Genomic DNA, 57,671 nt, shown 5'->3' on the forward strand with positions numbered 1-57,671 from the left:
ACAAGATCAACAAGCTGCGCAAACTGCTCGAAGCGCTCGACGACGATTACGATCGGATCTACATCGACACGCCACCTGCGCTGAATTTCTATGCGGTTTCTGCGCTGATTGCCGCTGATCGCGTGCTAATTCCCTTCGATTGCGACAGTTTTTCCCGTCAGGCACTGTATGGCCTGCTGGCTGAGATCGACGAGCTCAAGGAAGATCACAACGACGAGTTGGTCGTCGAAGGCATCGTGGTCAACCAGTTCCAGTCGCGGGCTAGCCTGCCGCAACAAATGCTCGACGAACTGCTGGCCGAAGGCTTGCCGGTACTGCCGGTGTACCTGGGGAGTTCGGTGAAGATGCGCGAATCCCACCATGCCAGCCTGCCGCTGATCCACCTGGAACCCCGGCACAAGCTGACGCAGCAGTTCGTTGAACTGCACGATCTGCTCGAACGTAGCGCCTAGACTCCCTGCCCGCGCAGCCACTCCAGCAATGACGGGAGTGGCAACGCGCCGGCCTGGCGGCTCACTTCGCGGCCATTTTTAAACAGGATCAGACTGGGGATCGAGCGGATGCCCAGTTCTCCTGCCAGGTTGCGGTTGGCTTCGCTGTCGAGCTTGGCCAGGCGGCAGCGGCCGGTGAGTTGGCGGGCGGCTTGCTCGAACACCGGCGCGAAGCTCTTGCATGGGCCGCACCAGTCGGCCCAGACATCCAGCAGCAGTGGCAGGTCGCCCTTGATCTGGGCGCTGTAGTTGCCTTGGCTAAGGTCGAACGGGCGGGTTAGCAGCATGTCTTGCTTGCAGCGACCGCACTTTGGGCTGTCACCCAGGCGGTCGGCGGGCAGTCGGCTCAGGCCGTTGCAGTGGGGGCAGGGGATTACCAGGGGGTTGGACATTTTATCTCCTTGATAATGTTGGGGCTGTTGCGCAGCCCCAGGATTCAGGATGAACAGCTGATCTCCAGGTGCTTGCCCCACTCAGGCGGCCGCTCGGCATACGCCTGCATGCCGTCCTGTTCTTCGAACGGCTTGCTCAACACCTGATGCAGTCGCCGTACCTCGCTGTAGTCACCACCTTCTGCGGCCTCGATGGCTTTTTGGGCCAGGTAGTTGCGCAGGATGTACAGCGGGTTGACCGCATGCATGCGCGCGCGCCGGCCTTCGGCGTTACCCGGCTCGCGCTGGCAACGGGCCAGGTATTCGGCGCCCCAGGCATCGAAGCCGGCCAAGTCGATAAAGTCATTGCGCACCTGCTGCAACGCCTCCGCCACCGGCTGATCGCCCAGACGACGGAAGAACAGGGTGTAGTCCACGCCGCCACTTTGCATGCGCTGCAACAGGCGCTCGACCAGCGCCATGTCGTCGTCCTCGGCGCAGGTCAAACCCAGGCGACGGCGCATCAGGTCAAGGTAGTGGGCCTGGTACAGCGGCAGGAACAGCTCCAGCGTGCGCTTGAGTGGCTCCACCTCGATCACTGTGGTCAGCGCCTGGGCCAGGGCGCTGAGGTTCCAGTGGGCAATCGGCACCTGGTTGGCGTAGCTGTAGCGGCCACGGTCGTCGGAGTGGTTGCAGATGAAGTTAGCGTCGAAGTCGTCGAGGAAGGCGTAGGGACCGAAGTCGAAGGTGATGCCAAGGATCGACATGTTGTCGGTATTCATCACCCCATGGCAGAAACCATAGGCCTGCCAACGCGCGACCAACTCGGCGTTGCGCTCGACGATGGTGCGGAACATGGCCAGGAACGGCTGCTCGGCATCCAGGCATTCGGGGTAATGCTGTTGCAGCACATGCTCGAGCAGCACGCGCTGCTGCTCGGGCTGCTTGGTGTAGTAGAAGTATTCGAAGTGGCCGAAGCGCACGTGGCTCTGGGCCAGGCGCAGCAGCATGGCGGCGCTTTCACGGGTTTCGCGCCACACCGGGGTGCTTGAGCCGATCACGCACAGGGCGCGGCTGCTGGGGATGCCCAGGGCGTGCAGCGCCTCGCTGGCGAGAAATTCGCGGATTGAGGAGCGCAGCACCGCACGGCCGTCACCCATACGCGAGTAAGGCGTCTGGCCTGCGCCCTTGAGGTGCAGGTCCCAGTGCTCGCCCAGGTCATTGACCACCTCGCCCAGCAACAGGCCGCGGCCATCGCCCAGGCGTGGGTTGTACGCGCCGAACTGATGGCCGGAATAGACCATTGCCCGAGGCTCGGCCTCGGCCCACAGCTTGTGGCCGCTGAACAGCTCGGCGAAGACCGGTAGTTCGGCTTCGGCTGGGTCGAGGTCGAGCAGCCGCATGGCGGCCTCGCTGGCGACCACCAGGCGCGGTTCGGCGATGGGGTCGGGCAGAACCTCGGTGGAGAACGTATCGCCCAGGCGGGCGAAGCGGTTGTCGAAGGTCAGGTGGTCGAGGGTCGTCACGGGCTGCTCCTGGAAATCGATGCCAAGGGCTGGCGGTAAGGCCCCTCGCGCGGAATGACCACAGAATAAAGTATTCGAGGCGTTTCAGGCCCCAGGTGTGCTATCAGGCTTGCCGTCCATGGGGATCAACTGCTGCTTGCCGTTCTTGGTATCCATCAGGAATACCTCCACCTGGCGCACTGAGATCTTGATGTCGTGGGCCTTGAACTCGCGATTGATGTAGCGGTTCAGCTCATCCAGGGTCGGGTTGCGGTCGCCCAGGTCGCGCACATGCATGCGCAGCTCATGGTCCAGTGAGCTTTCGCCGAAGTTCAGGAAGTACACGATCGGCTCCGGGTCCTTGAGTACCCGTGGATTTTCGTGGGCGCCCTTGAGCAGCAGGTCGCGGACCAGGTCCAGGTCCGAGCCGTAGTCGATGCCCAGCTTCAGCGTGACCCGGGTGACTGTGTCGGTCAGCGACCAGTTGATCAATTGGCCGGTGATGAAGGTCTTGTTGGGGACGATGATGTCCTTGCGGTCGAAGTCGGTAATGGTGGTGGCGCGGATGCGGATACGGCTCACCGTGCCGGACAAATTGCCGATAGTGATGGTGTCGCCGATGCGTACCGGGCGCTCGAACAGGATCATGATGCCGGAAATGAAGTTGGCGAAGATCTCCTGCATGCCGAAGCCCAGGCCCAGTGACAATGCCGCCACCAGCCATTGCAGCTTGTCCCAGCTGACGCCGAGGGTGGCCAGGGTGCTGACGATGCCCACCCCGGCTATCACATAGGACAACAACGTGGTGATCGCGTAGGCGCTGCCCTGGGCCAGGTTCAGGCGCGACAGCACCAGCACCTCGAGCAGGCCCGGCAGGTTGCTGGCCAAGGCCATGGTGATGCCGGCGATCACCAGTGCGCCGAGCAGGTCGCCCAGGCTGATCGGCACCATGCTGGCCGCCGCGCCTGTACCGCTGGTGTATTCGTAGAGGGTGATGTTGTTCAGGTAGGCGAACACCGTGATCAGGTCTGCCCACACCCAGTACAGCCCGCCGATGAAGCCACCCAGCAAGGCCAGGCGGATCAGTCGTAGCGACTGCTGGTTGACTTGTTCGATGTCCAGCGTCGGCTCTTCGACCACCACTTCGCCATCTAGCCCTTCCTTGGCCGCCTGACGCTTGCTCAGGGCGCGTTGGTAGGCCAGGCGCCGCGCTGCGACCGACAGGCCGCGCACGAAGGCCGCCTCGATCACCAGCCAGAACAGCAGCAGGTACAGGGTGTAGATGAGCCGGTCGGTGAGCTTGAGCGCGGTGTAGTAGTAGCCGAAGCACACCGCCACGAACAGCGCGATGGGCAATGCGGTAAAGGCCACCCCGACCGCCTTGCGGAACAGCGAGGTATTGCGGTGCGCCGGGCTGCTCAGCAGCAGGCGGCTCAGCAACCAGGCCATCAGGGCGTAGCAAGCGAGTACCACGCCGATGCCCAGCACGTCGTCGGCCAGCGCCGAAGGCTGATGTTCGGCCACGGCCACCACGCCCACCAGGGCCATGACCACGGTCCCCAACCGGCGCACCCAGGCACGTAGGAATTCGACCTGCGGCTTGTGCCAGCGGAAGTGGATCTCGGCGACCCCGCCGGGGGCGAGGATGCGGTAGGCGGTGTAGAACACCAGCCAGGCTTGGGCCAGTTGCCACAGCGCCGCACCGAGGTTGGCGTTTTGTCCGCGGGCGTCGATTTGTAGGGCGTAGCTGCCCAGGGCCAGGGCCAGGGCCAGCGGCATGGCCAGCAGGATGTTGATGAGAATCGCCTGGGGCGTGTGCCACTGGCTGTCGCGCTTGAAGTGGCCGATGTCCTGGTGGACCTTGCCCAGGCGCCGGTACAGCGCCTTGCGCCGCCAAAGCAGTGCGCCGATCACTAGCAGCAGTGGCAGGAACAGCAGCGGCCGCTGAATCAGTCCATCGGCTACTTCACTGACTCCCGAGCCCCACGGCAGACTGGCGACCTGGTCAGCCAGGCGTTGCGGCACGTAGCTGAGCCATTCCCAGTCCAGTGGCTTGTTGCTGGGAATCCAGAACATCTGCTCTTCAAGCGTGGTGCGCAGGTTCTGCGCTGTGCCGAGCAGTTGTTTCTGGTTCAGTTGCAGGGTGATCGACTCGTTGAGCAGGGCCGACAGCTCGCGGTTCAGCCGTTCGAGCAGGTCGCTGCGGGTGATCGCCACTTCCAGCAGGGCTTTGCGCAACGCTGGCGTGGCATCTTCCTGGGGCTGGGCGGCCAGCAGCTTGTCGACATAGCTGGACGGGCTGCTCATTTGTTCGCGCTGTTGGTTGATCTCGAACTGGTACAGGCGGATGTCGGCGATCTGGTCGGCCAGGTCACGGTCCAGTTTCAGGTGCGGAAGGGCCTGTTTCTGCTTGTAGAGGATCTTGGATAGCAGCAGGCTGCCCTTGAGCACGTTGATCTGCTCATCCAGCGCCTGGTCGGCCTGGCTCAGGCTGTCGAGTTGCTGCTTGGCCTTGAGGTTCTGTTGGGTCAGTTCGTTGAGGCGGTCGGTGCTTTTGAGCAAGTAGTCGGAGAGCTTGAGGTTGGCCGCGCTTTCATTGGCCAGCAGGGTGCTGCCGCCAGCCTTTTGCGCTTCCAGCGATTGCTGTGTGACGGTCTGTTGCGACTGGGCCAGGCGCTTGTCGTTGATCAGCGTCTGCAAGTCCTGGATTTCTTGTTCCAGACGCGCGGCACGCTCAATCAGCAGGTCGTGCTGGGCGTTGCCTAGGTCTTGCAGCAGGCTGTTGCCGGCCAACTCCTGGCGGCGCAGCAGGGTCAGGGCGTTGAGCGAGGCTTGCTCGGCGTTGAGCTGGTTGCGCAGGTCGCTGGTCAGCGGCTTGCCATTGTCCTTGCCGGACTTGAGGCTGTTGTTGATTTGCTGGATGCGCGTCTGGTTAGCGCTGATCTCGGCCTGGGCGCGCTCTGGGCGGGTCTGGGCGTTGATGATCAGGCTGTTGGCCTCGGTCAGGGCTTTTTGCAGCTCGCCTTGCTGGGTGCTGCGCTCGCTGAGCATCTGCTCCAGTTGCGGCACGTTGAGGCTGGCGTAGCGCTGGGTCACCGGTACGCTGACCGCGCCCTTGAGCTTGATCAGCTCGCGCTGGCTTTCGCGGATCTGTTGTGGCGCACCGGCCAACTGCTGCTTGAGGTCGGCGAGCTTCTGCTCGCTGTCTTCCTTGCTCGACAGCAGTGCCAGGGTCTGTTCCAGCACCTGCTGCACGGCTTTCTGTTCGGCTTCAGGGAGTTTGCGCTCGGCGATCTTGTCGAGGCTGTTCTGGATGCCAGGGGTAGTCGGGACCTGCGCCGCGGTGGCGGCGAACGACAGGGTCAGGCACAGCCCAAGCAGGGCTGCGTGGCAATAAACGCGCAGGGACATAGGCAGCATTCTTGTACGACAAGGCCAATCGGAGTTTAGAGGAACAACCCAGGGCTTGGCCGGGTTCCTTCGGGGAATCTGACGCCGACTTTCTGGATCTTGTTCCCGTCCATGACCGCGACCGTCCAGATCGTGCCGTGCCATTCGATCTGATCGCCTACCACTGGAGCGCCTCCGACCTTTTGTCGGATGAACTGCGCAAGCGGCATTTTCGCGTCCAGGCCATCGAGTTTCAGGCCATACAGGGTGGCCACCGCACCCAACTCGGCATCGCCTTCGAGCACGAAGTCGCCGAAGAAGCGCAGGTCCAGGCCGCGCTGTGGCGCCTGGCTGAACAGCTTGCCCAGTGCCGGCAGGTTGTGTTCGTGGCCGATCACGCAGAGCATGTCGCCGACCTCCAGCACCGTGCTGCCCGAAGGGTGCAACAGCTGCTCACCGCGAAACAGCGCGGCAATCCGCGTGCCTTCGGGCATTTTCAGCTCGCGCAGGGCGGCGCCGATGCACCACTTTTCGGCCCCCAGGCGATAGACGAACAGCTCCCACTCGCTGGTGATGTGCACCTCCAGTGCGGAGCGCGAGATCGGCGCCGGGTCCGGCGGTACGGTGACCTTCAGCAGCTTGGCCATCCACGGCAGGCTGGTGCCTTGCACCAGCAGCGAGATCAGCACGATGAAGAACGCCAGGTTGAAGAACAGCTGCGCGTCCGGTAGGCCGGCCATCAACGGGAACACTGCGAGAATGATCGGCACCGCGCCGCGCAGGCCTACCCAACTGATGAAGGCTTTCTCGCGGCCATGGAACGCTTTGAACGGCAACAGCGCCGCGACCACCGAAAGTGGGCGCGCCACCAGAATCATCCACAGGGCCAGGCACAGCGCGGGGACAGCGATGGGCAGCAGGTCATGGGGCGTGACCAGCAGGCCCAGCACCAGGAACATGCCGATCTGCGCCAGCCAGGCCATGCCATCGAGCATATGCAGGATGCCGTGACGGCTGCGGATCGGCTTGTTGCCCAGCACCAGGCCGCATAGGTACACGGCCAGGAAGCCGCTGCCGTGCAGGGCGTTGGTCAGCGAAAACACCACCAGCCCGCCCGCCACGACCAGGATCGGGTACAGCCCGCCCGCCAGGTTGATACGGTTGACCAGTTGCAGCATCAGCCAGCCGCCGCCCAGGCCCAGCAGGCTGCCGATGCCGAACTCGCGAACCAGGTGGGTGAGCAAACTCCAGTGCAGGCCGGTCTGGCCGCTGGCGATCATGTCGATCAGGGTGACGGTGAGAAATACCGCCATTGGGTCGTTGCTGCCCGATTCGATCTCAAGCGTCGCGGTGACCCGCTCGTTCAGGCCCTTGCCGCCGAGCAGCGAGAACACTGCCGCCGCGTCGGTGGAACCGACGATGGCGCCGATCAGCAGGCCTTGGATCAGGCTCAGGTTGAACAGCCAGGCGGCGATCATGCCCGTCAGCCCGGTGGTGATCAGCACGCCAACCGTGGCCAGCGACAGGGCTGGCCACAGGGCGACGCGAAAGCTCGCTACCCGGGTGCGCAGGCCGCCGTCCAGCAGGATTACGGCCAAGGCCAAGTTACCCACCAAGTAGGCGGTCGGGTAGTTGTTGAAGATGATGCCGCCACCGTCCACCCCGGCGACCATGCCGACGGCGAGGATGATGACGAGAATGGGGATGCCCAGGCGCGATGACAGCGAGCTGACCAGAATACTTGCTCCGACCAGCAGTGCGCCGATCAGGAACAGGCTGTTGATGGTGCTCGCATCCAAGGGCAATTACTCCGATACATCGCGGGGGGTGACGACCTGCAAAGATGAACTAGCAGGTCGCGTGCCAATCGATTCTAACCTGATGAATTGGCAGGCTGTAAAGCGTTTCTGCATATGAAAAAAGGCACCCCGAAGGGTGCCTTTTCTTGTGTTGCCGGAGTGGGCCCTTTCGCGGGCAAGCCCGCTCCCACCGGAATACCACTGGCCTCAAGGGCAGTGCAGTCCCTGTGGGAGCGGGCTTGCCCGCGAAGAGGCCAGTACAGGCTTACGCCTGCTTCACCTCACGCATCGGCTTGCCCTTCACCGGTGCATCACCTGCCACGTAGTACTTGGCCGTGCTGCGTGGCAGCGGCTTGCGGCCACGAATCTTGTCCGAAATCTTCTCGGCGATCATGATCGTGGTGGCGTTGAGGTTACCGGTGATGATCAGCGGCATGATCGAGGCATCGACGACACGCAGACCCTGCATGCCATGCACGCGACCTTCACCATCGACCACGGCCATGTCGTCGGTGCCCATCTTGCACGAGCAGGATGGGTGGAAGGCGGTTTCGGCATGCTCGCGGATGAACTTGTCCAGTTCTTCGTCCGTTTGCACGTGCTCGCCTGGGCTGATCTCGCGGCCACGGTACGGATCCAGCGCCGGCTGGGCCATGATCTCGCGGGTCAGGCGGATGCCGTCACGGAATTCCTGCCAGTCCTGTTCGGTGGACATGTAGTTGAACAGGATGCTTGGGTGCTGGCGCGGATCCTTCGACTTGGCCTGGATACGCCCACGGGCAGGCGAGCGCATCGAACCCATGTGCGCCTGGAAGCCGTGCTCCTTCACGCCGTTGGAGCCGTTGTAGTTAATCGCGACCGGCAGGAAGTGGTACTGGATGTTCGGCCACTTGAACTCGGGGCGAGTACGGATGAAGCCGCCTGCCTCGAACTGGTTGCTGGCGCCGATACCGGTGCCGTTGAACAGCCACTCGGCGCCGATGGCCGGCTGGTTCCACCACAGCAGCGAAGGATACAGCGACACCGGCTGGGTGCAGGCGTACTGCAGGTACAGCTCCAGATGGTCCTGCAGGTTCTCGCCAACACCGGGCAGGTCGTGGACCACCGGGATGTCGAGGCTTTCGAGCAGGGCGCGCGGACCAACGCCGGAGCGTTGCAGCAACTGCGGCGACGCGATGGCCCCGGAACTGACGATGACTTCCTTGCGCGCGCGGGCTTCGATGCGCTCCTCGCTGTCACCGACCAGATAGGTCACGCCAACGGCGCGTTTGCCGTCGAACAGGATACGGTCGGTCAGGGCGTGGGTGACGATGGTCAGGTTCGGGCGCTTCTTGGCCTGATCCAGGTAGCCTCGGGCGGTGCTGGAGCGGCGGCCGTTCTTGGTCACCGAACGGTCCATCGGGCCGAAACCTTCCTGCTGGTAGCCGTTGAGGTCTTCGGTGCGCGGGTAGCCGGCCTGTACACCAGCTTCGACCATGGCGTGGAACAGCGGGTTGTTGCCGGCTTTCGGCGTGGCCACGCTGACTGGGCCGTCGCCGCCGTGATAGTCGTTCGGGCCGATGTCTCGGGTTTCCGCTTTGCGGAAGTACGGCAGGCAGTCCAGGTAGGTCCAGTCTTCCAGGCCTGGCAGCTCTGCCCAGCCGTCGAAGTCCATGGCGTTGCCGCGGATGTAGCACATGCCGTTGATCAGCGAGGAGCCGCCCAGGCCCTTGCCACGGCCACATTCCATGCGGCGGCCGTCCATGAACGGCTCAGGGTCAGTCTCGTAGGCCCAGTTGTAGCGCCGGCCTTGCAGCGGGAAGGCCAGCGCGGCTGGCATCTGGGTGCGGAAGTCGAAGCGGTAGTCGGGGCCACCGGCTTCCAGCAGCAGAACCTTGACGCCTGCGTCTTCGGTCAGGCGGGTGGCCAGGGTGTTACCGGCGGAACCGGCACCGACGATGATGTAATCGTATTCCATGAGGCTTCCTCCGGAAGCAGCGGCGAGTTTCGGGCGACAAGCTGCAAGAAAAAGCAGCCAGGTGAAGCTCGCGATGGATTGGAGCTGCAAGGGCCGGTGGCCTGACGCCGACCGGCTCTTTCTTGCAGCTTGAAGCTAGCGGCTTGCAGCGGTCTGTCAGAAGACCGACGAGTAGCCGCCCAGTTCGACCTGGACCGATTTGATGCGCGTGTACTGAGCCAGCGAGCTGATGCCGTTCTCGCGACCGACGCCGGACTGCTTGTAGCCACCGACCGGCATTTCTGCCGGCGATTCACCCCAGGCGTTGATCCAGCAGATGCCGGCTTCGAGCTTGTGGATGATGCGGTGGGCGCGGGTGATGTCGTTGGTGCACACACCCGCGGCCAGGCCGTATTCGGTGTCATTGGCACGGCGGATGACTTCTTCCTCGGTCTCGTAGCTGAGGATGCTCATCACCGGCCCGAAAATCTCTTCCTTGACGATGGTCATGTCGTCGGTGCAGTCGGTGAACACGGTCGGGGCGACGAAGGCGCCCTTGGCGAAGTCACCTTCGCTCAGGCGCTCGCCGCCGCACAGCACGCGGGCACCTTCTGCCTTGCCCTTGGCGATGTAGCCCAGCACGTTTTCCATGTGGGCGAAGCTGACCAGCGGGCCGAAGTTGGTGTTCTCGTCTTCCGGGTTGCCCGCGCGGATACGCGCTACACGCTCGGCGATCTTGGCTTCGAATGCCGCTTTCATGGCCGCCGGTACGAACACGCGGGTGCCGTTGGTGCAGACCTGGCCGGAGCTGTAGAAGTTGGCCATCATGGCGATGTCGGCGGCCTTGTCCAGGTCGGCGTCGTCGCAGATGATCAGCGGCGACTTGCCGCCCAGTTCCATGGTGACTTCCTTGAGCGACGAGCTCGAGGCGCTGGCCATGACTTTCTTGCCGGTGGTGGTGCCGCCGGTGAAGGAAACCTTCTCGATGCGTGGGTGCTCGGTCAGCCAGGTGCCGACTTCACGGCCGCTGCCGGTCAGGACGTTGAATACGCCGTTCGGCAGGCCAGCTTCGGTGTAGATCTCGGCCAGTTTCAGGGTGGTCAGCGAGGTGACTTCCGACGGCTTGAAGATCATCGCGTTGCCGGCAGCAAGCGCCGGGGCGGACTTCCACAGGGCGATCTGGATCGGGTAGTTCCAGGCGCCGATACCCACGGTCACGCCCAGCGGCTCGCGGCGGGTGTAGACGAAGGAGGATTCGCGCAGCGGGATCTGCTCGCCTTCGATGGCCGGCACCAGGCCTGCGTAGTACTCAAGCACATCGGCGCCGGTGACGATGTCGACATAACGGGTTTCGGAGTACGCCTTGCCGGTGTCCAGGGTTTCCAGCATGGCCAGCTCGTCGTTGCGCTCACGCAGGATGTCGACGGCGCGGCGCAGAATGCGCGAACGCTGCATGGCAGTCATCGCTGCCCAGACTTTTTGGCCGCGCTCGGCGCTTTCGACGGCCTTCTCGACGTCGGCTTGGGTCGCACGCTGCACATGGGCGAGGACTTCGCCGGTGGCCGGGTTGATGGCTTCGAAGGTGGCGTCGCTGCCAGCGTCGACGTAAGCACCATCAATGTAGAGTTTTTGCGTTCCGAAACGGGCCATAGTGTCCTCGCAAGTGCAGTGAGTGGTTGGCTGGCGCGTCAGGCTCCTGCCGGGTTGGCGTTCGCCGTGCGCGTTGGATCAGCGGCCTGGCCATGAGTGCCCAGGGTGTGCTGTTTAGCCAGTTGTAGATCCATGTATTCGTAAGCGATGCGTATCGCCTGATCGGTGTCGAACTCATCACCCGACAAGGCGCCACGCAACCAGAGTCCGTCGATCAAGGCTGCCAGGCCGCGGGCGGCCTTGCGCGCATGGTAGAGCGGCAAGGCGCGGCGGAACTGGCAGCACAGGTTGGAGTACAAGCGGTGATCGTTGATCCGCTGCAACCTGTGCAAAGCCGGCTGGTGCATGCTGGAGGCCCAGAAGGCCAGCCAGGTTTTCATCGCCGGGCCATTCACCTGGCTGGCATCGAAGTTGCCCTCGATGATCACTTTCAGGTGGGCGCGCGGGCTGTCGTCCGTCAGGGCCTGGCGGCGTGCGGCCACGCCCTCGTTGAGCATGCTCATGATGTAGCCCATCGTCGCTGCGATCAGGCCGTTCTTGTCCTGAAAGTAGTGACTGATGATGCCGTTCGACACACCGGCCAAACGGGCAATCAGCGCAATGCTGGCATCTCCCAGTCCGACCTGATCGACCGCCTGCAGGGTGGCTTCGATCAACTGCTGGCGGCGGATGGGTTGCATACCGACCTTGGGCATCTTGCTTTCTCCTCAGGCCTGCGAGCAGACGACCAGCGGCTGACTCGGCGAAGACCAGTCTATTTTGTTTTGATTGAACGTTCAATCAATAAAGAATAAGCTCTGCGACAATTTGTGCCATTGACAGTTTTTCAGGCGGTCAAAGGGACACGGATTGGCACCCCGGAAAATCGCGTAACCCCCGGAATACAAGGCGTTGACGGGCACGGGCGCTGCGAATGACAGATTCTGCCGAGCGGTCATCGACTGCGCGGTCGGCCCTTGGAGCGGGCCAGGTGGCTGTGGCGAATGCGCGCACTGTTGATGCAGGGTGCGGCATCGCGGCAGTCCTCCGGTCTGGTTTTTTTGCAGCGTTCTATTCGGGATCACGGTTTTCAGGGTGCTTTTATAACACCTGTAGCAGTGGGGCTATGGCACCAATTGCTCGGGAAAAGACTGATTAGCCTCCACTGCCGCACTCCCCGGAGCATTCGTGCAATGAGTTCTGCCTCCCTGACTAAGCCCCCCGCCGAGCGGGTACGGGTCAATCGCGTGGTGTTCTTCACCTCGGCGATGATGATCCTTGTTCTGACTGCCTTGCTGATCGCTGTACCCGAAACCGCAGGCCAAGTGCTTGGCGTTGCCCAGAAGTGGCTGACGCGCACGTTCGGCTGGTACTACATGCTGGTGATCTGCGGTTACCTGCTGTTCGTCATCTACTTGGCCTTCTCCGATTTCGGCAAGCTCAAGCTTGGCGGCAAGGACGACACCCCCGATTTCAGCTACGGCGCCTGGGCCGGCATGCTGTTCTCTTCCGGTATTGGTATCTCGCTGCTGTACTTCGGTGCATCCGAACCGCTGGATCACTACTTCAATCCGCCCGAGGGCACGCCCGCCAGCCTCGAAGCTGCGCGTCAGGGCCTGCAACTGACCTTCCTGCACTGGGGGCTGCACGGCTGGGCGATCTACGCCCTGGTAGGCCTGGCCGTGGGCTACTTCGCTTATCGCCATAACCAGCCGCTGGCATTGCGTTCGGCGCTGTATCCGCTGGTCGGTGAGCGTTGGGTCAAAGGCGGTGCCGGGCATGCCGTGGACATCTTCGGCATGTTCGTGACCCTGCTGGGCCTGGTGACCAACCTGGGTATTGGTTCGATGCAGGTGGCCTCAGGCCTGGAATACCTGTTCGGCATGGACCACAGCAAGACCAACCTGCTGGTGGTGATCCTGGTGATGGCCGGTGTTGCCACCGTGGCGGCGGTGTCGGGTGTGGAGAACGGCATTCGTCGCCTGTCCAACCTGAATATCCTACTCTTCAGCGGTCTGCTGATCTTCGTCCTGCTAGCCGGCAACACCCTGCACCTGTTCAATGGTTTCGTGCAGAACATCGGCGATTACCTCAACGGCCTGGTGCTCAAGACCTTCGACCTCTACGTATACGAAGGCTCGGGCGACAAGTCCGAGCGCTGGCTGGGTCTGTGGACCGTGTTCTACTGGGCCTGGTGGATTTCCTGGGGCCCGTTCGTGGGCATGTTCATCGCGCGTATCTCCAAGGGTCGTACCGTGCGCCAGCTGGTTAGCGGCGTGCTGTTGATCCCGCTGGGCTTCACCCTGGCGTGGCTGTCGATCTTCGGCAACACCGCGCTGGACCTGGTGATCAACCAAGGGGCGGTGGAGTTGGGCAAGACCGCGCTCGAACAGCCGTCGATGTCGATCTACCAATTGCTGGAGTACTTCCCAGCCGCCAAGATCGTGATTGGTGTGGCGGTATTCGTGGGCTTCGTGCTGTTCCTCACCCCAGCCGATTCCGGCGCTGTGATGATGGCCAACTTGTCGTGCAAAGGCGGCCAGGTGGACGAAGACGCCCCGCACTGGATGGTGGTGTTCTGGTCGGTGGTGATCACTTTGGTGACCATTGGCCTGCTGTTCGCCGGCAACTTCGAGGCCATGCAGACCATGGTGGTGCTGGCCGGCTTGCCGTTCTCGGTGGTGCTGGTGCTGTTCATGTTCGGCCTGATGAAGGCCATGAAGCAGGACGTCGCCGTCGAAAGCGAGCGCGCCGAGTTGGCCGCGCGTGGCCGGCGCGGTTTCAGCGAGCGCCTGAGCCAGCTCGACTTGCAGCCGACCCAGGCAGTGGTACAGCGCTTCATGGACAAGCAGGTCAGCCCTGCGCTCAAGGAGGCGGCGGAACAGTTGCGCACCCTGGGCTTCGAAGTGGAAACCCGGGTTGGTCAGGCGCGCAGCATGATGGGCCTGCGGGTGCTGATGGAGGAGGGCAACCCGTTCGTCTATGAAGCCAGCCTAGACGGTTACCTGGCTGCGCCGAGCGAGGCGCCGGTCGAAGGCGAGCCTGAAGTGCGCCAGCGCTTCTACCGCGCCGAGGTGTACCTGCACGATGGCAGTCAGGAGTACGACCTGATGGGCTTTACCCGCGAGCAGATCGTGCGCGATGTGTTGGATCAGTTCGAAAGCCACCGCCAGTTGCTGGGGCGCGTGTACAGCTGAGGATGCACCTTTCACCTGCCAGGTAGCGTGCCTGGCAGGTGAAGACTTATGTAGCACCTGTTCGGTGGCAGGGTTGCACAAGGTACTGGCTTCTTTATCTGGCTGGAGCCAAGCGCATGACCCTTCCCACCGAAAACCCTGCCACCCTCACGCTCAGAGACGCTATCGCCCTGCAGTTCGCAACTCGCCCGACGTTGCGCCAGGTGCTCGATGCCAAACTATTCCAGGCGCTCGTCGAGCGCTATCCGCAGTTACCCACGTATTTTCCCGAGATCGACTCAGTCGCAGGCTTCAGCGTGGCCTTCATCCGTGATGACAAGATCGAGCTCCAGGGCTTGGGCTCTGTGCTACTCGACGGGCTGGCGCAAGGCCGGGCTACGGCATTCACTGAGTCGCAATACCTGAGTACCGGGGCACCCGCCAAGGGCCTCGACGAAGTGGTCGAGCACAGTGGCTTGCAGGCCTTGAACGTGCGCTTGTCTGAAATGAATGCGGTTTTCGATGACATCCTGGCGTCGCTGATCGAGGCTTTTCAGCGAGCGCAACTCGACTATTGGAACGCCGAGGCCCGCCCGAACCCCGATGAGCATGGCGTTGGCCGGCACCGCTGGATGCAGCAGGCGCTGCGCATGACCTTGGCCGATAGCGTCAAGCGGGCCAGGCTGGAGGATGACGAGCGCTCTTACTTGAACGAGGTGCTGCTCGGCAGGACCGGGATTGAAGTCAGTGCGCTGACGTTTTCCTGGGACGCTGACGACAGCGAGCAGGTGTTCATGCCGGGGGACTTGCTGATCGAGGCCGAGCGCGACGAACGCAAGCTGATCCTGTGGTGTACGCCTGCTGGCGCGATCAGCGTCTTCGGCGATCTGGCTGCGTTGAGCGCGGCCCTGCATGAGTCTCTTGCACGGGGTTGCCGGTTCGACAAGCTCACGTGGCGCCGTTGTGCCTTGGACGGTGATGTCTTCATGCAGCAATCAGGCATGTTGCTGAACCTGCTACTTGAAGATATCGAGGGTGTTCAGTTGTCGGCATTGGCCGACGGTGCCGAGCTGGAAGCGGTGATGGGGATGTTGAGTGACCCCTCGCGACTGTTCCTCAACGAGGACCGCTCTGCCCCCATCGGCGCAGCCGCAGCCTTGCCCGAGTGGCTGCTCACCGCCAGCAGTCGTGACCGCTTCGAGTATCAGCAGGCTTTACTGGATGCGTCGATCGAGCAGGCGCTGAGCAAGGGGCAGAGCTCCCTGGGTGATCTGGAAGATCTGCATGCCTATGCGGCGCGTCGGCTGCGTGAACAGCTGCTTGCCGACTACCCGGTCGAAGCCAACTACTTCCCGGACGACCTGATTCTCTCGGTGTCCATCCCTGATCCCTCTGTGGACCCAGAATTGCCTGTCACGCTCAAGGATGCGGGCAGCATGACCCTTACCGAGCTTGCCATCGGCCATCTGGACGCCCTCTCTGGCGGTGTCGTCAGTGGCATCAGGCACCGGCAGGAACAGGAAATCATGGACTGGATGAACCCGGTCTACATCACGCGGCTGATCGAACAGGTGGATATTGGCGGTACCTATCCGCAACACGCTGCCGAAGTGCTCAATGAGCCCAGCACACTCCTCTTGCGCGCTCAGCTGTTTGGTCGCGAATAGCGCTCGGGCTTGTTGTTCGATGCCCTGAAGGCGAAGGTCGAGGGCCAATTGAGCGAAAGTGCCTGGTCTGCGCTGGCGGAGTTTTGCCGCAGCGCAAGGGACTTGAAGGAGAATGTGGATATCGCCCCACTGGCCTTTCAGGCGCAGTCAGACCGCCCGCAACTGGACACGGTGGCCTGCATGTACGCAATCGTGCTGAAACAACCGTCGGTGGTGTTGCTGTATCGGCCGCTGTATGCGCAACGCACACTGTTGCAGTTCAACGATCAAGCGGGACTGATGGCTGCCGTAAGCCAGCCTGGAGAGTTGCAGGACAGCGTGCTGGCCTGGTTACCTGAAGACGCGCGCGCCATCTATGCCAATGGCGGTTTTCTCGAACCACACTTGCATCGACCGATTTTCGACACGTCGATCCTGCCTGGGCGCGTTGAGCCACCAAGGTTGAGGCTCAACCCTTATTTGGCCGATATCGACGTGCGCATGTTCGCCAGCAAGCGGGCTGCGGTGGTCGAACTGGCGGATCGGCAGTCGGTGTCCAACGCAGAGCATCGCTGGGCAGTGCTGAAGCAGTTCGGCTGGCTGTGCTTCGACTTGGCCGCACCCGTGTTGCCGGGGCTGTTAGGGCGCGTGGCCGCTTTGGTGGGCTTGCTCTCGCCATTTCTCGAAAGAACCTCCGATGCCGAGCGTGGTGTTTCCGATACGCTGCTGGGCGCGAACGTCGCCGTGGCCGTGGCAATGGCGTTGTTGCACGAACGCCAGCCTGAGGTTGCCGCCCCCAGTCGGGTATTGCATGGCGAGTCGGTCTACAGGGCCATCCCGCGTCGTGACCTGGCCACTCTACCCTTGACCCAGGCTGAATTCGCTTTGAGTCAGACCATTGGCTCGCTCTACGAGCAGGTAGGTCCTGTTTCGCAAGGCCATGGCTGGGGGCAGGGGCCTGCCGCACAAAGCAAGACTCTGGAGCCCTACGTGGCGAACGTCGATTTGACGAATGCTATTCGGGCCAACGGTCTTGCGCGTGTGGGCGATCGGTTTTATGTCGTGATCGGCGGTAAGTCCTACCAGGTGTTGCATGACGATCATGGGCGACGCATCGTTGGTCCGCACGGAGAACCAGGCCCGCTGCTGGTGGATGATGGCGTTTGGCGTGTCAGGGCCGATGGCTTCCTGTTTGGTGGTTCTGGGCGGCGCGTACGGGGTGCGCCGCAAGGGCAATTTGACCGCGTGCTGAGTGATTGCTATGCGCAGATCAAGGATTTGCAGGCGCGCCATCCGGTAACCCAGGGGCTGCAACTCAAGATCCAGCAGTTGGCAACTGAGCTCGATAGGCTCGCCGCCCTGCTGGACAGGTTCAGTCAGTTGCCGGATGAGAAAGCCGAGCAACGTGCTCAGTTGGTAGCAGATGTCCAGGGACGTATCGCCGGCAAGCAGGCTGAATACCGAGAGGCAACACTGAATTACGTGAAAGCGCTAAGGGAGTTGATCGACCAGAACAAGCAATTGATCACGCGGCTTGATAGCGCGATCGAGTTGAAAACCCGGCATCCTGCGCTTGTTTCTCGTCACTCGAAAGAGATGCTGGCGGCGTTGCGACTGGATTCGTGCGTCGAGATCGTCAGATACGGCAACAATATAATCGCGCGGCTGGCGACGATTGCCGATTCCCCTGAGCTACTTCGCCTCGAAAAAGCGATCCACGGCCATCGGATCAGCGAGGTGCGGGATCTCTACATGGAGTACAAGCGGCATTTGCCCTTAGCCGCCGAGTTTAGCCAGCAAATGGTCGAAGCCAGTGCCGTGTTGGATGAGTACATCGTGCAGGTGCCTGAAAATCATGTAATGGTCCCGGCCGCCGAGGGTAATGGTCAGGCCGTTACCCTCGGCGATTGGATCGCGAACCGTACGATCACGACGCAAGACATGATCTTCGAACTGGCTGCTTACCACATGGAACTGTCCCTAGGGCTTGAGCAGGAAGGGGCATACGAGACGCTGCTGGGCTATCGCGAGCGGCTGATGAGCCCAGCGCTGAGTGTCGCCTCCAATGCCCACGCGCAACTGCCGTTGAGCAATCTGTCGGCAGCCGACCGGATCGAAGTGTTGCAGGTGGCGTGGGATGAGTACAGCACCGCGATCATCAACGCCATCGACATCAAGCGTGAGGGGGGTGCGTTCGTTGACCTGGCAATGCTGGAGGCCTTCGAGCGGGATATGAAGGCGTTGAAGCAGTCGGCCAATGCCATGCTGATCGACGCGACACGGGCGTTGGAAAGCCGAGTCCCCTTGGCGCCCCAGCGTCGTCCTTATCCCATCGAACAGTCCCAGCAACGCGTGGTGTATGGCCGCGATGGCCAGATTGCCATAGGTCGCGAGGTCGATGTCGATGGTGTCCCTGTGGTCGAGGTAGCCGGTCGAACGTTTGAGCATGCCGTGCTCAAACGCTTCGACCTGGTGGAGGGGGTCTGGATCGAGCGTGTGCCGGTCCCCGTGGTTCCCGACGGTGCTCGGGCGGAATTGGTCAAGCAAGCGCTCGATGAGCTTGCCCTGGATAAACCGCTGGAGCAGAGACTGGAGGCACTCACCCGCCAAGGCCTGAACATTCGCGACCTGAAAAACACGGTTGACGATCATATTGATCGTCTCGAAAGGCTTGCTGGTGCCTTGGCCGAAGAAGGCGGTTTCTCCCACAAAAAACTGGTCGAGGTTCTGGGCAGTTGGCCGCAGCGGCGTCAGGACCTGTTGGTCAAGGCTTATGCCAACACGCCTTACCCTGAAGCGGACGGCTTGCTCTACTTGCACGAACAAAAACGGTTGCTGATCAAGAGCAAAGGTAATCGCCAACTGCTCAAGGACGGTTCAGCCATGGACGAATATTCGATCCAACTGCGCGGCGCTCCGGGCGGTAAGCCCGGCAAGATCATCTGGGCTGCGCACTTTCATTTTGCAACTCACGATGCGCTGCCGGCGGCGTTCACCGCAGGTCATCTGAAAACGTGGGAGCAGCGTTTCATGGGTTGGCAGGATGCTCAGGCACTGGCTGAGCGTGGCGAGCGGTTGCATCGAGGCCGTTTGACGCAGGCGCAGGCCCAGGCTGTGTTCGCTGAGCTGTGGAACAGCCCAGCCTGATTCAGCCAGTTGTTTGGGCGTGTGTACACGTGATAAGCCCTGGAAGAAGGCCCTGCCACAAGCAGGGCCTTTTCGATTCTGCATGCAATATGTAACACCTGAAGCGCGAACTGGAGCGTGATGCTGGCTGTTCATCAATCAGGAGCATACGCATGCCTACTTCCAGCGCCCCTACATTTGATTTCAACCGAGCAGTTGCGTTGCATTTCAGCGCTCGCCCCACGCTGCGCCAAGTCGCCAGCGAACAGTTGCTCAAGGCCTTGCAGGCGGAACTGCCATGGCTCGCTTTCGCGCAGCCGACCCTGCCCTCTGCCGATGTGTTCATGTTAGACAGTCCCGACCCTTCGACGCCCTACTGGACCACACAGCCAATCGTCGACTGGCTACTCCTAGGCTTTCTACAGAGCTACAGCGTTGACCTGCAGCCTGTGCAAGGGCGTCATCACAACCTCGGCTTAGTCGAGCCCTACCGCTTCTACGGTTCCACACATGCTCTGGATACGCGCCAGCTCCCTGACCTGAGCGCATCGCTCAATGCGTTGATCGAGCAATTGCCGCAACACTTCTGCAACGCGCAACTCGATTACTGGAAAGGAATCGGTGAAGCGGGTGTCAGCCGAGACCGTTGGATCCAGCTGTTGTTGAGGACGTCTCTGTTGCGTGGTTTGTCTTTGCAGGGCCTGGATGCGCAGGAGCAGGCTTGTATCCGTGGCGTGCTGCGTGGCGGCAGCGATCAGCCGCCGGTGAGTTTCGTGCAGGCCAGCCTCAAGGCGGGTGATGAGCGTTGGGACCACATGCTCTGCCATTTGCTGGTAACCGGTGAGTGGGACGAGCGTCAGGTGGTGTTGTGGTGCGCTCCCTCGGGAACGGTGCGCAGGTTTGAGTCGATGAGCGCCTTCGCCGTGGCCCTGCGCAACGAATTGGCTCTCAACTACCGGTTCGATGAAATGGCTTGGCAGGCGTTCCCGGTCGAGGGTGATGTGTTCGCACAGCAAGCCGCGTTGTTGCTGGAGACTATGTTCACCCAGGTCGAGCAGGTGTGCTACGGGCGCTTGGTCGACGTTGCCGCACTTGAGCGGCTGTTCGCCCAATTGAGCGACCCGGCGCAGTGGTTCGCGGCTTACCCCGACGATACTCCAGCGGTCCATGTGCCCCCGGGGATAAGTGCCGGCTCAAGCCGTGACAGCTTCGCTTACCAGTACGCATTGCATCAGCTGGCAATCGCTAATCTGGACGCTGACGGCGTTGCTGCGTTGGATGGGGTGCATAGCTTGCAGCACTACGCCAGGCAGCGTTTGGTCGACCGGATGCGTCTTGACTACAACGAAGAAACGTCGCCCGATGACCTGATGCTCGAGTTCTTCGTGGCGCACGGTATGCCTGGCGGATCCGGGGTGGGGAGCGGTGGTGGTGAGCCCATCGAAATCGTGGGCGAAAAAAGCCTGACCGAGTTCGCCATCGGCAATCTTGGCGCGCTAAAAAATGCTTCGATTTCACGTATTCGTCATGCCAACGGCGAGGCCGGGCCTGCATGGCTGGATGCCGATGCCGCCAGGCGCTTGGTAAGTCAGGTCGATATTGGCGGTACTTACCCGGTGTATGTCGCCGAACACTTGGATGACCCGCAGCATCGTCCGCTGCGGCTACAGCGCTTTGCCAGGGAGTGGCGCAGCAGCTTGTGGTTCAGCGCCCTTACAGCCAAGCTCAACGGCAAAATCACCGATGATGGTCTGCAGGCGGTGGTTGATTTCTGCAACGGTCATCAGGACTCGTTATCGCCGCGTGTGGTCCTAATACCCCTGGCGTTCAAGCGTCAGCCGCAGTCCACGCGGCATGAGCAGGTGCGTGGCATGTATTTGCTGTACTGCGCTGAGCCTCGTCTGGTGCTGCTGTATCGACCGCTGTACAAGCAGGACACGCTTCGCCAGTACGCAAGTTTGGGCGCATTGCTTGAGCACATTCAGCAGTCTCCGCTGTTGCAGGACAGCATCCTGGATTGGATGGATCCGCAGGTTCGCCATATTTATGACCGCGGCGGCTTCAGCGAGCCGCACCTGAGCAGCATTGGCATCGATCCTTACGCATTGCCCGAGCGCCCCGAGCCACCCGTGATTCACGTGCAGTACTGGATCCGCGACCTTGACGCAAGACTCTACGACGCTAACCGCGACTTGCTGGTGGAGATCGCGGACATGCAGTCCACGTCCAACGCAGAACGGCGCTGGGAGACACTTACCGAAGGGGCCTGGCTGCTGTTTGATGTCGTGACCCAGGTGCTGAGCGGCCCGGTGGCCAGCGTGGCGTGGCTGGCGCAGTTGCTGGGCTCGCTGCAAAGTGACCTACAAGCGCTTGAGCGACAAAACGAATTCAATCGATCGGCGGCGGTGGTGGATTTGCTCTTAAACCTGGGCATGAGTTTGCTGCACCTCCGACAACCCAACATCCCCGTCGAGGGTGGCGCCAGACCTGTGGAGGCCTCTGCGTTCGAGGGGCGAGCCGCCCAGCGCGGTGCCTTCGCCGAAATGTCGGTGTTGCCGCGCACTGAGCCTGCCGCCACCGTTGGCGCGCTGATGGAATTGCCGGGGCGCCAGCTCGATCTTTCTTGGCGTGGCAACCAAGGGCTCAACTGGATACCCCCTGCGCAGCGACAGGCCCTGCTGGCCATGCGCTCGGGGGTTGAGCTGTCCCAATCGGCATTGCTGACCACCGGTGATAACGCGGGCTTGTACCTGATCGACGGTCAGTTGTATGCAACCATGACAGGGTATGCCTATCCCGTCGAGGTGTCTGATGAGGGCGTGCGCGTGCAGGATGGTAAAGGCGGATACGGGCCGTGGTTGACCTCGACGACGGGTGTCTGGCGAGTGGATGGTTCGCTGCGTCTCGCGGGAGGCATGCCGCCAAGACGCGATGCGCGTGCGAGACTTAAAGAGCGTTATGAGAATCTGATACAAGAAACCGACCGGCTCGCTGATCAAATCCGGAGCAACGCGGACCAGTTCGACGCGCTATCCCCTGCAGTACTCAAGTTGCAAGGGCAAGTCTCCAATCTAAAAGCGTTGCGGAGCAGAGAGCAGGCCAAGCAAGCGTCGCTAGGTCAGGGGCAGGCGCTGGATAATTCGGTGGCGATGGTGGCCCTCTACGATGAGCGTCTCGCCCAAGACAGTGCTCAGCTGCTTGCCAAGCGCGATCAGGCAGTTCATCTGATCGAGGGGAATGTATCTCTTGATGCACAACTGCTGACGAGTTATGAGCGGCTAAAAGAGCCCAAGTTCACACGTTTTCGAGTCGGCCTGGATGAGCAGTTGGTGGCGCGGAAAAAGGACAGTCAGAGCCGGCAAATTGCCAACAACCATTTAATTTTCAATGAGCTGACCGAGCTGATTGACTACCAGGAGTATTTTGATCTACAGCAGCGCCTGGAGGGGCAGCCGATAGGCGAGGTGCGTGAGGCCTATGGCCTTTATCGCCAGAAACTAGAGAACATGAGGGCCTTCCAGGATCGCATGCTTAAAGCGTCCGAGAACCTGGATGTGCTATTGAGCGACACGCCTGCTGATCTACAGATCAAGTTGGGCAATACGAAGATCGTGACTGCGGCAGAGCTGACCAAGGAGCGCAGAGTCAGCACTGTGCAGTTGCGCTATCATCAGGCAACGGTGATTGCAGACTTGGCCCTGCACCTCGATGCACCTATGGGCCAGCGCCGTATCGCCCAACTCCGTGATGAACTGATCGGAACTGCCCTGCGTAATGCGGCAGGTGCGCATGGCGAACTTGATTTCACCAACTTGTCGGTCGAAGACCGCATTTCCATCCTTCAGGAGGCCTGGGACGAATACACCGCAGCCCTGCTCAACTACAGCGGTATTGTCAACGAAGACGCTGAGCTCGTTGACTTTCAAATTCTGGAAGGTTATTTCATCGAGCTGGAAAAGCTCAAACTCGATGCGGGCACGCGTTTGGTCGATGCGATCCAGGAGCAAGAGGGTGGTGTAGTTACGCCTAGGCGGGTTGCCTACGCTGTCACGCATGAGCACCAGCAGATAGTGCGCAACGCCGAAGGGCAGCTTCTGATCGGTACCGAGCGGGAGGTAGAGGGGGAGCGCCTGCTTGAAGTGCTTGATCCGGTCGATCGGAGCGTATCGGCCATCTTCGATTGGCGTGATGGCGAGTGGCAGGAGCGTCAGGAACCGGCAGTCCCGCTTGAGCCTGAAGGTCTATCCGACGATACGGCCATGCAAGTGCAACGCTTGCTGGATGAAAATGACGCACTCGTGCTCAAGGCGGCTGATTATGTCAATAACGATATCAAGGCCTCGCTGATCATCAAGCTTTTCGACCAGCAGATGAAAAAGCTCAACCGTGAGTCGGTGAGGCTCAATGAGGAAAACGCCAATCCTGCGTTGATCAAAAGCCTGGAGGCCGCAGCAGATAAGCTGAACGCTGAGAAACAGTTGAAGCTGATCACGTTGTACACCAATACCAAATACCCGACCGCCGAAGCCCTGCGTTTTCTGCATGACCAGAAACTGCTCAAGGTGCGTTACGTAGAGCGTCGGTCCATGGCTAACCACACGAAGTTCGACGAGTATGAAATCCAGCGTTTGATGCAGCCTGGAGACACCAAAGGGCGAAGTATCTGGGCAGCGCACTTCCATGTGGCTACGGATGATGCCCTGGCACGGGAATTTACCGTTGGCCATTTGAAAACCTGGGGTCAGCGACGCCATAGCAGCCAACCCGGCAGTGGCGTAAGGGTGCACCGAGGCAAGCTCACCCTGGAGCAGGCCGAAGGCATCATCCCGTTCGACTGAGGTGCCTAGCGATTGCTATAGCGGCCATGCTTGCCATGGGCAGGCATGGCCTGATTGGCACGCTCGGCAATCATTTGCGCAATACTCACCAGTTCGATCCCTTCAGCCTTCAGCCGAGGCAGCGCACGCTCCAGTACTTGCAGCGTCTGGGGGTAGGGGTGGCCGATCAGTACGGCCGAGCCCTGCTGCCGCGCCAGTTCGACGCCTAGACGCAACTGGCGGTCGATGGCCTCGACCGTACGTTCGTCGTCCAGGAAGACATCGCGGGAGACGTGCGCCAGGCCCACAGCTTGGGCCTGGGCGCCGGCCACCGTGGAGGCACTGGTACGACTGTCGACGAAGAACAGCTTGCGGCGTTGCAGCTCACTCATCAACCACGCCATGGCCTCGCGTTGTGAGGTCATGCGGCTGCCCATGTGGTTGTTGATGCCGGCGGCATAGGGCACCTTGGCCAATGCTGCGTCCAGTCGGCTCGCCAGTTCCGGCAAGGGTAACTCGGGGTGCCAGGCGTAGGGGCCGGTGGCCGGATCCATGGGCATGTGCAGGATCACCGTCTTGCCGGCCTTGTGGGCCTGGCGAGCGAAATCCGTGGCATGCGGGGTATCGGGCATGATTGCCAGGGTAACCGGCCCCGGCAGTGCCAGGGTGCGTGCGTCGCGCTCGGTATTCTGGCCTAGGTCGTCAATGATGATGCTCATGTAGGCCTTGCTGGCCGGGGCCGCTTGCGCGACGCCGGCCAACAGGCAGCACAGCAGACACAACAGATAACGCATGGGGAGTATCAGTCGCCCTTGGTGATGTTCAAGCCCTTGAGCAGGCTCAGGGCCTGGCTGAGCTGGAAGTCGTTGTCCTGTGGGCGTTCCTTGCGCTTGGTGCTGCCGGTCGGGCGGTCGGCGCCGCCATTGCCGTTGCCCAAGTGCCCTTGCAGGTCGGCTTCCTTGAAGTTCTCGGTGTCGGCCTCGGCGGTGAGCTTGGCTGGGCGCACCTCGATGTCCGGCACGATGCCCTGGGCCTGGATCGAGCGGCCGTTAGGGGTGAAGTACAGGGCGGTGGTGAGTTTAAGCGCACGGTCATTGGCTAGTGGCAGCACGGTTTGCACCGAGCCCTTGCCGAAGCTGTCGGTACCCATGAGCACCGCGCGCTTCTGGTCTTGCAGGGCGCCGGCGACGATTTCCGAGGCCGAGGCGCTACCGCCGTTGATCAGCACCACCAGCGGCACGCCTTCGCTGGCGTCGGCCGGATCGGCCGAGAAGCGCAGTTCGGAGTTGGCGATACGGCCCTTGGTGTAGACGATCAGGCCCTTGGTGAGGAAGTGGTCAGCCACTTCTACCGCCGCCTGCAACACGCCGCCGGGGTTGTTGCGCAGGTCCAGCACCACGCCGCGCAGTTTCTTGCCGTTGTCCTTGCGCAGCTTGGCCAGGGCCTTGCCTACTTCGTCGCCGGTCTTGACCTGGAACTGGGTGATACGGATATAGCCGTAGTCGTTCTCCAGCAGTTGGCTCTTCACGCTCTTGACCTGGATCACCGCGCGGGCGAGGGTCACATCGAACGGGGTGCCGCCGTCACGTACCAGGGTCAGGGTGATCTTTTCGCCGATCTTGCCGCGCATCTTGTCGACCGCTTCGGTCATGGTCTGGCCGCGTGTCGGGGCACCGTTGATCTTGACGATCAGGTCGCCGGCCTCGATGCCGGCGCGCGACGCGGGAGTGTCGTCGATCGGCGAAACGACCTTGACGAAGCCGTCTTCCATGCCCACTTCGATGCCCAGGCCGCCGAATTCGCCACTGGTGCTTTCCTGCAACTCTTGGAAGTCTTCTGGGCCCAGGTAGGCCGAGTGCGGGTCAAGGTTGCTGAGCATGCCCTTGATGGCGTTTTCCAGCAGGGTCTTGTCATCCACAGGCTCGACGTACGCCGCCTTGATGCGGTCCATGACCTCGGCGAAAGTGCGCAGCTCTTCGAGCGGCAGCGGCGCCTTGGCGGTCACCTCGGTGGCCGGGACCGCCGCCGGCTTGGCGGCAACGGCTGGCTTGGCCGGCTCGGCGGCAGTGGCCAGGGGCGCGCCGATGACCAGGGCGATGGTCAGGGCCAGCTGGGTAAGGCGGGGCGAGTGCAGCATGTCGAACGAACTCCTGATCCTGTTGGCGCTCCTTGCCGGAGCATCGGCGCGGTGTGTGACGGCGCGCCGTAAAAGTAGTCGGTGCCTAACCCCGGCACCATTGCGCAGGGTCGGTAGGCCGGCCTTGCTGGCGAATCGCGAAGTACAGGCCAGCGGAATCCTGGCCGCCGCTGTCACCGACGGTGGAGATGGCCTCGCCGGCCTTTACCACGTCGCCGGCACGCTTGAGCAGGCTTTGGTTGTGCCCGTACAGGCTCAGGTAACCGTTGCCATGGTCGAGAATGACCAGAAGTCCGGCGCCACGCAACCAGTCGGCGAATACCACGCGCCCACCGTGTACGGCGTGTACTTGAGTGCCGGCGCTGGCGCTGATCATCACGCCATCCCATTTGGCCCGTGCATCGCTACCGCGCGCATCACCGAAACGTGCCAGTAGTCGACCATTGACGGGCCATGGAAGTTTTCCGCGGGCCGCAGAAAATGCACCGCCGTAGCTGGCGCCGTCGCTGGAAACCACTGGGCCGAGCGTGGAGCGGGCCTTTTTCGGGGCCTCTTCGGGCGCATCGTCGCGGGCGGCGGCCAGGGCTTGGGCCTTGCGCCGCTGTTCTTCTTCCTGCTTGGCCAGCAGCGCGCGTTGGCGTGCTTGCTCGGCCTCGCGCGCCTGGCGGGCGAGAGTTTCCTCGATGGTCTTGAGCACCTGGGCAAGCTCGGCCTGGTCCTGCTCGCGGGCCTGCAACTTCTGGTCGCGCGCCTGCAAATCGCTGTTGAGCTTGGCCAGTACCTGCTGGCGTTTCGCGCGTTCGGCTTCGAGCGCCTGACGGCGGCTGTCGAGGTCGGCACGCTGGGTGAGCAATTGCGTCTGCTGCTGGCCAATGTCCTGCTCGACGTTGGCCAACTGGCGCAGGGTTTCGTTGAACGTGCGTAGTTGCTCGGTACGGGCTTTGCTCAGGTAGTCGTAGTAGGTCAGGGTGCGGGCGAACTTCTCGGGGTTCTGCTGGTTGAGCAGCAGCTTGAGGTATTCCTCGCGTCCATTGTTCTGGTAGGCCGCGCGTGCCTGGATGGCGATCAGGCGTTGTTGTTCAACGCGGGCGCTCTGGAGTTTTTTTTTCTCGTGATCAAGGCGCTCCAGCTCGCCCTCGGTCTTTTTTAGTTCTTGTTGCAGTACCTCCACCTGTTTCTCGAGGTTGCCGATATCGGTCTCGGTGGTCTTGAGGTCTTTTTGTACGCCAGACTTTTCCTCCTGGAGCTTGCCCAGCATTTTTTTCAGCTCGGCGATGTCCTGGCGGGTGGCGTCCAGCTGTTGCTGGGTCTGTGCGCGCTCGTCGGCAGCGAAGGCCGGGGCGAGCAGGCATGACAAGACGAGTAGGAAGAGGGCGCGAAGCATGGGGTTGGGCGTACCAGGGATGGAGACTGGCCTAGTATGCCCGCCCGTCGCGGCAAAAAAAACGCTTAGTAGTACAAGCGGCAAGCTGCAAGAAAAAGCCGGGTGCGCTTCACTTGCAGCTTGCAGCTTGCAGCTTGCAGCTTGCCGCTTAAAGATCGACCAGAATCGAGGTGCCGGTCATTTCGGCCGGTTTCTCCAGGCCCAGCAACTTGAGCATGGTCGGGGCGACATCGGCCAGCACACCGCCTTCGCGGACCTTGAGCGGGCGCTTGCCGACGTAGATGAACGGCACCGGCTCGGTGGTGTGGGCGGTGTGTGCCTGGCCGGTGCACTCGTCTTCCATCTGCTCGACGTTGCCGTGGTCTGCGGTGATCAGTGCCTCGCCATCGACCTTGGCCAATGCTTCGACGATGCGCCCGACGCAGGTGTCGAGGGCCTCGACCGCCTTGACGGCCGCTTCGAACACGCCAGTGTGGCCGACCATGTCGCCGTTGGCGTAGTTGACCACGATCACGTCGAAGCGCTGCTGCTCGATGGCCTCGACGATGCGGTCAGTGACCTCGGGTGCGTTCATCTGCGGTTGCAGGTCGTAGGTGGCGACTTTCGGCGATGGGATCAGAATGCGCTCCTCGCCGGGGAACGGCTCTTCGCGACCACCCGAGAAAAAGAACGTCACGTGGGCGTACTTCTCGGTCTCGGCGATGCGCAGCTGGGTCTTGCCATGCTTGGCCAGGTATTCGCCGAGCACGTTGTCCAGGCTGGCCGGGGCGAAGGCGGCGGGCGCCGGGATCTTGGCTGAGTACTGGGTCAGACCGATGTAGGCGGCGAGCTTGGGCAGACGCGCACGCGGGAATTCGTTGAAATCGGCCTCGACGAACACGCGCGAAAGCTCGCGGGCACGGTCGGCGCGGAAGTTCATGAAAACCACGGCGTCACCGTCCTCGACCTTCACCGCCTCGCCAATGCGCGTGGCTTTGACGAATTCGTCGCTCTCATCGCGCGCGTAGGCGGCTTCGAGGCCCGCCAGGGCGCTGTCTGCGGTGTACTCGGCAGCGCTGTCGACGATCAGGTCGTAGGCGGCCTGCACGCGGTCCCAGCGGTTGTCGCGGTCCATGGCGTAGTAGCGGCCGATGAGGCTGGCGATGCGGCCCTTGCCAAGCTTGGCGAAGGTCGCGTCGAGCAGCTCGATCGACGACTGGGCGCTGCGTGGTGGCGTGTCGCGGCCATCCAGGAAGGCGTGCAGGTAGATTTTCTCGGCGCCACGTTGCGCAGCCAGTTCGGCCATGGCGACCAGGTGGTCCTGGTGGCTGTGCACGCCGCCTTCGGAGAGCAGACCCAGGATGTGCACGGCCTTGCCGGCACCCACGGCCTTGTCCACAGCGTCAGTGAGCACGGGATTTTCGAAGAACTCGCCGTCGCGGATGGCCTTGGTGACGCGGGTGAAGTCCTGGTATACCACGCGCCCGGCGCCGAGGTTCATGTGACCGACTTCTGAGTTGCCCATCTGCCCGTCTGGCAGGCCGACATCCATGCCGGAACCGGAGATCAGCCCATGCGGCTGGGTCGCGCGCAGGCGGTCGTAGACCGGTGTGTTGGCGGCATAGATGGCGTTGTATTCGGGTTTTTCGCTGTGACCGAAGCCATCCAGGATGATCAGGACCAGAGGTTTAGGCGTGCTCGTCATCAATCAAACTCACGGTTGTTCAAAGATGATAAAGACACGCATTTTAGGGCAAATACGCCACCTGCGGCGAATATTCCTCCCCATTGCCCGACCGGCGCACTCGGACTTGCGCCATGCAGCCGGGTTCATGGGCGCCCTGGCGGGCTTTGGTGGTCATAAGGGGCTGTGTATACTGGCCGCCATTTTCAATCGCCTGGAACACCGCCGATGGTTGCTCACCTGATTCAATTCGCGACAGATCACTTCATTCTGGTGGCGATCTTCGTCGTTCTTCTGGTCCTGTTGCTGGTCAACGAAGTGCGTCGTGGCGGCCAGAGCCTGAGCACCGGCCAGCTGACCGCGCTGGTCAACGCCGACAAGGCCGTGGTGATCGATGTCCGCCCGTCCAAGGAATTCTCTGCTGGGCACATCGTCGGCGCGCTGAACATCCCGCAGGACAAGCTGGTCAGCCGCATGGCTGAGCTGGAAAAACACAAGGAAAAGACCCTGATCGTCGTCGACGCAATGGGCCAGCAGTCCGGCACCCTTTGTCGCGAACTGCTCAAGGCTGGCTACACCGCTGCCAAGCTCAGCGGTGGCGTGTCCAGCTGGAAAGCCGATAACCTGCCCCTGGTGAAGTGATATGAAGCCCGTCATCGTCTACTCCAGCGACTACTGCCCCTACTGCATGCGCGCCAAACACCTGCTCCAGAGCAAAGGCGTGGCGTTCGAAGAGATCAAGGTCGACGGTAAACCCCAGGTGCGCGCCGAAATGAGCCAGAAGGCCGGCCGCACTTCGGTACCGCAGATCTGGATCGGCAGTACGCACGTCGGTGGTTGCGATGACCTCTATGCCCTGGAGCGCGCGGGTAAGCTCGACGCGCTGCTGGCGGCCTGAATTCGCTCTGCATTCAAGAACATTAGGAAAAGGATCTGCCATGACTGATCAACAGAACAACGGCGCAGCCGACGCGAACGCTCCTCAATTTTCCCTGCAGCGCATCTACGTGCGCGACCTGTCGTTCGAGGCTCCGAAAAGCCCGCAGATCTTCCGCCAGCAGTGGGAACCGAGCGTTTCGCTGGACCTGAACACCCGCCAGAAAGCCCTGGAAGGCGACTTCCATGAAGTGGTGCTGACCCTGTCGGTGACCGTCAAGAACGGTGACGAAGTGGCGTTCATCGCCGAAGTGCAACAGGCTGGCATCTTCCTGATCGCAGGCCTGGACGCAGCTTCGATGAGCCACACCCTGGGTGCGTTCTGCCCGAACATCCTGTTCCCTTACGCCCGCGAGACCCTGGACAGCCTGGTGACCCGTGGTTCGTTCCCGGCCCTGATGCTGTCGCCGGTCAACTTCGACGCCCTGTACGCGCAAGAGATGCAGCGCATGCAGGAAGCTGGCGAAGCGCCAACCGTGCAGTAACGTTTGCCGGACACGAAAAAGCGCCCCTCGAGGCGCTTTTTTGTTGTTCGGTGGTTAACCCTCAGCTCCCGGCAAAGCCGTTCTGTCGCCAGGCTTCGTAAACGGTCACCGCCACGGTATTGGACAGGTTCAGGCTCCGGCAGCCTGGCCGCATTGGCAGGCGCAGGCGCTGTTCGGCTGGCAGGCTGTCCAGGACCTCGGCCGGCAGGCCGCGGCTTTCAGGGCCGAACAGGAACGCGTCGCCCGGCTTGTAGGCCGCCTCGTTGAATGGGTGCGAGCCCTTTGTGGTGAATGCGAACAGGCGCGGGTTGCCCAGGCTTTCCAGGCATCCGGCCAGGCTTTCGTGGCGCTTGAGCGTGGCATACTCGTGGTAGTCCAGGCCCGCACGGCGCAGGCGCTTGTCGTCCAGCTCGAAACTGATCGGTTCGATCAGGTGCAGGGCGCAGCCGCTGTTGGCGCAGAGGCGAATGATGTTGCCGGTATTCGGCGGAATTTCAGGTTGAAAGAGGATGACGTGAAACATGCACGGCTCCAAGCGTGAAGATGACGAGCATTCTACCCCCGAAGCGGACGTGCGATCGAAGGCCTTCCCGCGGATGATCCTGTCGCTGGCTATCGTCGGGGTGATGGTCGGCCTGATGATAGGTCGCCTGACCGTGCCACAGGAACGTGCGCTCGAACAGGTGGCGGTGGTGCAGGACGGCTTGGACCTGTGGTTCAACGAACAGCCGCAACTGCATGGTGAGAATGTCGAGGGTAGCGTGGCTGTGCTGTTCCAGGCCTCAGGCAAGCCCCAGCGTGGGCAACTGATGTTGCAGGGCAAACCGGTGGGATGGCGCTTGCAGAAGAGTGAGAAGGGCTTGCTGCTGACCCTGGTGGCCGCGCGTCCCCTGCGTGGCGAGTGGGCCGGTGCAGAGGACGCGGGGCGTTGGAAGGTGCAGGTGCGCCTGCACGAATAAAAGAGGGGAGTCCCGGCCTGCCTGTACCGAGGTCCCCAAAGGCGGATACCGCTGGGAATAAAAGGGGGATCACCCGGCCTGCCTGTACCAGGGTCCCCGAAGCTGCTGCATGGCTGCGAATAAAAAGGGGATTTCCTGGCCTGCCTGTACCAAGGTCCCCGAAGCGGGTGTCGCTACGAATTAAAGAGGGGGATATCCCGGCCTGCCTGTACCGAGGCCCCCGAAACTGGAGATACAATACCTATTGCAGGGGGCGTGCCAGTTTTGAAAAACCCGGAAACACAGGGCTTTGAGGGGGATTTGGCCGGGTTTCGAGGGGATTTATGCCTTCGCAAGGTGCAGAAGGCACAGGATCGGTGCATCGGAGGGTGAATCAAGGGCCCTTTAAACGCATCGCGGGTAAACCCGCTCCCACAGATGCTGCGCAGTCTTGTGGAAGCGGGTTTACCCGCGAATGGCCAGTTCAGGCAGCTGAACGCTGAGAATCAGTGCTCGTCGCCCTCATCGTCATCGGCGCCATCGACCTTCATCCCCAGCTCCTTGATCTTGCGCGTCAGGGTATTGCGCCCCCAACCCAGCAGCACGGCGGCGTCGCGACGCCGGCCTGCGGTGTGCTTGAGCGCGGTCTCGATCATGATGCGTTCGAAGCTGGGTACGGCGCTGTCGAGCAGGCTCGACTGGCCGCGTGCCAGGGCCTGGTCAGCCCACTGGCGCAGGGCCTGTTCCCAGTTGGTCACAGGCGCGGCATCCGACGGCAGGTTGAGCAGTTCCGGTGGCAGGTCGCCCACCAACACTTCACGGCTGGAGGCCATCACGGTGATCCAGCGGCAGGTGTTCTCCAACTGGCGTACGTTGCCAGGCCACGGCAGGTTGCGGATGAACTCTTCGGTTTCCGGCTTGAGTAGCTTGGGCTCGACGGCCAGTTCCTGGGCGGCGCGGCCCAGGAAATGACGGGCGAGGGCCGGGATGTCCTCGCGGCGATCAGCCAGGCGCGGGATATGGATGCGGATCACGTTCAGACGGTGGAACAAGTCTTCACGGAACTTGCCGGCCTGCACCAGTGATTCGAGGTTCTGATGGGTCGCGGCGATGATGCGCACATCCACCTTGACCGGCACATGGCCGCCTACGCGGTAGAACTCGCCGTCAGCCAATACCCGCAGCAGGCGGGTCTGGGTGTCGGCTGGCATGTCGCCGATCTCGTCGAGGAACAACGTACCGCCGTCGGCCTGCTCGAATCGACCGCGACGCAGGTTGGCCGCGCCGGTGAAGGCGCCTTTTTCATGGCCGAACAGCTCGGACTCCATCAGGTCCTTGGGGATCGCCGCCATGTTCAAGGCGATGAACGGCGAGGCCGCACGGGGACTGTGGCGGTGCAGGGCGTGAGCCACCAGCTCCTTACCGGTGCCCGACTCGCCGTTGATCAGCACGGTGATGTTGGAGTGGCTCAGGCGGCCGATGGCACGGAATACCTCCTGCATCGCCGGCGCCTCGCCGATGATCTCGGGGGTGCGGGTCAACGCCTGGGGTACTTCCAGGGCCTGTTGTTCCTGGGCGTGCTGGTTGGCGCGCTTGACCAGCGATACTGCCTCATCCACGTCGAACGGCTTGGGCAGGTACTCGAAGGCGCCGCCTTGGTACGACGCCACGGCGCTATCCAGATCCGAGTGGGCGGTCATGATGATGACCGGCAGACGCGGGTGATGCTCGCGGATCTGCGCCAGCAGGTCGAGCCCGCTGGCACCGGGCATGCGGATGTCCGAGATGATCACATCCGGCTGCTGGCGAGCCAGGCGGCCCATGACGCCATCGGCACTGTCGAAGCTCTGGGTGTTCATGCCCTCTTGTTGCAGGGCTTTTTCCAGCACCCAGCGGATAGAGCGATCATCATCGACGATCCAGACGGTTTCACTGCGGCTCATGAGGCGTTGGCTCCTTGTTCCAGCGGCAGGAAGATCGAGAAGGTGGTGTGGCCGGGGTGGCTTTCACACTCGATCAACCCCTGGTGCTGGCTGATGATGTTCTGGGTGATGGCCAGGCCCAGCCCGGTACCGTCCGGGCGACCACTGACCATGGGATAGAAGAGGGTGTCTTGCAGTTCCGGCGCGATTCCTGGCCCGTTGTCGATCAGCTCGACGCGTGCGACCAGGCGATGGCGCACATGGCCGATGGTGAACTGGCGCACCGCGCGGCTGCGCAGGGTGATGCGGCCCAGGCGCAGTTCGTTCTGCCCGCTGATCGCCTGCATGGCGTTACGCACGATGTTGAGCACCGCCTGGATCATCTGCTCGCGGTCGATCAGCACATCCGGCAGGCTTGGGTCGTAATCACGCACCAAGGTGATGCCGCCCTGGGTTTCGGCCTCGACCAGGCTGCACACACGCTCCAGCACCTCATGGATGTTGGTCATGGCCAGCGAGGGGAGTTTGTTGGAGCCGAGCATGCGGTCGACCAGGTTACGCAGGCGGTCGGCCTCCTCGATGATCACGTTGGTGTAGTCGCGCAGACCGTCGTTGGGCAATTCCCGCGATAGCAGTTGCGCCGCGCCGCGAATGCCGCCCAGCGGGTTCTTTATTTCGTGGGCCAGGCCGCGCACCAGCATCTTGGTGGTTTCCTGCTTGCTCAGCTGTGCCTCTTCCTTGGTGATGCGCAGCAAGCGATCACGCGGGTGGACTTCCAGCAACAACAGGGTCTGGCCTTGATGCAGGATCGGCGTGACGGCGTAGTCGACGGTGATCGACTGGCCGGTGAGCGAGGTCAACTGGGCTTCGCGCTTGGTGAACGGGTGAGCCTGCTCGACCGCCTGGCGCAGTGAATTGAGCGCCTCGGCAGACTCGGTGAACAGTTCACTGATGAACTGCCCGTGGCTGCGCTGGCCGCTCACGGCCAGCAGCATTTCGGCCGCCGGGTTCATGTATTCCAGGCGTAGCTCGGCGTTGAGCAGGAGCGTGGCCGTGGTCAGGTTGTCCAGAAGCAGACGGTGCTGTGCATCGCTGATGGTCATAAGGCGTCGTTGACCTCTTTTGGCGCTTGCTAGGCAATGGCGCGGCCAATGCCGCGCATGCGGTGAATCCGCTGATGCCAGTCTCTTCACAGAAAAAATGCAAGAAACAAACCAAGGCTCCGAAAAGAAGCGGAATTTCCTGATAAACCCCTCGAAATGCGCAAATTCGGACCAAGATTCATGGGTTTATCGTTTCATGCGACCCTTTTTGGTGTGCACCCTGAGTGCTTGGTGATTTTCATGCACCAATATAGAGCATTGCCGGCCTCAATGTTTTTTGCACAGCTGTCCGGTGGCGCGGATCAGGGCCAGGTGGTGCAGCGGGTCCTGGGTGCGCCGAATCAGTGCGTTGGCGAGTGCGCGCGGGCAGTCCGCTGGCGGCTGGCGGTCCAATGCTGCCAGCTCGTTGAGCAGGGTGAACTGCAAACTGTCCAGTCGCGGGCGCAGTTCATGGGTCAGGTCGCGTGTGCTCGACAGGCTGTTCTGACCGCGCGCCGCCCAGCGATCGAGCAGGGCGTATTGCACGAGCTTGTTGGCTTCGATCTGGTCGGCGAAGAAGGTTTCGGCGCGTTCGGGACTCAGGCCGTAGTCGGGGGCGGCGCGGCGAACCTGTGCGAGCACCTGTTGTTCGCGCGCTGGAGCATCCACGGCCAAGGCGTGTTCCCATTTGTGGTGGGCGACCGAGCGTGCCAGTTCCAGACGTTGCTCGATGGCGACGAGCAGTGGCAGCAGTTCATTGTGCGGTGCTGTCGAGGCGCTGCAACTGCCCAGTAGCAGGGGCAGGCAAAGCGCGCGTAGGGCGTGGCAGGCAGACATGCAGATCTCCTTGTGCTGGGAGGTCTGAGTGTGGTCGCTGGTGTGGGAACTGCTTGTAGGCAGTTTCTGAAACGCGGGTAGGTACAAATAAAAACGGCCTTCCGAAGAAGGCCGTCTTTCTGATGTCACCGGCGCCAGGCGCCGATGGGATCAGCAGCTGTAGTACAGCTCGTATTCCAGCGGGTGCACGAAGGTGCGGACCTTGATTTCTTCTTCGCTCTTCAGCTCGATGAAGGCATCGATGAAGTCGTCGGAGAACACGCCGCCTTTGGTCAGGAACGCACGGCCTTTGTCCAGCTCTTCCAGGGCCTCTTTCAGGCTGCCGCAAACCTGCGGGATGTCCTTGGCCTCTTCAGGCGGCAGGTCGTACAGGTTCTTGTCGGCAGCATCGCCTGGGTGGATCTTGTTCTGGATACCGTCCAGACCAGCCATCAGCAGGGCTGCGAAGGCCAGGTACGGGTTGGCCGATGGGTCCGGGAAGCGGGCTTCGATACGACGCGCTTTCGGGCTGCCGACGTATGGAATACGGATCGAGGCGGAACGGTTGCGGGCCGAGTAGGCCAGCATGACCGGGGCTTCGAAGCCTGGGACCAGACGCTTGTAGGAGTTGGTCGACGGGTTGGTGAAGCCGTTCAGGGCCTTACCGTGCTTGATGATACCGCCGATGAAGTACAGGGCGGTGTCGGACAGGCCGGCGTAGCCTTCGCCTGCGAAGGTGTTCTTGCCGTCTTTCCAGATCGACATGTGCACGTGCATGCCCGAGCCGTTGTCGCCGTACAGCGGCTTCGGCATGAAGGTAGCGGTGCGGCCGTAGGCGTCGGCAACGTTGTGCACGACGTATTTCAGGGCCTGTACTTCGTCAGCTTTCTTCACCAGGGTGTTGAACTTGACGCCGATTTCGTTCTGGCCGGCAGTTGCCACTTCGTGGTGGTGAACTTCGACGGTCTGACCCATTTCTTCCAGTGCGTTGCACATGGCAGTACGGATTTCGTGGTCGTGGTCGAACGGCGGAACCGGGAAGTAGCCGCCTTTGACGCCTGGGCGGTGGCCTTTGTTGCCGCCTTCTACGTCAGCGCCAGTCATCCACGAGCCTTGCTCGGAGAAGATCTTGAACATCGAGCCGGAGATGTCGGATTGGAACTTCACTTCGTCGAAGATGAAGAACTCTGGCTCTGGACCTGCGAATACGGTGTCACCGATGCCGGTGCTCTTGAGGTACTCTTCGGCGCGCTTGGCGATCGCACGTGGGTCGCGATCGTAGCCCTGCATGCTCGACGGGTCGACGATGTCGCAGGTGATGATCAGGGTAGGTTCTTCGGTGAACGGGTCCAGTACGGCAGTTTCGTCGACCGGCATCAGGATCATGTCCGATGCTTCGATGCCTTTCCAGCCAGCGATGGAGGAACCGTCGAACATTTTGCCGACTTCGAAGAAGTCTTCGTCCAGGCCATCACGCGCCGGCATGGTCACGTGATGCTGAGTGCCTTTGGTGTCCGTGAAACGCAGATCAATCCACTTGACGTCATGATCTTTGATGAGTTGAACCGACTTCGACATGTTGTCCTCCGGATGGTCTAGGGTGCGACAGAACGCTGCCCTGGAAAAAGGGTGTCGCCGGGCGCGGATAGTCGGCCAAGCTTACCTGCCTCACAAGGGAGCAAATTGCATGCCAGTGCCCGAAAATGGCGAGTGCGGGATAAAAGGGGGCGTTTACGGGCATCTATGCGGAGGGCGCGTGGAGAAAACGCACCCTTAAGAGGCGTTATTTTGGCTATGCGCACTTAAATGGTGCGCCTTGTGCGTGGCGTGTTTTGTTTGAGGGCACAGCGCTGGGTAACACCGCGCGCAGCGCGCTGCTTGCCACCTTTGTCGAATCCCCCTGAAAATCCAGCTTTGCTCCTGCAAGGCCGGATGCCATGCCCCATATCCTCATCGTCGAAGACGAATCTTCCATCGCCGACACCCTGGTCTACGCCCTGCAGGCCGACGGTCACAGCACCGATTGGGTGAGCCTGGGCAGTGCTGCCGTCGAACAGCAGCGCCTGCGCCCCGCAGATCTGGTGATTCTGGATATCGGTCTGCCGGATATCAGCGGCTTCGAGACCTGCCGCCAACTGCGCCGTTTCAGCGAGGTGCCGGTGATGTTCCTCAGTGCTCGGGACGCTGAGATCGACCGCGTCCTGGGACTTGAGATCGGTGCCGATGACTATGTGGTCAAGCCGTTCAGTCCGCGCGAGGTGGCTGCGCGGGTGCGCGCCATCCTCAAGCGCATGGCGCCACGCCCCGAGCCGGCTGGTGAGTCATCGCCGTTCCAGCTCGACACCCTGGCGATGCGCATCCGCTACCAAGGCCAGGCGCTGACCCTCACCCGGCACGAGTTCCGCCTGCTGCAATGCCTGCTGGAGCAACCGCGCCGGGTGTTCAGCCGCGAGCAACTGCTCGATGGCCTGGGCGTGGCCTCGGATGTGGGCTACGAGCGTACCATCGACAGCCACATCAAGAGCCTGCGCGCCAAGCTGCGCCAGGTCGCTGCTGACGCCGAGCCGATCCAGACTCATCGCGGCCTGGGCTACAGCTACAGCCCGGAACACGCCTGATGCGCCTGGGCATCCGTATCTTTCTGGTGTACTTCCTGTTCGTCGGGCTGGCCGGTTACTTCTTGCTCAACACCGTGCGCGAGCAAATCCGCCCGGTGGTGCGTCAGTCCTCGGAAGAGACCCTGGTGGACACCGCCAACCTGCTGGCTGAAATCCTCCACGATGACGTCAAGCACGGCACGCTGGGGCAAAGCCGCTTGCCCGAGGTGCTCAAGGCCTACGGCCTGCGCAGCCCTGGTGCACAGATCTGGGGCCTGGCCAAGACCGAGGTCAGCCACCGTATCTACGTCACCGATGCCCACGGCATCGTGCTGCTGGACTCCAGCGGGCAGGACCTGGGCCAGGACTATTCGAAGTGGAACGACGTCTACCTGACCCTGCGTGGCCGGTACGGCGCGCGCTCCACCCGCAGCGTGGCGGATGACGAGAGCACCTCGGTGATGCACGTGGCGGCGCCGATCCTCGACGATGGGCAGATCATCGGTGTGGTGACGGTGGCCAAGCCCAACCGCTCTTTGCAGCCCTACATCGACCGCTCCGAACAGCGTCTGCTGACGCTGGGTCTGGGCTTGATCGGCCTGGGTCTGTTGGTCGGTGCCGGGTTGTCGTGGTGGCTGGTGCGCTCGCTGCGCCGGCTGGCGCGCTATGCCCAGGCGGTCAGCGAGGGTGAGCGGGCTGCGGTGCCCTACTACAAGGGAGGTGAACTGGCGCACTTGGCCAAGGCGGTGGAGCGCATGCGCACGCAACTGGAGGGCAAGGCCTACGTTGAGCGATACGTGCATACCCTCACCCATGAGCTGAAGAGCCCGTTGGCGGCCATTCGCGGGGCCAGCGAGCTGCTTCAAGGCGAGATGCCGACCGAGCAGCGGGCGCGTTTCGCCGGCAATATCGAGCGCGAGAGCGAGCGCTTGCAACAGATGATTGAGCGCCTGCTGGACCTTGCCCGGGTCGAGCAGATGCAGGCGCTGGAGGACGAGCAGCAGGTGGCGCTGGCGGGGCTGGTGGATGAGTTGCTGCTGGCTCAGGCCGCGCGCATCCACGGCGCTGGATTGCAGGTAAACCAGCGCATCGCGGCGGGTACCTCGTTGCGCTGCGACCCCTTCCTGATGCGCCAGGCGCTGGCCAATCTGCTGGACAACGCGCTGGATTTCACCCCGCCCGGAGGGAAGCTGCTGTTCGAGCTGGAGCGTGAGGGCGAGCGGGTGGCGCTGAGCCTGTTCAACCAGGGCCAGGCGATCCCCGAGTACGCCCTTGGGCGGCTCAGCGAGCGGTTCTATTCGCTGCCAAGGCCCGGCACTGGGCGCAAGAGTACGGGGCTTGGACTGAATTTTGTCGCCGAGGTGATGCAGCTGCATGGCGGGACGCTGGCGGTGGATAACGTCGAGGGTGGGGGGCGCGTCAGGTTGTGGCTGCCGGCACGGCGGTTAGGCTCATGAGCATACGGGCGCGCCTGCGCGGCTGATTCTCCACACAAATCCCACACACCCACCTCGAAGGCTCCATGCAGCGGGCAGACACTGCCCTCATCGCAAACGGAGCCTTACCCATGAACAAAACCCTCGGATTCAAGCTCGGCATCATCGCCGTGCTCATCCTGCTGCTACTCATTCCACTCTTGATGATCGGCGGCCTGATCGATGAGCGTCAGCGCCTGCGTGACGTAGTGCTGCAAGATATCGCGCGCAGTTCGGCCTTCGCCCAGCAGATCAGCGGCCCGCTGGTGGTGGTGCCGTATCGCAAGTACGAGCGCCGCTGGATCGATAAGGACGGGCACAGCACCCAGGAAACCACCACGGTCACCGGTAACCTGTACTTTCTCCCAGAAACCTTCCAGGCCGATGTCGGCGTCGAAACCGAACTGCGCGCACGCGGCATCTACCAAGCCCGCTTGTTCCACGCCAAGAGCCGTATCAGTGGCCGCTTCACGCTGCCTGAGCGCTGGGGAATCGACAAGGATTACGACGACTACCGTTTCGACAAGCCGTACCTGGTGGTCGGCATCAGCGACATCCGCGGTATCGAGAACAACCTGGAGCTGAGCCTGAACGAGCAGCGCTTGGCCTTCGAGGCCGGCACGGGCCTGGACTGGATGCCAGGCGGAGTCCGCGTGGCGCTGGCCTCGCTCGATGTTCAGCAGGCCCGCGCGTTCAGCTACAGCTTCGACCTCGCGTTGCAAGGTACCGGCCAGTTGTACGTGTTGCCGGTGGGGCGCACCAGCACCGTGGACATGCGCGCCAACTGGCCGCACCCAAGCTTCGTCGGCAACTTCCTGCCCACGCGTCGGGCCATCGACGACAAGGGCTTCAGTGCCCACTGGCAGACCTCGTTCTTCGCCACCAACCTGGAGGAGGCCCTGCGCAAGTGCACGACGGTCGAGCGTTGCGCGGCGTTCACCGATCCGAGTTTTGGCGTGAGCTTCGTCGACCCGGTGGACCAGTACCTCAAGAGCGAGCGGGCGATCAAGTACGCGCTGCTGTTCATTGCCCTGACCTTCGCTGGCTTCTTCCTGTTCGAGGTATTGAAGCACCTGTGCGTGCATCCGGTGCAGTACATCCTGGTGGGCGTGGCCCTGGCGTTTTTCTACCTGCTGTTGCTGTCGTTGTCCGAGCACCTGGGCTTTGGCCTGGCGTATGGCATATCGGCTTCGGCCTGCGTGCTGTTGATCGGCTTCTACCTGTGTCACGTGCTGCGCAGTCTGGGGCGCGGGGTGGGTTTCGCGGCGGGGCTGGCGGCGCTGTACGGCATGCTCTACGGATTGCTCAGCGCTGAGGATTACGCGTTGCTGATGGGCTCGCTGCTGTGCTTCGGGCTGCTCGGTGTGTTCATGGTGCTGACCCGCCGGCTGGACTGGTCGCGGGTGGGGAGAGGGGTATGAGGGAGGATCGTGAGATCGGGCGATGGTTGGCCCTGAGAATCGGCCAGTTGTTTCCGGCAAGACCGAGGTGAGGCTTTTGTAGGAGCGGCCTTGCGCCGCGAAAGGGCCGCGCAGCGGCCCCAGGTTTTTAGCGCAAAAGCTGAAACAGCTGGGGCCGCTATGCGGCCCTTTCGCGGCACGAGGCCGCTCTCATAGAACTACACATAACTTGTTGATTTAGAAGGAATCTGTGGGAGCGGGCTTGCCCGCGAACACCGGCGAAGCCGGTGCCATACACCGAGTCGCCTGCTTCGCGGGCAAGCCCGCTCCCACAGGGTACGCGGAGCGCTTGCGAAATCAGTTCTCTGCGCGACAGCGCAGCCCAAAGGGCTGGGTGATCTCCTACAGGAAGGCGTGGCGCGGTCAGGTGGCCGGGTTGGTTGCCAGCATCGACGGCCGCTGGCTCACCTCGGCATACCACGCTGCCAGCCCCGGCTGGCGTTCACGCCATCCAAACGCCGGCTGGCGCAGGTCCAGGTAGCCCAGCGCGCAGGCCACACCGATGGCGGCAAGGTCGAAGCCCGAGGCCAGCTCTGCCAGGTGCTCCTGCTCCAGGTTGGCCAGGCTACGGCGGATCTTTTCGCTCTGTGCCTGAACCCAGTCGTCCCATTGCTTGTCAGCCGGGCGCAGGAAGGTTTCGTAGCGGGTGCCGACGGCGGCATCCATGATCGCATCGGCCTGCGAGGCCAGGGTCAGCCGACGCCAGCGCGCCGAGCCTTCGCGCGGCAGCAGCGGGTTGCCGACGTGCTGGCTGTCGAGGTACTCGCAGATCACTCGGCTATCGTGCAGCACAACGCCGTCGTCCAGGCGCAGGGCCGGGATCTTGCCGATCGGGTTGCCGTGGTTGAGCTGCTCGTCGCCGCTGACCGGGCTGATATTCACCGGCTGCAACGTGACCCGCTCAAGCTGGCAAGTCTCGTGCAACACCACCATCACCTTGCGCACGAACGGCGACAAGGGCGAATGGAACAGGATCATCGCTCAGTTACCTTGCAGGCTAGGTGGCAGGCAAACACCGGTGCCGCCGATGCCGCAGTAACCGTTCGGGTTCTTGGCCAGGTACTGCTGGTGGTAGGCCTCGGCGAAGTACACGGTCGGCGCCTGGTCGATCTCGGTGGTGATCTGGCCGAAACCGGCCTTGTTCAACTCGGCCTGGAAGGCGTCGCGGCTGGCCTTGGCCTCTTCCAGTTGCTGCGGCGAGGTGCAGTAGATTGCCGAGCGGTACTGGGTGCCGATGTCGTTGCCCTGGCGCATGCCCTGGGTCGGGTTGTGCAGCTCCCAGAACATCGTCAGCAGCTCGTGATAGCTGACCCGGTCCTTGTCGAATACCACCAGGACCACTTCGGTGTGACCGGTCAGGCCCGAGCAGACCTCTTCGTAAGTGGGATTCGGGGTGAAGCCACCGGCATAGCCGACCACGGTGCTGACCACGCCCTCACGCTGCCAGAAGCGGCGCTCGGCGCCCCAGAAGCAGCCCAGGCCGAAAATGGCGAAGTCGATGTTGCCTTCGAAGAATGGGCCGAGCAGCGGCGTGCCTTCGAATACGTAGTGGAACTCAGGCAGGCTCATCGGGGTTTCGCGGCCAGGCAGGGCCTGCTCCGCAGTGGGCATGACGTTTTTGTTCACCAGGATTTCCGAACGCAGGACCATGGCCGCTTCCTCTGTGTTTTTCAGTGCGATAGGTGTGGACTTCTTCGCGGGCAAGCCCGCTCCCACAGGGTCATCGCTGCCCTCAAGTGCAGTGCTTCTTCCTGTGGGCGCGGGCTTGCCCGCGAAGGGTCCCGAATGGCCTCTATAGTGCCCGAGCTTTACGCCGCTGTCAGGCCAGTGGGCCACGTGGGTAGCGGCGCAGCTTTTCGCTCAGTTCGCGCCCGGGAATGGGACGGTCGAACAGGTAGCCCTGGCCGACGTCGCAGCGGTGGCGGCGCAGGAAGGCCAATTGCGCGGGGGTCTCGATACCTTCGGCGACCACCTTGAGCTTGAGGTTGTGGGCCATGGCCACCACCGCCGAGGTGATTTCCATGTCGTCCTGGTTGTCGGGGATCTCGTTGATGAAGCTGCGGTCGATCTTGATGATGTCGATCGGAAACTTCTTCAGGTAGCTCAGCGATGAGTAACCGGTGCCGAAGTCGTCCATCGCCAGGGTCAGGCCCAGGGCCTTGAGTTCGTCGAGCTGGCGATGGGTGTCCTCGCGGGCTTCGAGTAGCAGGCCCTCGGTCAGCTCCAGTTCCAGCAGGTGTGGCGGCAGCGCTTCCTCCTTGAGGATGCTGCCGATCGAGCCAACCAGCTCGGGGTCGGAGAACTGCTTGGGCGACAGGTTGATGGCCACGTGCAGGTTGCCCAGGCCGTCCTCGCGCAGCTGTTGGCTCATGCGGCAGGCTTGGCGCACCACCCACTTGCCGATGGGGATGATCAGGCCGGTCTCTTCGGCCACGCTGATGAACTGGTCGGGGCGGATCATGCCGCGCTCGGGGTGGTTCCAGCGCAGCAGCGCTTCAAGGCCCAGCAGGCGACCGCTGCGCAGGCACAGCTTGGGCTGGTAGAAGACTTCCAGTTCGTTCTGGGTCAGGGCGCGGCGCAGGTTGTTCTCGACGAACAGCTTGTAGCTGGCTTCGGCGTTGAGCACCTCGGTGAACACCTGTACCTGATGCTTGCCGTTGGCCTTGGCCTTGTGCAGGGCCAGGCCTGCGTTCTTCATCAGGGTGGCCGGGTCGCTGCCGTGCAGCGGCGCGTAGGCCAGGCCCACGGAGGCGGTGACGTTGATCAGCTGGTTGTCGACGAACATGGGTTTGTCGAGGGTGCGCAACAACTGGTGGGCGATGTCCTGGCCGTCTTCGAGGTGGGTGTCATCCAGCAGCACGGCGAACTCGTTGCTGGCAAAGCGTGCCAGGCTACCGCTGCTGTTGAGGCTGTTGCGCAGGCGCCGGGCCAAGCTGATCAACAGCTTGTCACCGGTTTGGTGGCCGAGGCTGTCGTTGATCCGCTTGAAGTTGTCGATGTCCACCAGCAGCAGGCAAATCGGGCTTGCGTCATCGCGGGCGAAGCGTTCGTCGAGGCTGCGGATGAACGCAGGGCGGTTGCCCAGGTTGGTCAGGTTGTCGGTGTAGGCCAGGCGTTCGATGCGCTGTTGTGCGAGCTTGGTCTGGGTGATGTCTTCGTAGATGCCGATGTAATGCGTCAGCTCGCGGTTATCGCCGTACACCTTGGAGATCGACAGCTGCCCCCAATAGGGTTCGAGGTTCTTGCGTCGGCTCTTGAACTCGCCTTGCCAGCTGTTGCCCATGGCCAGGCTCGACGGCGAGTCGAACAGCAGCTCGCTGAGGTTCGCCAGCGCTGGCAGCTCGGCCAAGTGATGGCCTTGGACTTCGTCGGTGCTGTATTGGGTGATCGCGGTGAAGCTTGGGTTGACGTACTCCACCACGCCGTCGCGATTTACCAGCAAAAAGGCGCTGGCACTCTGCTCCACGGCACGTTGGAACAGGTGCAGGGCGCTGGCTGCGGTGCGCCGGTTGTGGTTGTTGATGACCTGGGCGAACTGGTCGGCCAACTCGCCGGCAAAGGCGATCTCGTCGGACTGCCAGGCCCGTGGCATGCCGTTTTGTTCCAGGCACAGCACGCCGACGACCTGGCCGTCGATGCGGATACTGGCGTCGAGCATGGCGCTTTCGTTGTCGCCGTGCAGCAGCTCGGCCATTTCGCGGGTGCGCGGATCGTGGCTGGCGTTGTGGGCGTCGATGGCGCGACTGGCGTGCAGGGCTTCGAGATAGCTGGGGAAGCGGCTGGCGTCGATGGCCTGGGGCAAGCGGTGCTGCTGTTCGAGGCGATACCAGGCGCTGATCGGTTCGAGCCGCTGGTCGTGCAGGTACCAGATGCTGGCGCAGTCGACGCTGTAGATCTCACAAGCGCTCTGGGTGATCAGTTCGGCGGCTTCGAGCAGCGAGTTGTTCACGCTGTAGCGTTGGCGAGCCAGGCGCAGAATCAGGTCCTGCTGGGCACGTACGCGCTCGAGGTGCTCGAACTGTTCCTGCTGGGCGCGCTGGTTCAGTTGCAGGGCCAGTTGCAGGCGATTGTTGCGCGACTCCAGATCGTTGGCGTCGGGGTCGTTGCTGTCCAGGGGCTGGTCGTCCAGCACCGTCAGGTAGCCGCGCAGCAGTTGGCGGTTGTGCTGCTTGTAGCTTTCGCCGACTTCGAGCAGGCGGACTGGCTCCGGGCCGCAGTGCAGGGTATAGCGCACCCGGTAATGACTGCGTTGGGCGAGTTGCTGCTGGATTTCGTCGTGCAGCCGATAGCGTGCCTCGGGTTCCATCAGGCTGGCGAAGGGTGCGTCGATCAGGGCGCACAGGTCGGCAGCGGGCAGGCCGAATTGGCGCTCGCAGGCCGGGTCCAGGTAGAGCAGGGTCCAGCAGGCTTCGTTCAGCCGTTCGAAGCGCAGCATGCCGAGCCGCGAAGGCACGGGGAGCTGCGTGACGACCTCGGCCGCCACACGGCTGGCGGCATCGGGTTGGCTTTTCATCGAAGACTCGCTTGAACAAGGCAGGTGCGCGGCGGATCGCGGCGCGTTGGGCAAGGTTGCATCATGTCCCGAAGGCTGGCAAGCGGCCATGAAGGATGCTGTGAACAGGTTGTCGGCTCGCAGGGTGAAATCTGTAGGTCCTGCATAGGATTACGCGCCTTTTGTAGGAGCGGCCTTGCCGGGGCGCCGGACCGGCCGGAAAGGGGCGCGCAGCGGCCCCAGGGCCATAGCCTCATGCAGCATCGTTGGGGCTGCTTCGCAGCCCTTTCGCGGCACAAGGCCGCTCTCATAGAACTACACATAACTTGTTGATTTAGAAGGAATTTGTTGGGGCGGGCTTGCCGGAGTGCCGGACCACCGCGAACACCGGCAAAGCCGGTGCCATCCACCGAGTCGCCTGCTTCGCGGGCAAGTCGGGGCGGCGAACCGCCGCTCCCACAGGGTACGCGGAGCGCTTGCGAAATCAGTTCTCTGCGCGACAGCGCAGCCCAAAGGGCTGGGTGATCTCCTACAAGGACACATAAAACCTTGAGGCAAAAAAAGCCCCGCCAAGGGGCGGGGTTGAGGTACGAGCGTGGCAGCTCGAAAACAGTGCCGCCCCTGCTGGTAGGGGCGGCTTGTGCAGCGTTACAGCAGCATGGTGCGGATGTCGCCCAGCACGTCGCCCAGGCGCTTGGTGAAGCGCGCGGCGGCAGCACCGTTGATGACACGGTGATCGTAGGACAGCGACAGCGGCAGCATCAGCTTGGGCTGGAAGGCCTTGCCATCCCAGACCGGCTGCATGGTCGCCTTGGAGACGCCCAGGATAGCCACCTCAGGCGCGTTGACGATCGGCGTGAAGCCGGTGCCGCCAATGTGGCCGAGGCTGGAGATGGTGAAGCAAGCGCCCTGCATGTCGTCTGCCGAGAGCTTCTTGGTGCGGGCTTTTTCGGCCAGCGCCGCAGCTTCGGCAGCCAGTTGCAGCAGGCTCTTCTGGTCGACGTTCTTGATCACAGGGACCAGCAGGCCGTCCGGAGTGTCTACGGCGAAGCCGATGTGCACGTACTTCTTGCGGATCACAGCCTTGCCGCTTGGCGCCAGCGAGCTGTTGAAGTCCGGCAGTTCCTTGAGCAGGAATGCGCAGGCCTTGAGCAGCAGTGGCAGCACGGTCAGCTTGACGCCAGCCTTTTCCGCCACCGCCTTCTGCGCGACGCGGAAGGCTTCCAGCTCGGTGATGTCGGCGGAGTCGAACTGGGTCACGTGCGGCACGTTCAGCCAGCTGCGGTGCAGGTTGGCGGCACCGACCTGCATCAGGCGGGTCAGGGCGACTTCTTCGACTTCACCGAACTTGCTGAAGTCCACGGCAGGGATCGGCGGAATACCGGCGCCGCCGGTCGCACCGGCAGCGGCCGGGGCTTCCTTGGCCTTCTGCATCATGGCCTTGACGTAAACCTGCACGTCTTCCTTCAGGATACGGCCGTGCGGGCCAGTGGCCGCGACCGCGCCCAGGTCGACACCGAATTCACGGGCCAGCTGACGCACGGCTGGGCCTGCGTGAACCTTGGCGTTGCTGCCGGCTGCCGGTGCGGTAGCGACCGGCGCAGCGGCTGCAGGAGCCGGGGCAGCGGCTGGCGCGGCAGCCGGAGCAGGTGCAGCAGCTGGGGCAGCAGCGGCCGGAGCCGGTGCGGCAGCCGGCGCGGCGCCAGCGACTTTCAGCTTGAAGATCAGGTCGCCAGTGCCGACTTCGTCTTCGAGCTTGCACAGCACTTCCTCGACTACGCCAGTAGCCGGCGACGGGATCTCCATGGAGGCCTTGTCGGACTCCAGGGTGATCAGCGACTGGTCGGCTTCGACGGTATCGCCGACCTTGACCAGCACTTCGATGATCTTGGCCTTGCCCGACGAGCCGATGTCCGGCACGTGGATGTCTTGCACGGCGGCGGCAGCTGGGGCGGCGGCCGGCGCAGGAGCCGCGGCGGCTTCAGCGGCGGGTGCCGGTGCAGCAGCCGGGGCAGGGGCAGCGGCCGGAGCCTCGGGGGCCGCAGCAGCGGCGCCCTCGGCTTCCAGGACCAGCAGCTCGTCGCCTTCTTTCAGGCGGTCGCCCAGCTTGACCTTCAGTTCCTTGATGACGCCGGCCTTCGGAGCCGGGATCTCCATGGAGGCCTTGTCGGACTCCAGGGTCAGCAGGCTTTGGTCAGCCTCGATACGGTCACCGACCTTGACGAACAGCTCGATGATTTCACCTTCACCGCTGCCGATGTCAGGTACGCGAATGAGTTCGCTCACTTAAAAATACTCCTCAGCAGTCCAGTGGGTTGCGCTTGTCCGGGTCGATGCCGAACTTGACGATGGCGTCAGCCACAACCTTGGGTTCGATCTCGCCACGGTCAGCCAGGGCTTCCAGGGCAGCCAGCACGACGAAGTGGCGGTCGACTTCGAAGAAGTGACGCAGCTTCTTGCGGCTGTCGCTGCGACCGTAACCGTCGGTACCCAGGACTTTGAACTCTTTGCTCGGCACCCACTGGCGAATCTGCTCGGCGAACAGCTTCATGTAGTCGGTGGAGGCGATGACCGGGCCTTTGCGACCGTTCAGGCACTGCTCGACGTAGGTCTGCTGTGGCTTCTGGCCAGGCTTGAGGCGGTTGGCGCGTTCCACGGCCAGGCCGTCGCGACGCAGTTCGTTGAAGCTGGTGACGCTCCACACGTCGGCACCGACGTTGAACTCTTCACGCAGGATCTTCGCCGCTTCGCGGACTTCACGCAGGATGGTGCCCGAGCCCATCAGCTGAACGTGGTGCGCGGCATCGCGGGTGTCTTCTTCGAGCAGGTACATGCCCTTGATGATGCCTTCCTCGACACCGGCCGGCATGGCTGGCTGCTGGTAGGATTCGTTCATCACGGTGATGTAGTAGAAGATGTCCTGTTGCTCTTCGGTCATCTTCTTCATGCCGTCCTGAATGATCACCGCCAGCTCGTAGCCGTAGGTCGGATCGTAGGTGCGGCAGTTCGGGATGGTGCCCGCCATCATGTGGCTGTGACCGTCTTCGTGCTGCAGGCCTTCACCGTTCAGGGTGGTACGGCCGGCGGTACCGCCGATCAGGAAACCACGGGTGCGGCTGTCGCCAGCGGCCCAGGCCAGGTCGCCGATACGCTGGAAGCCGAACATCGAGTAGAAGATGTAGAACGGCAACATCGGCTGGTTGTGGCAGCTGTACGAAGTACCGGCAGCGATGAACGACGACATGGCGCCGGCTTCGTTGATGCCTTCTTCGAGGATCTGGCCCTTCTTGTCTTCGCGGTAGAACATCACTTGGTCTTTATCGACTGGCTCGTAGAGCTGGCCGACCGAGGAGTAGATGCCCAGCTGACGGAACATGCCTTCCATACCGAAGGTACGTGCTTCGTCCGGGATGATCGGCACGATGCGCTGGCCGATTTCCTTGTCCTTGACCAGTTGCGCCAGGATGCGCACGAAGGCCATGGTGGTGGAAATTTCGCGGTCGCCCGAGCCGTCGAGGATCGCCTTGAGGGTTTCCAGCGGCGGGGTCGGCACGCTGAAGCTCTTGGCACGGCGCTGAGGCACGAAACCGCCCAGGGCAGCGCGGCGCTCGGCCAGGTACTTGGCCTCGGCGGAGCCTTCTTCTGGTTTGAAGAACGGCAGGTTCTCGAGGTCGGCATCCTTGACCGGGATATCGAAGCGGTCACGGAAGTGACGCAGGCTGTCGACGTCGACCTTCTTGGTGTTGTGCGCGGTGTTCTTGGCTTCGCCAGCACCGGTGCCGTAACCCTTGATGGTCTTGGCCAGGATGACGGTAGGCTGCTCTTTGTGGTTCACCGCCTGGTGGTACGCCGCGTACACCTTGTACGGGTCGTGACCGCCACGGTTGAGCTTCCAGATCTCGTCGTCGGACAGGTCTTCGACCATGGCCTTGAGTTCTGGGGTGTTGAAGAAGTGTTCACGCACGTACGCGCCGTCTTTGGCTTTGTAGTTCTGGTACTCGCCGTCGATGACTTCGTCCATGCGGCGCTGCAGGGCACCGTTGGTGTCCTTGGCCAGCAGTGGGTCCCAGAAGCGGCCCCAGACGACTTTGTTGACGTTCCAGCCACCGCCACGGAACACGCCTTCGAGTTCCTGGATGATCTTGCCGTTGCCGCGAACCGGGCCGTCCAGGCGCTGCAGGTTGCAGTTGATGACGAAGATCAGGTTGTCCAGCTTCTCGCGGCCGGCCAGGGCGATTGCGCCCAGGGATTCCGGCTCGTCGCACTCGCCGTCGCCCATGAAGCACCAGACCTTCTGCTTGCCGGCCGGGATGAAGCCGCGAGCTTCCAGGTACTTCATGAAGCGTGCCTGGTAGATGGCCTGGATCGGACCCAGACCCATCGAAACGGTCGGGAACTGCCAGAAGTCAGGCATCAGCCATGGGTGCGGGTACGAGGACAGGCCATTGCCGTCCACTTCCTGACGGAAGTTGTTCATCTGCTCTTCGTTGATGCGGCCTTCCATGAAGGCGCGGGCGTAGACGCCTGGCGAGGCGTGGCCCTGGAAGAAGATCAGGTCGCCGCCGTGCTCTTCGGTCGGGGCCTGGAAGAAGTAGTTGAAGCCGATGTCGTACAGCGTGGCGCTGGAGGCGAAGCTCGAGATGTGGCCACCCAGGTCCGAGTCTTTCAGGTTGGTACGCATGACCATGGCCAGGGCGTTCCAACGCACCATCGAGCGAATGCGGCGTTCCATGAACAGGTCGCCAGGCATGCGTGCTTCGTGGGTGACAGGGATCGTGTTGCGGTATGGCGTGGTGATGGCGTAGGGCAGCTGAGAGCCACTGCGGGTGGCCAGCTCGCCCATGCGGGTCATCAGGTAATGAGCGCGGTCTTCGCCTTCTTTGTCGAGGACCGACTCCAGGGCATCCAGCCATTCCTGGGTTTCGATTGGATCGAGGTCTTGCATGGCTTGCTCCAGGGCGGAAAGGCCACCAGAATCGGTGGCCTGAGTTTGCGACTGGCCTTATGGGCAGACGTCGTGAATTCTTGGATTACCGGACAGTCATCCGGCGCGGTGTAGTTTTACTACAAATGGATTCGCATTTCATGCTTTTACACGCCATGGGTAGTAGTAAAACTACACAAATGCGACGTTTGGTCGCACTCCGGGTTGTGGAGAAAAACGTTCATGTTGGTTGGTGCTGTGTCGTGATCGGGTGATTCTTGATGGTTTCAGCCAATGATTCGACTTTTTCAGCTATTTACAACTTTTGTATGACAGTCCAACCGTCATTCGGCGGTGTTTTGCCCCATTCAACCCCTCACTTTCACGCCGATCAAGGATAGACCATGCGCCTGCCTTTGCCGCTCGATCTGCCTGCCGCCCTCCAACCGCTGGTCGCTCGTAACCGTCAGTTCCTGCGCGAGGCCGTCGCCGCGCAACCTGCACTGAACCCGGACACGTGGAGCGCCGCCCATCAACAGCAGTTCGACCAGGTGTGCGCCGCCAGCGATTTCGTGCTCGGCCAGCTCCAGCGTGAGCCTGCGGTGCTGTTCGAGCTGCTGGCAAGCGGCCAGATGGACCGCCCGTTCGCCCCCGGCGAGCTGCGCGGGCAGGTCAATGCCGTGGCCCAGGCTGCGCAGAGCGAGGACGAACTGGCGCGCAACCTGCGCCGCGAGCGCAACCGCCAGCAGTTGCGCATCATCTGGCGTGACATTACCCGCCAGGCGGCGCTGGGCGAGACCTGTCGCGACCTGTCGGACCTGGCCGATGCCGCTATCGACGAAGCGTATCTGTGGCTGTACCCGCGCCACTGCCAGCAGTTCGGCACGCCCATTGGCCGGCGCAGTGGCCAGCCGCAGGCGATGGTGGTGCTGGGCATGGGCAAGCTGGGCGCAGGGGAGCTGAACCTGTCCTCGGACATCGACCTGATCTTCGCCTTCCCCGAGGGCGGCGAGACCGAAGGGGTCAAGCGCTCGCTGGACAACCAGGAATTCTTCACCCGCCTCGGCCAGCGCCTGATCAAGGCGCTGGACCCGGTGACCGTCGACGGCTTCGTGTTCCGCGTTGACATGCGCCTGCGCCCTTACGGCTCGGCGGGTGCGTTGGTGCTGAGCTTCAACGCGCTGGAGCAGTATTACCAGGATCAGGGCCGCGACTGGGAACGCTACGCGATGATCAAGGCGCGAGTGGTGGCGGGCGATCAGGTCGCGGGTGCGCAGTTGCAGGAAATGCTGCGTCCGTTCGTCTATCGGCGTTACCTGGACTTTTCGGCGATCGAAGCGCTGCGCAGCATGAAGCAGCTGATCCAGCAGGAGGTGCGGCGCAAGGGCATGGCCGACAACATCAAGCTCGGCGCTGGCGGCATCCGCGAAGTGGAGTTCATCGCCCAGGCCTTCCAGCTGATTCACGGCGGGCGCGACCTGAGCCTGCAACAGCGCCCGCTGCTCAAGGTGCTCGCCACCCTCGAAGGCCAGGGCTACCTGCCGCCAGCGGTGGTCGCCGAGCTGCACGAGGGCTACGCGTTCCTGCGCTATACCGAGCACGCCATCCAGGCCATTGCCGACCGTCAGACCCAGATGCTGCCAGACGACAGTCAGGATCGTGAGCGCATCGCCTACATGCTCGGTTTTAGCGACTGGAGCTGCTTCCATGAGCAGTTGATGCACTGGCGCAGACGTATTGACTGGCACTTCCGCCAAGTGATCGCCGACCCCGATGAAGATGAGGTCGAAGGCGAACTGGTGGTCGGCGGCGAGTGGTCGCCGCTGTGGGAGCAGGCCCAGGACGAAGAGGCCGCTTGCCGTCAGCTGGAAGAGGCCGGGTTCAAGGTGCCCGCCGAAGCGTTGCGGCGTCTTGCTGCCCTACGCGCAAGCCCCGCGCTGCGTTCGATGCAGCGCATTGGTCGTGAGCGCCTGGATGCCTTTATTCCACGCTTGCTGGCCCAGGCCGTCGAGCACGACAACCCGGACTTGGTGCTGGAGCGGGTATTGCCGCTGGTTGAGGCCGTGGCCCGCCGCTCCGCGTACCTGGTGCTGCTCACCGAAAACCCCGGCGCCCTGCGGCGCCTGCTGACCCTGTGCGCCGCCAGCCCGTGGATCGCCGAGCAGATCGCACGATACCCGTTGCTGCTCGACGAGTTGCTCAACGAAGGCCGTCTGTTCAGCCCGCCCCTGGCGCCGGAACTGGCCGCCGAGCTGCGCGAGCGTCTGACGCGGATACCGGAGGATGATCTGGAGCAGCAGATGGAGGCGCTGCGCCACTTCAAGCTGGCCCACAGCCTGCGGGTGGCGGCCTCGGAGATCACCGGCAACTTGCCGTTGATGAAGGTCAGCGACTACCTGACCTGGCTGGCCGAGGCGATCCTCGACCAGGTCCTGGCCCTGGCCTGGCGCCACACCGTAGCCCGCTACGGCCAGCCGCAGCGCAGCGACGGCAGCCTGTGCGACCCAGGCTTCATCATCGTCGGCTATGGCAAGGTCGGTGGGATCGAGCTGGGCCATGGCTCGGACCTGGACCTGGTGTTCATCCATGACGGCGACCCGAATGCCGAGACCGATGGCGCCAAACCCATCGATGGCGCGCAGTTCTTCACCCGCCTGGGCCAGCGCATCATTCACCTGCTGACCACCCAGACCAACTCCGGCCAACTCTACGACGTGGACATGCGCCTGCGCCCCTCGGGTGCATCGGGGTTGTTGGTCAGCTCGCTGGGCGCTTTCGAGCGCTACCAGCAAGCCGAGGCCTGGACCTGGGAGCATCAGGCGCTGGTACGGGCGCGGGTGCTGGTGGGCTGCGGGCAGGTGGCACAGGCCTTCGAGGGCGTACGCGCGCGGGTACTGGGCAAGCCCCGCGAACTCGACACGCTGCGCGTCGAAGTGAGCGAAATGCGCGCCAAGATGCGCGACAACCTGGGATCTAAGGGGACTGCCGCAGGCACTGCTGGCAATGCCTTCGAGGCCGGTCAGCCGTTCGACATCAAGCAGGATGCGGGCGGTATCGTCGATATCGAATTTATGGTGCAATACGCCGCTTTGGCCTGGTCCCATGACCACCCGAGCCTGCTGCGCTGGACCGATAACATCCGCCTGCTCGAAGAGCTTGAGCAGGCCGGACTGATGCCCGCCGCCGATGCCGTGCTGCTGCGCGAGGTGTACAAGGCGTTCCGTTCGGCCTCGCACCGCCAGGCGTTGCAGAAACAGGCGGGGGTGATCGATGCCGCGCAGTTCGTCGATGAACGCCGCCAGGTGCGGCGGATCTGGGGTCAGTTGGGGTTGACGTGAGCGTTTTTGGGGCCGCTTTGCGGCCCTTTCGCGGCACAAGGCCGCTCCTACAGGGGGAACGCCTCTGCTGTAGGAGCGGCCTTGCGCCGCGAAAGGGCTGCGCAGCAGCCCCAGAAAACCTCTCTCAGCCCGCAGTGGTACACTGTGCGCCACATAGCCTGAATATAAAGAGGGGAGGCCAGGTTGCAGATCAGCCTGCAGCCTCCCCGAATGTTTCTGGATAACCCATGAGAATACTGATCATTGGCCCCAGCTGGGTCGGCGACATGGTGATGGCGCAAACTTTGTTCCAGTGCCTGAGACAACAGCACCCCGACAGCGTGATTGACGTGCTGGCCCCCGAATGGAGCCGGCCGATCCTCGAACGCATGCCCGAAGTGCGCCAGGCCTTGAGCTTCCCGCTCGGCCATGGTGCGCTGGCGTTGGCCACGCGTCGGCGCATCGGCAAGTCGCTGGCGGGTCAGTATGACCAGGCCATTTTGTTGCCCAACTCGCTCAAGTCGGCGCTGGTGCCGTACTTCGCCGACATCCCCGTGCGCACCGGCTGGCGCGGCGAAATGCGTTACTTGCTGCTTAACGACGTGCGCAAGCTGGACAAGGCGCGCTACCCGCTGATGATCGAGCGTTTCATGGCCCTGGCCTATGCGCCTGATGCGCCGCTGCCGCAACCCTACCCACGCCCGAGCTTGCGCATTGAGGCCGCCAGCCGCGATGCCGCACTGGCCAAATTCGGTCTGGCGCTGGACCGCCCGCTGCTGGTGTTGTGCCCCGGCGCCGAGTTCGGCGAGGCCAAGCGTTGGCCGAGCGAGCATTACGCTGCCGTGGCCGAGGCGATGATCCGCCAGGGCTGGCAAGTGTGGTTGTTCGGCTCGAAGAAGGACCACCCTGTCGGCGAGCAGATCCGCGACCGACTGATTCCGGGCCTGCGCGAAGAGTCCTACAACCTGGCGGGCGAGACCTCACTGGCCGAGGCTATCGATCTGATGTCCTGCGCCGATGCTGTGGTGTCCAACGATTCCGGCCTGATGCACGTGGCGGCGGCACTGAACCGCCCGTTGGTGGCCGTGTACGGCTCGACCTCGCCGGGCTTCACGCCGCCGCTGGCCGACCAGGTCGAGGTGGTGCGTACCGGCATCGAATGCAGCCCGTGCTTCGAGCGCACCTGCCGTTTCGGCCATTACAATTGCCTGCGTCTGCTGGAGCCTGGAAAAGTCATTGCTGCCCTGCACAGCCTGGGTGGTCCGAACCTGATCGATAGCGTGGCCGAGGTCGACTGAGTGCGGGTACTGATCATCAAGACGTCGTCGCTGGGCGACGTCATTCACACCCTCCCGGCGCTCACCGATGCGGCCCATGCGATTCCCGGCATCCGCTTCGACTGGGTGGTCGAGGAAGGCTTCGCCGAGATCCCCACTTGGCATCCGGCGGTCGACCAGGTGATCCCGGTGGCGATTCGCCGCTGGCGCAAGAACCTCTGGCAGACCCTCAAGAGTGGCGAGTGGAAGGCGTTCAAACAGCGCCTACGTGCGCGTAAGTACGACCTGGTGATCGATGCCCAGGGGCTGCTCAAGTCGGCTTGGCTGACACGCTACGTCAAGGCTCCGGTGGCCGGGCTCGACCGCTATTCGGCACGCGAAGGTCTGGCCAGCAGGTTCTATGACCGGCGTCTGTCGGTCGCCCTCGGCCAGCACGCGGTCGAACGGGTACGCCAGCTGTTCGCCCTGGCCCTGGCCTACGACATTCCCGAAGGCGTCGGCGATTACGGCCTTGACCTGAACCGTCTGCAACTGCCACCGGTCGCACCCTACGTGGTGTTCCTGCACGGCACCACCTGGGCCACCAAACACTGGCCCGAAGCCTATTGGCGCGAGCTGGCCGAGCGTATGGGCCGGCGCAAGTTGCAGGTGCTGTTGCCTTGGGGCAACCCTGCGGAAAAGGCCAGGGCCGAGCGGATTGCGCAAGGCTTGAACAACTGCCAGGTGCTCCCCAAATTGAACCTGGCAGGGGTTGCCCGCGTGTTGGCCGCTGCCAAGGCCTGCGTGGCCGTGGACACCGGACTTGGCCACCTGGCGGCCGCGCTGGATGTGCCGACCATCTCGCTGTTCGGCCCCACCAACCCTGGTCTGACCGGTGCCTACGGACGCGCCCAGATCCACCAGGCGAGCAACTTTGCCTGCGCCCCGTGCCTGCAGAAGAAGTGCACCTACAAGCCGAGCGCAGAGGATCTGCGCCGGTTCGATCTCAAACGCGAGTGGCCGTTGTGCTTCACTCGCCTGAATCCCGAGCATGTGGCGGGCCGCTTGAGCGCGCTGCTGCTGGCTGAGGATGTTCGTTGATGCAACTGGCTTTCGTGCTCTACAAATACTTCCCTTTCGGCGGGCTGCAACGCGATTTCATGCGCATCGCACTCGAATGCCAGAAGCGTGGTCACCAGATCCGCGTCTACACGCTGATCTGGGAAGGTGACATTCCGCCTGGCTTCGAGGTGCTGGTGGCGCCGGTCAAGGCGTTGTTCAACCACCGCCGCAACGAGAAGCTCAGCGCCTGGATGGACGCCGACCTGGCCAAGCGCCCGGTGGACCGGCTGATCGGCTTCAACAAAATGCCCGGCCTGGACGTTTACTACGCCGCCGATGGCTGCTTCGAGGACAAGGCCCAGACCCTGCGCGGCGGCCTGTACCGTCGCTGGGGTCGCTACCGGCATTTCGCCGAGTACGAGCGTGCGGTGTTCGCCCAGGATGCGCGTACCGAGATCCTGATGATCTCCGAGGTGCAGCAACCGCTGTTCATCAAGCACTACGGCACGCCGCAGGCGCGTTTCCACCTGCTGCCACCGGGGATTTCCCAGGACCGCCGGCGCCCGGCTGACGCCGATGCGATTCGTGCCGAGTTCCGTCGTGAATTCGGCTTGTCAGACGACCAACTGCTGCTGGTGCAGATCGGCTCGGGCTTCAAGACCAAGGGCGTGGACCGCAGCCTCAAGGCCCTGGCCGCGCTTCCTGCAAGCTTGCGCAAGCGTACCCGGTTGATGGTCATCGGCCAGGACGACCCCAAGCTGTTCCAGGTGCAGAGCACCGCGCTGGGCTTGGGTGAGCAGGTGCAGTTTCTCAAGGGGCGCAGCGATATCCCGCGCTTCCTGCTGGGCGCCGACCTGCTGATCCACCCGGCCTACAACGAGAACACCGGCACCGTGCTGCTCGAAGCACTGGTCGCCGGGTTGCCGGTGCTGGTCTCGAAAGTCTGCGGCTATGCCCACTACATCGCCGAGGCCGACAGTGGCCTGGTGCTGGACGATCCGTTCGCGCAGGAGCAGCTCAACCAGTACCTGCAACGCATGCTTGAAGACGGCCCGGCGCGTGCCGCCTGGTCGCGCAATGGCGTGACCTTCGCCGGCAGCGCCGATCTGTACAGCATGCCGCAGCATGCCGCCGATGTGATCCTGGGCGAGGGACAGGCATGAAACTGATGCTGGCCGAACCCTTCAAGCGCCTGTGGGCCGGGCGCGACGCGTTCGATGCGGTCGAGCAATTGCAGGGCGAGGTGTACCGCGAGCTGGAAGGCCGGCGGACGCTGCGTACCGAAGTCGACGGCGAGGGGTTCTTCGTCAAGATCCACCGCGGCATTGGCTGGGGCGAGATCTTCAAGAACCTGTTCAGCGCCAAGCTGCCGGTGCTCGGCGCAGGCCAGGAGTGGAAAGCCATCCAGCGCCTGCATGAGGTCGGCGTACCGACCATGACTGCCGTGGCCTACGGCGAGCGCGGCAGCAACCCGGCGACCCAGCACTCGTTCATCGTCACCGAAGAGCTGGCGCCCACCGTGAGCCTGGAAGACTTCAGCCTCGACTGGGTCAAGCAGCCGCCTGAGCCGCGCCTCAAGCGCGCGCTGATCGCTGAAGTGGCGAAAATGACCGGTGGCATGCACCGCGCAGGGGTCAACCATCGTGACTGCTACATCTGTCACTTTTTGCTGCACACCGACCGTCCGGTGACGGCGGATGACTTCAAACTGTCGGTGATCGACCTGCATCGCGCGCAGACCCGCGCGACAATCACCCGGCGCTGGCGTGACAAGGACCTGGCTGCGCTGTACTTCTCGGCGCTGGACATCGGCCTGACCCGGCGCGACAAGCTGCGCTT

Annotated in this window: 38 protein-coding genes (2 of these 38 only partly in view); 17 read left to right on the forward strand and 21 right to left on the reverse strand. The window is 62.7% G+C overall.

Annotated features, from left to right (window positions below):
• On the forward strand, positions 1-452 hold the 3' portion of the coding sequence (locus tag ACNFIC_RS10160) for a ParA family protein (protein WP_138220442.1). 322 nt of this gene lie to the left of the window's left edge; the window shows 452 of its 774 coding nt (coding positions 323-774); its start codon lies off the left edge, out of view; the stop codon is at positions 450-452.
• Here the strand turns inward: ACNFIC_RS10160 and trxC are convergent.
• From trxC to betI, 7 genes are all read right to left on the reverse strand, one after another.
• Positions 449-883 (reverse strand): thioredoxin TrxC, encoded by a 435-nt coding sequence (gene trxC, locus ACNFIC_RS10165; protein WP_416780930.1) that lies wholly within the window; start codon positions 881-883, stop codon positions 449-451. The two genes, ACNFIC_RS10160 and trxC, sit on opposite strands and share 4 nt — an antisense overlap.
• Before the next feature lie 44 nt (positions 884-927).
• Complete coding sequence (gene selO / locus ACNFIC_RS10170) at positions 928-2,388, reverse strand: protein adenylyltransferase SelO (RefSeq protein ID WP_138220440.1); 1,461 nt, start codon at positions 2,386-2,388, stop codon at positions 928-930.
• Between the two features lie 84 nt (positions 2,389-2,472).
• Positions 2,473-5,778 carry a mechanosensitive channel MscK gene (mscK, locus tag ACNFIC_RS10175; protein ID WP_416780931.1) on the reverse strand — a complete coding sequence of 1,102 codons (3,306 nt, stop codon included), beginning with the start codon at positions 5,776-5,778 and terminating at the stop codon, positions 2,473-2,475.
• A 35-nt stretch (positions 5,779-5,813) separates the two neighbouring features.
• Entirely contained in the window at positions 5,814-7,556 is a 1,743-nt protein-coding gene (locus ACNFIC_RS10180) for a potassium/proton antiporter (RefSeq protein WP_138220438.1), read from the reverse strand.
• Between the two features lie 265 nt (positions 7,557-7,821).
• Positions 7,822-9,513 (reverse strand): choline dehydrogenase, encoded by a 1,692-nt coding sequence (gene betA, locus ACNFIC_RS10185; RefSeq protein ID WP_138220437.1) that lies wholly within the window; start codon positions 9,511-9,513, stop codon positions 7,822-7,824.
• A 156-nt stretch (positions 9,514-9,669) separates the two neighbouring features.
• Positions 9,670-11,142: a betaine-aldehyde dehydrogenase gene (gene betB / locus ACNFIC_RS10190; RefSeq protein WP_416780932.1), complete on the reverse strand. Its 1,473-nt coding sequence runs from the start codon at positions 11,140-11,142 to the stop codon at positions 9,670-9,672.
• A gap of 38 nt (positions 11,143-11,180) precedes the next feature.
• Complete coding sequence (betI, locus tag ACNFIC_RS10195; RefSeq protein WP_416780933.1) at positions 11,181-11,837, reverse strand: transcriptional regulator BetI; 657 nt, start codon at positions 11,835-11,837, stop codon at positions 11,181-11,183.
• A gap of 534 nt (positions 11,838-12,371) precedes the next feature.
• Between betI and ACNFIC_RS10200 the strand changes: the two genes are divergently transcribed.
• From ACNFIC_RS10200 to ACNFIC_RS10215, 4 genes are all read left to right on the forward strand, one after another.
• Positions 12,372-14,318: a BCCT family transporter gene (locus ACNFIC_RS10200; RefSeq protein WP_416780985.1), complete on the forward strand. Its 1,947-nt coding sequence runs from the start codon at positions 12,372-12,374 to the stop codon at positions 14,316-14,318.
• 116 nt (positions 14,319-14,434) lie between these two features.
• Positions 14,435-15,964, forward strand: coding sequence for a dermonecrotic toxin domain-containing protein (locus ACNFIC_RS10205; RefSeq protein WP_416780934.1), 1,530 nt, complete (start codon positions 14,435-14,437; stop codon positions 15,962-15,964).
• Positions 15,965-15,973: 9 nt separating this feature from the next.
• Positions 15,974-19,090 carry a hypothetical protein gene (locus tag ACNFIC_RS10210; RefSeq protein ID WP_416780935.1) on the forward strand — a complete coding sequence of 1,039 codons (3,117 nt, stop codon included), beginning with the start codon at positions 15,974-15,976 and terminating at the stop codon, positions 19,088-19,090.
• A gap of 152 nt (positions 19,091-19,242) precedes the next feature.
• Positions 19,243-23,907, forward strand: coding sequence for a dermonecrotic toxin domain-containing protein (locus tag ACNFIC_RS10215; RefSeq protein ID WP_416780936.1), 4,665 nt, complete (start codon positions 19,243-19,245; stop codon positions 23,905-23,907).
• 5 nt (positions 23,908-23,912) lie between these two features.
• Here ACNFIC_RS10215 and ACNFIC_RS10220 read toward each other — a convergent pair whose 3' ends face one another.
• The 4 genes from ACNFIC_RS10220 to gpmI all read right to left on the reverse strand — a co-directional run bounded on the left by ACNFIC_RS10220 (position 23,913) and on the right by gpmI (position 29,091).
• The gene (locus ACNFIC_RS10220; RefSeq protein WP_138220431.1) at positions 23,913-24,680 is read right to left on the reverse strand and encodes a divergent polysaccharide deacetylase family protein; all 768 of its coding nucleotides are present in this window, start codon (positions 24,678-24,680) and stop codon (positions 23,913-23,915) included.
• A gap of 8 nt (positions 24,681-24,688) precedes the next feature.
• Positions 24,689-26,023 (reverse strand): S41 family peptidase, encoded by a 1,335-nt coding sequence (locus ACNFIC_RS10225; RefSeq protein WP_138220430.1) that lies wholly within the window; start codon positions 26,021-26,023, stop codon positions 24,689-24,691.
• An 85-nt stretch (positions 26,024-26,108) separates the two neighbouring features.
• The gene (locus tag ACNFIC_RS10230) at positions 26,109-27,407 is read right to left on the reverse strand and encodes a murein hydrolase activator EnvC family protein (RefSeq protein WP_416780937.1); all 1,299 of its coding nucleotides are present in this window, start codon (positions 27,405-27,407) and stop codon (positions 26,109-26,111) included.
• A 148-nt stretch (positions 27,408-27,555) separates the two neighbouring features.
• Positions 27,556-29,091, reverse strand: coding sequence for a 2,3-bisphosphoglycerate-independent phosphoglycerate mutase (gene gpmI, locus ACNFIC_RS10235; protein ID WP_138220428.1), 1,536 nt, complete (start codon positions 29,089-29,091; stop codon positions 27,556-27,558).
• 207 nt (positions 29,092-29,298) lie between these two features.
• Between gpmI and ACNFIC_RS10240 the strand changes: the two genes are divergently transcribed.
• Genes ACNFIC_RS10240 through secB form a run of 3 tightly spaced genes read left to right on the forward strand, consistent with a single transcriptional unit; the run spans position 29,299 to position 30,491 of the window.
• Entirely contained in the window at positions 29,299-29,712 is a 414-nt protein-coding gene (locus ACNFIC_RS10240) for a rhodanese-like domain-containing protein (RefSeq protein WP_138220427.1), read from the forward strand.
• Position 29,713: 1 nt separating this feature from the next.
• Positions 29,714-29,968, forward strand: a complete 255-nt coding sequence (gene grxC, locus ACNFIC_RS10245; protein WP_138220426.1) for a glutaredoxin 3 — start codon at positions 29,714-29,716, stop codon at positions 29,966-29,968.
• Between the two features lie 40 nt (positions 29,969-30,008).
• Complete coding sequence (gene secB / locus ACNFIC_RS10250) at positions 30,009-30,491, forward strand: protein-export chaperone SecB (protein WP_138220425.1); 483 nt, start codon at positions 30,009-30,011, stop codon at positions 30,489-30,491.
• Between the two features lie 61 nt (positions 30,492-30,552).
• Here secB and trmL read toward each other — a convergent pair whose 3' ends face one another.
• Positions 30,553-31,014, reverse strand: coding sequence for a tRNA (uridine(34)/cytosine(34)/5-carboxymethylaminomethyluridine(34)-2'-O)-methyltransferase TrmL (trmL, locus tag ACNFIC_RS10255; RefSeq protein ID WP_138220424.1), 462 nt, complete (start codon positions 31,012-31,014; stop codon positions 30,553-30,555).
• Here trmL and ACNFIC_RS10260 point away from each other — a divergent pair.
• Positions 31,013-31,450 carry a hypothetical protein gene (locus tag ACNFIC_RS10260; protein ID WP_138220423.1) on the forward strand — a complete coding sequence of 146 codons (438 nt, stop codon included), beginning with the start codon at positions 31,013-31,015 and terminating at the stop codon, positions 31,448-31,450. The two genes, trmL and ACNFIC_RS10260, sit on opposite strands and share 2 nt — an antisense overlap.
• A gap of 485 nt (positions 31,451-31,935) precedes the next feature.
• Here the strand turns inward: ACNFIC_RS10260 and ntrC are convergent, their stop codons facing one another.
• From ntrC to glnA, 4 genes are all read right to left on the reverse strand, one after another.
• Positions 31,936-33,372 carry a nitrogen regulation protein NR(I) gene (gene ntrC / locus ACNFIC_RS10265; protein WP_138220422.1) on the reverse strand — a complete coding sequence of 479 codons (1,437 nt, stop codon included), beginning with the start codon at positions 33,370-33,372 and terminating at the stop codon, positions 31,936-31,938.
• Positions 33,369-34,454: a nitrogen regulation protein NR(II) gene (gene glnL, locus ACNFIC_RS10270; RefSeq protein WP_138220421.1), complete on the reverse strand. Its 1,086-nt coding sequence runs from the start codon at positions 34,452-34,454 to the stop codon at positions 33,369-33,371. Before glnL ends, ntrC begins: the two co-directional genes overlap by 4 nt.
• A gap of 267 nt (positions 34,455-34,721) precedes the next feature.
• On the reverse strand, positions 34,722-35,270 hold the full coding sequence (aroQ, locus tag ACNFIC_RS10275) for a gamma subclass chorismate mutase AroQ (protein ID WP_416780938.1): 549 nt from the start codon (positions 35,268-35,270) through the stop codon (positions 34,722-34,724).
• A gap of 150 nt (positions 35,271-35,420) precedes the next feature.
• Positions 35,421-36,827: a type I glutamate--ammonia ligase gene (gene glnA / locus ACNFIC_RS10280; RefSeq protein WP_054884259.1), complete on the reverse strand. Its 1,407-nt coding sequence runs from the start codon at positions 36,825-36,827 to the stop codon at positions 35,421-35,423.
• A 359-nt stretch (positions 36,828-37,186) separates the two neighbouring features.
• Here glnA and creB point away from each other — a divergent pair, with 359 nt between their 5' ends.
• The 3 genes from creB (at position 37,187) to creD (ending at position 40,742) form a co-directional block, all read left to right on the forward strand.
• A complete protein-coding gene (gene creB, locus ACNFIC_RS10285; protein ID WP_138220419.1) occupies positions 37,187-37,867 on the forward strand; it encodes a two-component system response regulator CreB in 681 nt (226 codons plus the stop codon).
• A complete protein-coding gene (creC, locus tag ACNFIC_RS10290) occupies positions 37,867-39,303 on the forward strand; it encodes a two-component system sensor histidine kinase CreC (RefSeq protein ID WP_416780939.1) in 1,437 nt (478 codons plus the stop codon). The genes creB and creC overlap by 1 nt, the downstream gene beginning before the upstream one ends.
• Before the next feature lie 110 nt (positions 39,304-39,413).
• Positions 39,414-40,742 carry a cell envelope integrity protein CreD gene (gene creD, locus ACNFIC_RS10295; RefSeq protein WP_138220417.1) on the forward strand — a complete coding sequence of 443 codons (1,329 nt, stop codon included), beginning with the start codon at positions 39,414-39,416 and terminating at the stop codon, positions 40,740-40,742.
• 402 nt (positions 40,743-41,144) lie between these two features.
• Here creD and ACNFIC_RS10300 read toward each other — a convergent pair whose 3' ends face one another.
• From ACNFIC_RS10300 to aceE, 5 genes are all read right to left on the reverse strand, one after another.
• The gene (locus ACNFIC_RS10300) at positions 41,145-41,759 is read right to left on the reverse strand and encodes a glutathione S-transferase (RefSeq protein WP_416780940.1); all 615 of its coding nucleotides are present in this window, start codon (positions 41,757-41,759) and stop codon (positions 41,145-41,147) included.
• 3 nt (positions 41,760-41,762) lie between these two features.
• Positions 41,763-42,431, reverse strand: a complete 669-nt coding sequence (gene msrA, locus ACNFIC_RS10305; protein ID WP_416780941.1) for a peptide-methionine (S)-S-oxide reductase MsrA — start codon at positions 42,429-42,431, stop codon at positions 41,763-41,765.
• A 169-nt stretch (positions 42,432-42,600) separates the two neighbouring features.
• Positions 42,601-45,294 carry a putative bifunctional diguanylate cyclase/phosphodiesterase gene (locus ACNFIC_RS10310; RefSeq protein ID WP_138220414.1) on the reverse strand — a complete coding sequence of 898 codons (2,694 nt, stop codon included), beginning with the start codon at positions 45,292-45,294 and terminating at the stop codon, positions 42,601-42,603.
• Between the two features lie 627 nt (positions 45,295-45,921).
• Positions 45,922-47,559 carry a dihydrolipoyllysine-residue acetyltransferase gene (gene aceF, locus ACNFIC_RS10315; RefSeq protein WP_416780942.1) on the reverse strand — a complete coding sequence of 546 codons (1,638 nt, stop codon included), beginning with the start codon at positions 47,557-47,559 and terminating at the stop codon, positions 45,922-45,924.
• Positions 47,560-47,572: 13 nt separating this feature from the next.
• A complete protein-coding gene (gene aceE, locus ACNFIC_RS10320; RefSeq protein ID WP_138220412.1) occupies positions 47,573-50,218 on the reverse strand; it encodes a pyruvate dehydrogenase (acetyl-transferring), homodimeric type in 2,646 nt (881 codons plus the stop codon).
• 383 nt (positions 50,219-50,601) lie between these two features.
• Between aceE and glnE the strand changes: the two genes are divergently transcribed.
• The 5 genes from glnE to rfaP form a co-directional block, all read left to right on the forward strand.
• Entirely contained in the window at positions 50,602-53,535 is a 2,934-nt protein-coding gene (glnE, locus tag ACNFIC_RS10325; protein ID WP_138220411.1) for a bifunctional [glutamate--ammonia ligase]-adenylyl-L-tyrosine phosphorylase/[glutamate--ammonia-ligase] adenylyltransferase, read from the forward strand.
• A 227-nt stretch (positions 53,536-53,762) separates the two neighbouring features.
• Positions 53,763-54,812 carry a lipopolysaccharide heptosyltransferase II gene (gene waaF, locus ACNFIC_RS10330; RefSeq protein WP_416780943.1) on the forward strand — a complete coding sequence of 350 codons (1,050 nt, stop codon included), beginning with the start codon at positions 53,763-53,765 and terminating at the stop codon, positions 54,810-54,812.
• Positions 54,813-55,871 (forward strand): lipopolysaccharide heptosyltransferase I, encoded by a 1,059-nt coding sequence (gene waaC, locus ACNFIC_RS10335; protein WP_138220409.1) that lies wholly within the window; start codon positions 54,813-54,815, stop codon positions 55,869-55,871.
• Entirely contained in the window at positions 55,871-56,995 is a 1,125-nt protein-coding gene (locus ACNFIC_RS10340; protein WP_138220408.1) for a glycosyltransferase family 4 protein, read from the forward strand. The genes waaC and ACNFIC_RS10340 overlap by 1 nt, the downstream gene beginning before the upstream one ends.
• Positions 56,992-57,671: the 5' portion of a lipopolysaccharide core heptose(I) kinase RfaP gene (gene rfaP, locus ACNFIC_RS10345; protein ID WP_138220407.1), read on the forward strand. Its footprint extends 127 nt past the window's final position; only the first 680 of its 807 coding nucleotides appear in the window; its start codon is at positions 56,992-56,994; its stop codon lies off the right edge, out of view. The genes ACNFIC_RS10340 and rfaP overlap by 4 nt, the downstream gene beginning before the upstream one ends.

Source organism: Pseudomonas sp. NY15463, from assembly GCF_048068415.1.
GTDB lineage: Bacteria > Pseudomonadota > Gammaproteobacteria > Pseudomonadales > Pseudomonadaceae > Aquipseudomonas > Aquipseudomonas mosselii_C.

Excerpts from the sequence above, each read along its gene's own strand:
- aceE (WP_138220412.1), bottom strand. The coding sequence starts at position 50,218 with ATGCAAGACCTCGATCCAATCGAAACCCAGGAATGGCTGGATGCCCTG.
- mscK (WP_416780931.1), bottom strand. The coding sequence starts at position 5,778 with ATGTCCCTGCGCGTTTATTGCCACGCAGCCCTGCTTGGGCTGTGCCTG.
- ACNFIC_RS10205 (WP_416780934.1), top strand. The coding sequence starts at position 14,435 with ATGACCCTTCCCACCGAAAACCCTGCCACCCTCACGCTCAGAGACGCT.
- waaF (WP_416780943.1), top strand. The coding sequence starts at position 53,763 with ATGAGAATACTGATCATTGGCCCCAGCTGGGTCGGCGACATGGTGATG.
- betA (WP_138220437.1), bottom strand. The coding sequence starts at position 9,513 with ATGGAATACGATTACATCATCGTCGGTGCCGGTTCCGCCGGTAACACC.
- secB (WP_138220425.1), top strand. The coding sequence starts at position 30,009 with ATGACTGATCAACAGAACAACGGCGCAGCCGACGCGAACGCTCCTCAA.
- betB (WP_416780932.1), bottom strand. The coding sequence starts at position 11,142 with ATGGCCCGTTTCGGAACGCAAAAACTCTACATTGATGGTGCTTACGTC.
- ntrC (WP_138220422.1), bottom strand. The coding sequence starts at position 33,372 with ATGAGCCGCAGTGAAACCGTCTGGATCGTCGATGATGATCGCTCTATC.
- ACNFIC_RS10310 (WP_138220414.1), bottom strand. The coding sequence starts at position 45,294 with ATGAAAAGCCAACCCGATGCCGCCAGCCGTGTGGCGGCCGAGGTCGTC.
- ACNFIC_RS10240 (WP_138220427.1), top strand. The coding sequence starts at position 29,299 with ATGGTTGCTCACCTGATTCAATTCGCGACAGATCACTTCATTCTGGTG.
- glnE (WP_138220411.1), top strand. The coding sequence starts at position 50,602 with ATGCGCCTGCCTTTGCCGCTCGATCTGCCTGCCGCCCTCCAACCGCTG.
- glnL (WP_138220421.1), bottom strand. The coding sequence starts at position 34,454 with ATGACCATCAGCGATGCACAGCACCGTCTGCTTCTGGACAACCTGACC.
- msrA (WP_416780941.1), bottom strand. The coding sequence starts at position 42,431 with ATGGTCCTGCGTTCGGAAATCCTGGTGAACAAAAACGTCATGCCCACT.
- ACNFIC_RS10215 (WP_416780936.1), top strand. The coding sequence starts at position 19,243 with ATGCCTACTTCCAGCGCCCCTACATTTGATTTCAACCGAGCAGTTGCG.
- creC (WP_416780939.1), top strand. The coding sequence starts at position 37,867 with ATGCGCCTGGGCATCCGTATCTTTCTGGTGTACTTCCTGTTCGTCGGG.
- trxC (WP_416780930.1), bottom strand. The coding sequence starts at position 883 with ATGTCCAACCCCCTGGTAATCCCCTGCCCCCACTGCAACGGCCTGAGC.
- aroQ (WP_416780938.1), bottom strand. The coding sequence starts at position 35,270 with ATGTCTGCCTGCCACGCCCTACGCGCGCTTTGCCTGCCCCTGCTACTG.
- glnA (WP_054884259.1), bottom strand. The coding sequence starts at position 36,827 with ATGTCGAAGTCGGTTCAACTCATCAAAGATCATGACGTCAAGTGGATT.
- grxC (WP_138220426.1), top strand. The coding sequence starts at position 29,714 with ATGAAGCCCGTCATCGTCTACTCCAGCGACTACTGCCCCTACTGCATG.
- ACNFIC_RS10225 (WP_138220430.1), bottom strand. The coding sequence starts at position 26,023 with ATGCTGCACTCGCCCCGCCTTACCCAGCTGGCCCTGACCATCGCCCTG.
- creB (WP_138220419.1), top strand. The coding sequence starts at position 37,187 with ATGCCCCATATCCTCATCGTCGAAGACGAATCTTCCATCGCCGACACC.
- betI (WP_416780933.1), bottom strand. The coding sequence starts at position 11,837 with ATGCCCAAGGTCGGTATGCAACCCATCCGCCGCCAGCAGTTGATCGAA.
- creD (WP_138220417.1), top strand. The coding sequence starts at position 39,414 with ATGAACAAAACCCTCGGATTCAAGCTCGGCATCATCGCCGTGCTCATC.
- ACNFIC_RS10220 (WP_138220431.1), bottom strand. The coding sequence starts at position 24,680 with ATGCGTTATCTGTTGTGTCTGCTGTGCTGCCTGTTGGCCGGCGTCGCG.
- ACNFIC_RS10260 (WP_138220423.1), top strand. The coding sequence starts at position 31,013 with ATGCACGGCTCCAAGCGTGAAGATGACGAGCATTCTACCCCCGAAGCG.
- ACNFIC_RS10340 (WP_138220408.1), top strand. The coding sequence starts at position 55,871 with ATGCAACTGGCTTTCGTGCTCTACAAATACTTCCCTTTCGGCGGGCTG.
- ACNFIC_RS10300 (WP_416780940.1), bottom strand. The coding sequence starts at position 41,759 with ATGATCCTGTTCCATTCGCCCTTGTCGCCGTTCGTGCGCAAGGTGATG.
- gpmI (WP_138220428.1), bottom strand. The coding sequence starts at position 29,091 with ATGACGAGCACGCCTAAACCTCTGGTCCTGATCATCCTGGATGGCTTC.
- ACNFIC_RS10230 (WP_416780937.1), bottom strand. The coding sequence starts at position 27,407 with ATGCTTCGCGCCCTCTTCCTACTCGTCTTGTCATGCCTGCTCGCCCCG.
- trmL (WP_138220424.1), bottom strand. The coding sequence starts at position 31,014 with ATGTTTCACGTCATCCTCTTTCAACCTGAAATTCCGCCGAATACCGGC.